30 protein-coding genes, 1 tRNA gene and 1 pseudogene (1 of these 32 cut by a window edge) are annotated in these 44,446 nt (G+C 52.0%); 8 read left to right on the top strand and 24 right to left on the bottom strand.

The genetic code is table 11. The features are described from left to right. On the top strand, positions 1–368 hold a 368-nt coding region (locus ACT3T7_RS08230), incomplete at its 5' end, for a DUF1330 domain-containing protein (protein ID WP_444630642.1). A 54-nt stretch (positions 369–422) separates the two neighbouring features. Here the strand turns inward: ACT3T7_RS08230 and ACT3T7_RS08225 are convergent. Beyond that, entirely contained in the window at positions 423–1,127 is a 705-nt protein-coding gene (locus tag ACT3T7_RS08225) for an FMN-dependent NADH-azoreductase (protein WP_444630641.1), read from the bottom strand. Between the two features lie 120 nt (positions 1,128–1,247). Between ACT3T7_RS08225 and ACT3T7_RS08220 the strand changes: the two genes are divergently transcribed. Further along, a complete protein-coding gene (locus ACT3T7_RS08220) occupies positions 1,248–2,153 on the top strand; it encodes a LysR substrate-binding domain-containing protein (protein ID WP_444630640.1) in 906 nt (301 codons plus the stop codon). A 115-nt stretch (positions 2,154–2,268) separates the two neighbouring features. Here ACT3T7_RS08220 and ACT3T7_RS08215 read toward each other — a convergent pair. The 17 genes and pseudogenes from ACT3T7_RS08215 to mads1 all read right to left on the bottom strand — a co-directional run bounded on the left by ACT3T7_RS08215 (position 2,269) and on the right by mads1 (position 27,702). Further along, a tRNA-Sec gene (locus tag ACT3T7_RS08215) sits at positions 2,269–2,364 on the bottom strand. A gap of 12 nt (positions 2,365–2,376) precedes the next feature. Beyond that, positions 2,377–4,305 (bottom strand): selenocysteine-specific translation elongation factor, encoded by a 1,929-nt coding sequence (gene selB, locus ACT3T7_RS08210; protein ID WP_444630639.1) that lies wholly within the window; start codon positions 4,303–4,305, stop codon positions 2,377–2,379. Then, the gene (gene selA / locus ACT3T7_RS08205) at positions 4,302–5,846 is read right to left on the bottom strand and encodes an L-seryl-tRNA(Sec) selenium transferase (protein WP_444630638.1); all 1,545 of its coding nucleotides are present in this window, start codon (positions 5,844–5,846) and stop codon (positions 4,302–4,304) included. Before selA ends, selB begins: the two co-directional genes overlap by 4 nt. A gap of 18 nt (positions 5,847–5,864) precedes the next feature. Beyond that, complete coding sequence (gene fdhE, locus ACT3T7_RS08200; RefSeq protein WP_444630637.1) at positions 5,865–6,791, bottom strand: formate dehydrogenase accessory protein FdhE; 927 nt, start codon at positions 6,789–6,791, stop codon at positions 5,865–5,867. After that, positions 6,788–7,495 carry a formate dehydrogenase subunit gamma gene (locus ACT3T7_RS08195; RefSeq protein ID WP_444630636.1) on the bottom strand — a complete coding sequence of 236 codons (708 nt, stop codon included), beginning with the start codon at positions 7,493–7,495 and terminating at the stop codon, positions 6,788–6,790. Before ACT3T7_RS08195 ends, fdhE begins: the two co-directional genes overlap by 4 nt. Next, positions 7,492–8,409, bottom strand: coding sequence for a formate dehydrogenase subunit beta (fdxH, locus tag ACT3T7_RS08190; protein ID WP_172116476.1), 918 nt, complete (start codon positions 8,407–8,409; stop codon positions 7,492–7,494). The genes ACT3T7_RS08195 and fdxH overlap by 4 nt, the downstream gene beginning before the upstream one ends. Positions 8,410–8,424: 15 nt before the next feature. Next, a complete protein-coding gene (gene fdnG, locus ACT3T7_RS08185) occupies positions 8,425–11,487 on the bottom strand; it encodes a formate dehydrogenase-N subunit alpha (protein ID WP_444630643.1) in 3,063 nt (1,020 codons plus the stop codon). A 153-nt stretch (positions 11,488–11,640) separates the two neighbouring features. Further along, the gene (locus ACT3T7_RS08180; RefSeq protein WP_172116477.1) at positions 11,641–12,039 is read right to left on the bottom strand and encodes a hypothetical protein; all 399 of its coding nucleotides are present in this window, start codon (positions 12,037–12,039) and stop codon (positions 11,641–11,643) included. Positions 12,040–12,217: 178 nt separating this feature from the next. After that, entirely contained in the window at positions 12,218–13,177 is a 960-nt protein-coding gene (locus ACT3T7_RS08175; protein ID WP_444630635.1) for a nucleotidyl transferase AbiEii/AbiGii toxin family protein, read from the bottom strand. 46 nt (positions 13,178–13,223) lie between these two features. Beyond that, complete coding sequence (locus ACT3T7_RS08170; protein ID WP_444630634.1) at positions 13,224–13,844, bottom strand: type IV toxin-antitoxin system AbiEi family antitoxin domain-containing protein; 621 nt, start codon at positions 13,842–13,844, stop codon at positions 13,224–13,226. Positions 13,845–14,125: 281 nt separating this feature from the next. Then, positions 14,126–15,733: pseudogene (locus ACT3T7_RS08165) on the bottom strand (DNA topoisomerase 3); the annotation flags it as partial. Positions 15,734–16,245: 512 nt separating this feature from the next. Next, positions 16,246–18,426: a hypothetical protein gene (locus ACT3T7_RS08160; RefSeq protein ID WP_444630633.1), complete on the bottom strand. Its 2,181-nt coding sequence runs from the start codon at positions 18,424–18,426 to the stop codon at positions 16,246–16,248. A gap of 52 nt (positions 18,427–18,478) precedes the next feature. After that, on the bottom strand, positions 18,479–21,517 hold the full coding sequence (locus tag ACT3T7_RS08155) for a type III restriction-modification system endonuclease (RefSeq protein ID WP_444630632.1): 3,039 nt from the start codon (positions 21,515–21,517) through the stop codon (positions 18,479–18,481). A 1-nt stretch (position 21,518) separates the two neighbouring features. Beyond that, positions 21,519–23,384 carry a site-specific DNA-methyltransferase gene (locus ACT3T7_RS08150; RefSeq protein ID WP_444630631.1) on the bottom strand — a complete coding sequence of 622 codons (1,866 nt, stop codon included), beginning with the start codon at positions 23,382–23,384 and terminating at the stop codon, positions 21,519–21,521. 49 nt (positions 23,385–23,433) lie between these two features. Further along, complete coding sequence (locus tag ACT3T7_RS08145; protein WP_444630630.1) at positions 23,434–24,264, bottom strand: DUF4391 domain-containing protein; 831 nt, start codon at positions 24,262–24,264, stop codon at positions 23,434–23,436. Further along, on the bottom strand, positions 24,257–27,508 hold the full coding sequence (locus ACT3T7_RS08140) for a helicase-related protein (RefSeq protein ID WP_444630629.1): 3,252 nt from the start codon (positions 27,506–27,508) through the stop codon (positions 24,257–24,259). Before ACT3T7_RS08140 ends, ACT3T7_RS08145 begins: the two co-directional genes overlap by 8 nt. A 14-nt stretch (positions 27,509–27,522) precedes the next feature. Then, positions 27,523–27,702 carry a methylation-associated defense system helix-turn-helix domain-containing protein MAD1 gene (gene mads1 / locus ACT3T7_RS08135; protein ID WP_444630628.1) on the bottom strand — a complete coding sequence of 60 codons (180 nt, stop codon included), beginning with the start codon at positions 27,700–27,702 and terminating at the stop codon, positions 27,523–27,525. 478 nt (positions 27,703–28,180) lie between these two features. Between mads1 and ACT3T7_RS08130 the strand changes: the two genes are divergently transcribed. Next, entirely contained in the window at positions 28,181–30,796 is a 2,616-nt protein-coding gene (locus ACT3T7_RS08130; protein WP_444630627.1) for an AAA family ATPase, read from the top strand. Positions 30,797–31,328: 532 nt separating this feature from the next. Here the strand turns inward: ACT3T7_RS08130 and ACT3T7_RS08125 are convergent. The 3 genes from ACT3T7_RS08125 to ACT3T7_RS08115 form a co-directional block, all read right to left on the bottom strand. Next, positions 31,329–32,711 carry a hypothetical protein gene (locus ACT3T7_RS08125; protein WP_444630626.1) on the bottom strand — a complete coding sequence of 461 codons (1,383 nt, stop codon included), beginning with the start codon at positions 32,709–32,711 and terminating at the stop codon, positions 31,329–31,331. After that, a complete protein-coding gene (locus tag ACT3T7_RS08120) occupies positions 32,708–34,423 on the bottom strand; it encodes a VPA1262 family N-terminal domain-containing protein (RefSeq protein ID WP_444630625.1) in 1,716 nt (571 codons plus the stop codon). The genes ACT3T7_RS08125 and ACT3T7_RS08120 overlap by 4 nt, the downstream gene beginning before the upstream one ends. A gap of 346 nt (positions 34,424–34,769) precedes the next feature. Then, positions 34,770–35,012: a helix-turn-helix domain-containing protein gene (locus tag ACT3T7_RS08115; RefSeq protein WP_444630624.1), complete on the bottom strand. Its 243-nt coding sequence runs from the start codon at positions 35,010–35,012 to the stop codon at positions 34,770–34,772. Between the two features lie 86 nt (positions 35,013–35,098). On the opposite strand from ACT3T7_RS08115, the gene ACT3T7_RS08110 reads away from it, so the two are divergent. Together ACT3T7_RS08110 and ACT3T7_RS08105 are read left to right on the top strand one after the other, a co-directional pair. Then, positions 35,099–35,860 (top strand): hypothetical protein, encoded by a 762-nt coding sequence (locus tag ACT3T7_RS08110; RefSeq protein WP_444630623.1) that lies wholly within the window; start codon positions 35,099–35,101, stop codon positions 35,858–35,860. Positions 35,861–36,066: 206 nt separating this feature from the next. Further along, positions 36,067–36,246, top strand: a complete 180-nt coding sequence (locus ACT3T7_RS08105; RefSeq protein WP_444630622.1) for a hypothetical protein — start codon at positions 36,067–36,069, stop codon at positions 36,244–36,246. A 95-nt stretch (positions 36,247–36,341) separates the two neighbouring features. Here the strand turns inward: ACT3T7_RS08105 and ACT3T7_RS08100 are convergent, their stop codons facing one another. Further along, positions 36,342–38,252 carry a DNA topoisomerase III gene (locus tag ACT3T7_RS08100; protein ID WP_444630621.1) on the bottom strand — a complete coding sequence of 637 codons (1,911 nt, stop codon included), beginning with the start codon at positions 38,250–38,252 and terminating at the stop codon, positions 36,342–36,344. 195 nt (positions 38,253–38,447) lie between these two features. Between ACT3T7_RS08100 and ACT3T7_RS08095 the strand changes: the two genes are divergently transcribed. After that, positions 38,448–39,695, top strand: coding sequence for an ABC1 kinase family protein (locus ACT3T7_RS08095; RefSeq protein ID WP_444630620.1), 1,248 nt, complete (start codon positions 38,448–38,450; stop codon positions 39,693–39,695). Positions 39,696–39,766: 71 nt separating this feature from the next. Continuing rightward, the gene (locus ACT3T7_RS08090; protein ID WP_444630619.1) at positions 39,767–41,587 is read left to right on the top strand and encodes an SEC-C metal-binding domain-containing protein; all 1,821 of its coding nucleotides are present in this window, start codon (positions 39,767–39,769) and stop codon (positions 41,585–41,587) included. A 41-nt stretch (positions 41,588–41,628) separates the two neighbouring features. Here the strand turns inward: ACT3T7_RS08090 and ACT3T7_RS08085 are convergent, their stop codons facing one another. Continuing rightward, entirely contained in the window at positions 41,629–42,990 is a 1,362-nt protein-coding gene (locus ACT3T7_RS08085) for an AmpG family muropeptide MFS transporter (RefSeq protein ID WP_444630618.1), read from the bottom strand. A 96-nt stretch (positions 42,991–43,086) separates the two neighbouring features. Between ACT3T7_RS08085 and ACT3T7_RS08080 the strand changes: the two genes are divergently transcribed. Further along, positions 43,087–43,605, top strand: a complete 519-nt coding sequence (locus ACT3T7_RS08080; RefSeq protein ID WP_444622145.1) for an FKBP-type peptidyl-prolyl cis-trans isomerase — start codon at positions 43,087–43,089, stop codon at positions 43,603–43,605. Positions 43,606–44,075: 470 nt separating this feature from the next. On the opposite strand, the gene ACT3T7_RS08075 is transcribed toward ACT3T7_RS08080, so the two are convergent. Next, positions 44,076–44,446, bottom strand: partial view of a proline--tRNA ligase gene (locus ACT3T7_RS08075; protein WP_172116484.1) — the final stretch only. 1,366 nt of this gene lie beyond the right edge of the window; only the last 371 of its 1,737 coding nucleotides appear in the window; the start codon falls outside the window, past its right edge; it ends in the stop codon at positions 44,076–44,078.

Raw genomic sequence — 44,446 nt, 5'->3', positions numbered from 1 at the left:
GGCTTTCGTTGTTCAGAAAATTATTTCGTCTAATCAAGGGGGGGATGATGCCTGCCTACGCTGTTGCTCTCATTCGAGAAACTCGATTCGATCCTGAGGTTAAACACTATTTAGAGCGTATCGATGCAACGCTCGCTCCTTTTTCAGGTGAATACCTCGTGCATGGGGGGCCGTACACGCCACTTGAGGGCGCGTGGGCTGGCGATATGGTCGTCATTGAGTTTCCTACTATGGAACAAGCTCAAGGGTGGTATGACTCCGATGCTTATAAGACGATTCGCCCATTTCGTACCCGGCATGCCGAGGGCGATGTGCTGTTGGTTCAGGGCGTGCCAGAGGGGCATAAAGGTGCGGATATCCTGGGTTAGCGATACCCGCACCTAACGCGCCGACCTTGATAGTAAGAATGCTGCTTCCTGCTTTTAAGCCGGTTCAGATATTTGTGTGTCTCGCCATGTCATCACCTGCAACTCATCAACGAGCCGTTCGACTTTCCTTCTTGCGTCAGCAACTGACTTCGCCAATACCTCCCCGCCTACTTCCTGCCCTTCAATGGCGATATAGTGAATTTGAGTGATGCCAATAAACGCCAGTGCAGTGGCTAAATTGGGCTCCAGGTGGTTGATGTGCGCCATCTTTCCACCGATATCAAAGCCTATCCCGCCTCTGGCAGTAAGAACAACCGCATGCCTTGGCCGGTCAGAAAGCTTTGGAACGTAAGGATCGGTCGGGTTACTCTCATCGATATCCACCGTTCGACCGGGGCGTACTACTTGGTCGATCCACGCTTTGAGGGCGGCAGGCATGCCGAAGTTGTAGAACGGCGTGCCGATCACTACGACATCCGCGGCGATTAATTCATCAACCAGCTGGTCGCTTTCTGCTAGTGCATCCTTCATCCAGGGTGCCCGCTGTTCTTCAGGCGTGAAAGCCGACGCAATCCAGTCGTGGTTGAGAAAGGATGGCGGGTGTTGGCCTATATCGCGATAGGTGATCATGTCTTGCGGGCGGCGTAATTGCCATTGTTTGGCAAACTGATCGGTAAGGTGACGGCTGTGAGAGCCATGATTGTCTGTTCCTGCAATCCCCGGGCGAGCGCTGGCGTCTATATGTAGGATATGCGGCATGGATAGTCTCCTGTTCTGAGCTGAGCTCATCTATGATTAACGACAGACGTAGCTTAGACTTGGATTATGAGCCGTAACAAACGACCTTTTCTTGCAGGTATAGGTGAGTAAAATTCATTCATGAATTCTCGACGATTACCCTCGCTTTCGGCACTTCGCGCTTTTGAAGCGGCTGCTCGCCATGAAAGTGCCAAACAGGCAGCGCAGGAGCTCTCGGTAACGGCCACGGCCATTAGTCACCAGATTCGTGGGCTTGAAGAGGCTCTGGGCATTGCGCTGTTTGTACGCAGGCCCAGGCAACTGGAATTGACGCCGCAAGGCCGCGAGCTGCAGCAGGTGCTGGAATCTGCATTCGACAATATCAGCAACACCATTGAGCGCCTGAGTACCATGCCCGAGCGCAGGGGCATTACGCTGACGACCACACCAGTGGTGGCAGTACGCTGGCTGCTGCCCTGGGTTTGCATACTGCGCGAATCTCACCCAGACATTGACCTGCGAATCCATGCGTCCCACGAGCCCGTTGCGTTAGATGGGGTAACCGCCGACCTTGCCATTCGGCATGGCGATGGACGCTGGCCAGGGTTAGTAGCCGAGAAGCTGTTTGATACCACGTTGATTCCGGCGTGCAGCCCACAGCTTGTTCAGCATGCAGGGGAGGATCTATCGAAGTATCCGCTGATTCACTTTCGACCTCAGGGCGTATTTATATCGCCCATGGATTGGCCGGGTTACCAGAAAACCGCCCAGATTCCAGGGTTGAATGTCGGTGCCGGGCTGGCTTTTTCTGACGAAAGCCACGCTATTTCAGCGGCTGTGGGAGGGCAGGGTGTCATGCTGATGAGCCGTCAACTGATTGAAGATGAGCTGGCCGACGGGCGCCTGGTACAACCTTTTGGCCCCGAGCTTGAAGATCGCGCCTTCTTTTTGGCCTACCCTGAAAGCCGCCGCAACGATCCAACGATGTTGGCGCTTCGTGAATGGGTGACGGCAGTGCCTGGTAGGCTATCAACGCCTTCGGCTTGATAGTATCATATTTTATACCGTTATCTTGCGTGACCTGATGCTTCGCCGTCTGTGAGTTTCATGGCGGAGTCTGATTTGGCGCAAATAGCGAGGCTGGGGGAAGAGTTAAAAAGAGTGGCGGAAGAGCGTGGGAGTCGAACCCACCAAAGACTGCTGGCAGCCCCTGCCAGATTTGAAGTCTGGCCGCCCCACCGGGGGTCGATCCTCTTCCTTGAGCGGTTGCCTAGTTCCACAGGGCAGTACGGCGAATGCAGCGTTCATCTTGCACCCGGCGTGTAAAACCTATCCTATCAAAGAATTCGAGAATATGAATGGCCAATTTGCGTCCGGTACCGATGCGGTTGCGAAATTCTGCGACGCGAATAGTGCCGTGCTCGTCCATCAGCTCACGCGCGATATTGGCCAGTTCATGTGTCGCTGAGGCGAGGTAGAAGTGGTCCTTGCGTACTTGGTAGAGCCTGCCGAGGCGAGCGCAGGCTGTTAGCACCCGGCGAACACACTGTTCATCAAGCCCACCGCTTGCTGCCAGGTCGCGAACCCGGGGTGGCTGGAAGGGGACTTCCGCGAGAAGAGGTTCGAGCCGTTGCCAGAGCGCCTCGTCGTGTTCATTAAGTGCTGCGCGATGGCCAGGCAGAGAAATGAAGGGCCCATTGCTATCAAGCTGGCCCGCCTCGATCAGTTGTTTCAGCAGGCCGCGGAAGAGGGGAGCCGGTAACCGAGGGGCGGCCTGGCGATTTAGTCGCTCGCGCTCGGTCCCCAGCATGGCGGGTTCGTTCTGGTGATTACTGGCGATTACTTGGATAATCCGCTCTCTAAGCGATTCGATGGCTTGCCTGGAGAAAGCGCTAACTTCGCCTTCGGCAGTGAGGACTTGACCTGCGGATGCCTCGACCAGCGGCGCTAGATCCTGAACGCTGATATTAAGATTACGCGCCATGCCAGTAAGATCCAGGCCTTCGGGATGGAGATCAAGCGCAGCACTCAGCGGTTCATGAAGATCGTAAGGTGGCTTGGTGTTTGCGCATTCCGCCAGTGCCGCCAACCAGGCTAGGCGAGCGGGAGCGCGCTGACCACGGCGGGGTGGTTCGCCGTCCAGTGCGATTCCGCCACCCAGGGTAATATGCCCGCCATGATCACGGATGACGAAACGATCCCCCAGGCAGGCATGTACCGGGCTATCACAGACCAGTTGCCCCAGCATGCTTTTGCCTGGTTCGAGTCGTTGCCCTTCGAGAAGCGAGACCCGCCCCATGAGATGGGCGGCCCCCAGGTGTATATGGACTGGCGTCCAGTGCTTGAGCGGTGGGGTAGAGTCGAGCAACCTTAGCTGGGCGTCGAGGCGTTTGATGGGCGGCGTTTCCAGTGCATCGGCGACCACCCAGTCGCCGCGACGGATGCGATCCCGTTCCACCCCAGTGCCTGAAAGGTTGAGCGCTACCCGGTCACCCTGGTGTGCCTGATCGCTCTCGCGGTGCTGGCGCCGCAGCTGGCGTACTCTGGCCTTATGGCCGTCGGGTACCAGGCGCACCATGTCACCCTTGGCAATGCAGCCACTGAGGGCGGTGCCGGTCACTACCAGACCGGCACCCGGCAGCGCAAAGACGCGGTCCACGCTAAGGCGGAAATGCCCATAAGCAGAGAGCGCATGCTGTTCGGCCGCCTGGGACCATAGTGTGTCACGCAGTGCCGCTACGCCTTCACCGCTATGGCTCGAGACGTCATACAGCGGCGCCTTGGCGAGCTGGGTCCCTGCCAGCAGTTGGGTGATCTCTTGTCTGACTTCCTGTCGCCGTAGTTCGTCGACTCGGTCGATCCTGGTCAGTGCCACCACGCCGTGGTCGACGCCGAGCAGGTCGAGAATTTGGACATGTTCGATTGTCTGGGGCATTACACCATCGTCGGCGGCCACCACCAGCAGGGCCGTGTCGATGCCAGCACTGCCCGCGAGCATGTTATGCAGGAACCGATGATGCCCGGGCACGTCGACAAAGCCGAGCTCGACGCCTGATGCGACTTCGGGATAAGCGAAACCAGCTTCGATGGTCAGCCCACGGGCTTTTTCCTCTTTGAGGCGGTCGGTATCGATACCGGTCAGCTGCTGGATCAGGGCGGTCTTGCCATGGTCGACATGGCCGGCCGTGCCGACAATCATGACGGGTCCTCTTTATTTTGCAGGTCCTGCTGCAGGGCATGGTGGTTCTCGTAGCGCTGCTTCAATATCGAGAGTTGTGACGCGAAGGCGTCGACGTCTTCAGGGCGGTATAGGCAGCGCAGATCGAGATAGAGGACGCCTTCGTTAAGGCGGCCGATGACCGGACGGGGCAGTTGTCGAAACGCTGTCTCGATGCGTTTGAGGCACCGTTCCCTGGCGCGGCGGTCACCGTTTAGTGGGCGCCAGACCAGCGCGTAGCTCGGCAGCCGGTCAACGGGTAGCGAGCCGCTGCCGAGCTGACTCACGCAGGGGGCCAGGGTAACATCGATGTCGTCGAGCAAAGCCTGGGCGGCGGAGAGTAAACGCTCGCCGGTCGCCGCAATCTCGACGTCAGTACGCGTCAACATTGCCAACGTGGGAATGTCTCGCTGGGGCGCGTCACTGTCACGATAAAGACGCAGGGTGGCTTCCAGGGCGGCCAGGGTCAGCTTGTCCAGGCGCAGGGCACGTTTTAATGGATGGCGCTTGATCGTATCGATAAGGTCACGGCGGCCAACAATGATGCCTGCCTGCGGGCCGCCCAGTAGCTTGTCGCCGCTGAAGGTGACAACATCGGCTCCGGCGGCGATTGCCTCGCGAGGTTGCTCTTCATGAGGTAGTCCAAGCGCGGAGAAGTCGGCTAGTGCGCCGCTGCCCAGGTCAACCATGAAGGGGACTCCCTGCGCGTGTGCAATATTCGCCAGTTCGCGCTCGGGCACGCTCTTGGTAAAACCGGTGATGGCGTAGTTGGAGGTGTGTGCCTTGACGATCAACCCGGTGCTCTCGCCCATGGCGGCCTGGAAATCCTTGGCATGGGTGCGGTTGGTAGCGCCTACCTCATGCAGCCGACAGCCTGCCGCGACCATGATGTCGGGCATGCGAAAGGCACCGCCTATCTCAATCAACTCGCCGCGTGAAATGACCGCCTCGCGACCACTGGCCAGAGCGCTCAGAGCCAGTAGTACTGCGCCTGCGTTATTGTTGACCACGGTGGCTGCTTCGGCGCCGGTCAGCTCGCAGAGCAGGGGTTCCACTAGGCGGTCGCGGTCGCCACGGTCGCCGCTCTCCAAGTCGTACTCAAGTGCCATGGGATGGCGGGCGGCTTCGGCCATGGCCTCAATGGCGGGTTCGGCAAGTGGCGAGCGGCCGAGGTTGGTATGAATCACCGTACCGGTCAAATTGAATACGCTGCGGCTGTTAGGCCGTACCAGCTGTTCCAGGCGCTCAAGTACTCGGGCAGTGAGTGTATCGATAGAGAGGGCGGTAAGTTGATGCTCGGCAGCCTCGGAACTACCCGCAAGGCGCGAGCGCTCGCTCTCAAGGGTCAGGCGAACGGCCTGCCTGACCAGGCGCCCACCATGGCGCTGCTGGGCTTGCTGCAGAGTGGGGTGGGTCAGCAGAGTGTCTACTGCGGGCAGGCTGCGTCGAACGTCCATTGTTGTTTTCAATCCATGCCGGGATTCAAATCCCAAGGTAAGCATGGCTGAGCGCGGGTCGTCCATGGTCGCTCGGGGATGCCCTTATTCGCCAACGATGAGCAGCGGGTTGAAGCCGCTACGAAAATACTGCTTTTCCTCAGCAAGCAGAAGATCCAGCGCCAGGCTCGCAAGGTCATCAGCGAGGGGTTCAGCATGTGCATCGAGCTCACGTGGCATGATTTTGAGATAGGAGTGACAGTCGCCACAGGTCTCGGCCTGAGTAGGAAGCAGGCGCTCGCCGCTCTCGTCCTCAAGGCTCAGGTAGTCAAGCTTGCCGCTCTGATCGCAGACACTGCACTTGGAGCGTTCCAGATACCACTGTGTCGCGCATAGCCCACACTGCAGGTAACGCACCCCGCTGCGTTTAGAATCGATCTGGATGATGCTTGCCACCGGCAGTGAGCCGCAACAGGGGCAGATCGAACGGGCCTCGGCGGAGGGGCGCTTTGGCGGTTGGGGCAGGGTGCGTGCCAAGCGCAGCCAGGCCACTTGCAACGCTGCCGCTACCAAGGGCATCAGCCCACGGCTTGCTTCGGGGCCGGGACGCGCTTCCAGCACTTCCTGGGCGAGGCGGTCGATTTCCTCCTTGGGCAGCTTACGCAGGGTGTCGAGCAACGGCCGCTGCGCCTCACCGACATGCAAATCCAGGCCATTGAGAAGTGCTGCGAGTTCACTATGAAAATCGATGTCGCGGCAAAGCGCTTGGGTACCCAGCGGCGGCATGCCGTGCTCCAAGGCCAGCGCAAAGGCGTCCGGCTCGGGCAGCCACGCTGGGGTATTGTGCTCAAGTGCCCGCTGCTGTGCTTGGGAGAGCTGTGCCATAAAGGCCAGGAAATCACGCAGCGGTTCGATACGCTCGGAGAGGTCATGCAGGCGCTGTGCGCGCTGGGCAAAGTGCTCCTGCTCGGGCAGCACCACGGAGGGGGGATCAATAACGCCCATCGGGGCATTGCCATATGCGTGATTCACTTGGGCTCCTCTCTTGTCATGGTCGTGTGCGGCTGCTTGGTCATCTCGCGCTCCTTGCGCTCTTTGTCCATTTCCTCCTCGTACCATAAATCATGATGATGTTTCGCCCAAGGCTTGCTGACCCGGCCACGAATCATGGCGGTGAACGACCCCTTCACCCAGATACCCGAGTAAATGTGGATGATCAAGGTAATGATCGCGAGGAAAGCCACATAAGCATGCCCAACGGCGGCCAACCGACGTAGTGTGATGGGGACGGCATCGGCAAAGTAGGGTTGCCAGATGAGTAGACCGGTTACCAGCAACAATGGCACGCAGAGCACCATGATCCAGTAAACGAGCTTCTGCCCGGCATTGTTCTTACCTACCGGCGGCAGACGCTCGTCATGATTACTCAGCACGTCCTTGATCTGCTTGAGCCACTGAATGTCATGGCGCTTGATCAGGCTCACCTTGAAGAAGCGGATTGCCATGATCACGAAAAATAGCGTCATACACAGCCCGATATACGGGTGCAGGATGCGCGTCATGGTTGGGCCACCGAACAGGCCGGTCAACGACCAAAAGAAGGGGTGAAAAAAGGGCAGCCCACTGAGCACCAGCATCACGAAGCTGATCGCGACGAGCCAGTGATTGATGCGTGAAAACGCATCATATCGCAGGATGCCTGGATCGGATTTGGCATGCGGTTTCGGCTCATTCATGGCTGTTTCTCCTCAGGCTCCTCGTCCTCCACTCCTTCTTCCACCTCTTCCGGTGTTTCCTTGGGGCCTGCGGTGAGGTAGTGGAAGAACCCGGCAAATGCGGCAAGCCCGATAGCCGCTGAGGCCAGCGGCTTGGGTATACCTTTCCAACCCTCGACCAGAGGACTGATGCGCGGGTCCTTGGGCAAGCCGCTGTAGATCTCCGGTTTGTCGGCATGCTGCAGCACGTAGATCACATGGGTGCCGCCCACTCCTTGAGGGTCATAGATACCGGCATTTTCAAAGCCACGCCCTTTGAGAAAATCGGTGCGCGTTTCAGCGAGATCGAGCATGTCCTCCTTGGTGCCGAACATGATCGAACCGGTAGGGCACGATTTTACACAGGCTGGTTCCAGACCATGAGAGACACGATCAGAACACAGAGTGCATTTATAGGCCTTGGAATCCTTTTTCGAAATCCGTGGAACATCAAAAGGGCATCCAGTGACACAGTAGCCGCAACCGATGCAGTGCTCGGAGTTGAAGTCAACGATGCCGTTGGCGTACTGGACGATAGCACCAGGTGCCGGGCACGCCTCAAGGCAGCCCGGTTCGGCGCAGTGCATGCAGTTGTCCTTTCGGATCAGCCACTCCAGGTTGCCTTGCTCGTTCTCGTGCTCGTTGAAACGCATTACCTGCCAGGAGTCGGGCGTAAGGTCAGTCGGGTTGTCGTATTCACCCACGCATTCACCCACCTCGTCACGCAAGTCGTTCCACTCAGAGCATGCCACCTGGCATGCCTTGCAACCGATGCAGCGGGATACATCAATCAGCTTGGTGACAGTTTCAACGCTGCCGCTTCGCCTTTGAGGCGAAGGTACTGAGGTCGCTGAGCGGGCGATGATATTCTGCGAGTTGATTTGTTCCCCACGCATGCTCTCCTCCTTGCGTTATAGCTTTTCGACCCGTACCAGGAACGACTTGAACTCCGGCGTCTGGGTATTGGCGTCACCTACAGAGGGCGTCAGCGTATTGGTCAGGTGAGCCTGCTTGGTTTCGCCCAGATAACCCCAGTGAATCGGGATGCCTATCTGGTGCACCGTATGTCCCGCTACCTGCAATGGACGAATGCGTTTGGTCACCACCGCCACCGCTTCGATATGGCCGCGCTTGGAGCTGACGCGGACTCGGTCACCTTTAACAATGCCCAGTTCGTTGGCCAGAGTTTCGCCAATCTCCACGAATTTTTCCGGCTGGGCGATGGCGTTCAAGCGGTTGTGCATCGTCCAGTAGTGGAAGTGTTCAGTGAGGCGATAGGTAGTCGCCGCATGCGGAAACTCCTCGAAGGTGCCGAAATTGGCTCGATCCTGCTCGAACACCCGCGCCCCTGGATTGTTCTTGGCCAGCGGATTGTTGGGGTGCATCGGATTATTGGCGATGGGTGTTTCAAACGGTTCGTAGTGTTCCGGGAAAGGCCCTTCGACCATACGGTCACGGGCAAAGAACTGCCCTCGCCCCGTCTGGTTCATGATGAAGGGGCCCTGAGCTTCTGTCGGTGCGGATTCCACCGGGAAGTCGGGAACGTCATTACCCACCCAGCGATTGCCGTTCCACCAGACAACCGCCTTGCGCTCAGCCCACGGCGCGCCGTCGGGACGTGCGCTTGCCCGGTTGTAGAGTATTCGCCGGTTGGCCGGCCACGACCAGGCCCAGCCCAGCGTCTGGCCGACGCCGTAGGGGTCGGAGTTGTCGCGGCGGGTCATTTGGTTACCTTCATCGGTCCAGCAGCCGGCAAATATCCAGCAACCGCTCGCCGTGCTGCCATCGGCACGCAGCATGCCGAAGTCCTCGATCTGCTCGCCCGCCCGGCAGACAATATTGCGCTGTTCATCAACCATGTCTTCGAGTGCCCAACCGTTGTACTCCCGGGCTATTTCGTTAGCGCTTGGTTCTGCCGGGTAGCGATAGGGCCAGCTTAGATTGAGCAGCGCATCTGAAAAGACGCCGCCTTCGTCACGATACATCTGCTGCATCCGCAAGAAGATGCCCGCCAGAATGGCGGTATCGGGAATCGCTTCGCCCGGGGGCGGTGCCGCTGCCCAGAACCATTGCAGCCAGCGTGAGCTGTTGACGATGGAACCGTCTTCCTCGGCAAATGCGGTGGTCGGCAAGCGGAACACTTCAGTATCGATCTCGGCGGTGTTCACGTCGTTGAATTCGCCATGGTTCTTCCAGAACTCGGCGGTTTCGGTTCTCAGCGGATCGATGACCACCAAGTACTTCAAGCGGGAAAGCGCCGCACTAGTCTTGGCTTTATGTGGAAAGGCGGCTAGCGGATTGAACCCTTGGCAAATATAGCCGTTGATTTCACCATGGCTCATTCGCTCGAAAGTATGCAGCACGTCATACAGGGTCTCGCTGAGCTTGGGCAGCCAGTCATAGCACCAGTTGTTTGTTTCGGTGGCCGCATCGCCGAACCAGGCCTTCATCAGGCTGACATGAAAACGCTCGTAATAGCGCCAGTAGGACACTTCACCAGGCAGGAGGTCCGGGCGGGAGCGATCAAGGATATAGGCGTCGTAATCCTGCTCGTCGGCCTCGGGCAGCGACATGTATCCAGGTAGTAAGTCCGAGAGCAGCCCGAGGTCGGTCAGCCCCTGGATGTTGGAGTGCCCACGCAGAGCGTTGACGCCACCCCCGCGCATGCCCATGTTGCCAAGCAACAACTGAAGCATCGCCGCAGTGCGAATGATCTGCGAACCGATCGAGTGCTGCGTCCACCCCAGTGCGTAGAGGATCGTCATGGTCTTGTCGTCCACGACGGTCGCGGCGACCATGTCCCAGACGTGCAGAAGCTTGTCACGAGGCGTACCGCACACTGAAGAGACCACATCAGGGGTATAGCGACTGAAATGCGCACGCATCAATTGGAATACGCAGCGGGGGTGTTGGAGCGTATCGTCACGCAGGGCATAGCCTTCGTCGTCGTACTCGTACCGCCAAGTCTCTTTGTCGTAGTCGCCATTCTCGGCGTCGTAGCCGGTGAACAGGCCATCCTCGAAGCCGAAATCCTCGCGCACGATGAGGCTCGCGTCGGTGTAGGCGCGCACATACTCATGATGGATCTGATCGGTTTCGATCAAGTAGCTGATCAGACCGCCCAGAAAAGCGATATCGGTGCCGGTACGAATTTCCGCGTAGTAGTCCGCCACCGCTGCCGTGCGGTTAAAGCGGGGATCGACCACCACTAAACGGGCATCGTTGTGCTCCTTGGCTTCCATCACCCAGCGAAAACCAACGGGGTGCGCCTCGGCGGCATTGCCACCCATGACGAGAATAAGATCAGCGTTGCGGATGTCGACCCAGTGGTTGGTCATGGCACCGCGACCGAATGTTGGGGCAAGACCTGCCACCGTCGGTCCGTGTCAGACGCGCGCCTGGTTGTCGAGTACCACCATGCCAAGGCTGCGGACTATCTTCTGTGTCAGGTACGCCGTCTCGTTGGTCGAGGCGGACGCCGCCAGCATCCCGGTCGTGGTCCAGTGGTTGACGGTATTGCCTGCATCGTCCTGGGTGACAAAGTTGGCGTCGCGATCATCCTTCATGTGCCGGGCGATACGTGTCAGCGCGTCGTCCCAACTGATGCGTTTCCACTCATCAGTGCCGGGTTCGCGTACCTGAGGATACTTGAGGCGCGATTCACTCTGGATGTAGTCGAGCAGCCCCGCACCCTTGGGACACAGCGAGCCGCGACTGACCGGATGATCCGGGTCGCCCTCGACATGGTAGATGCTATCAATGCTGTTGATCGCCCCATCGCCGCGGCTATAGAGCAGCACGCCGCAGCCCACCGAGCAGTAGGTGCAGTTGCTGCGGGTTATCTTGGCGCCGGTAAGCTTGAACTGGCGAACTGAGGCGAGCGCGGGCTCAGGTGCAAAGCCCATCATGGCCATACTGGAGGTGGCCATGCTGACTGCCCCGAGTTTAAAAAACTGTCTTCGCGTAACCTTCAGAGTCATCCCGGCCTCCTATCGATTTGTTCTGAATGTCGTCACTTCCTGAGATGGCATATCCGTTAAGCATAGTGCGTCTGTTCTTGTTTGTCGGTGCGTCGCGGTGTCGTTTGTCCAATGAGAAGGTTGCCACTAGGGCTTGCTATTAACGGCTTATTCGGGCGAATCGGACGTGCTGCCCTGAGATTCACCGTCTTCCCGGCGCCCACTGTCGTCGGCACCCAGCGGTTCATCCGGCAAAAGTGCTTCCTCGCGCTCAGGTGTCTCGGTTTCGTAGGTGGACCCAGCATCGGGCTGAGAGTCCGACGTCTGGAACATGGCATCGCCCCGGGATTGACCACCACCGGTGGTCTCATCCTCCTGATCCATATTCGCCCCGGTAATGCCGCTGGTGGTACCCGCCGTGCCGGTATCTATATTCGGCTTCTCGGGCATGGCGTTGGGAAGTACGCCGCTTTCATTCTGAGGCGCTGCTGGTTCGGAGGCCTGAAGCGTGATGGTGGCGCCAGTGCTTAGCAAGGCAACAAGGAGGGGGAGCGTGCGTCGTATCATGCTGGAACTCCTCGAATGAGCTAAGTCGAATGGGTCAAGGCCTCTGCCGCTGAGCGATCCACACTGGCTACTATTTAAGGGCAGCGATGCCGTATCTACCTTCTGTATAGACAGTCGCGCCGCTTGGCGCAAGAATATGGGTTAAGAGGTGTTCATCCCGTCATGGTTATTCTACTTCTTACTCCCAGTGGTACTTTTTCTCTTTGTATAGCTGTTTTTTGGCTTGCTCGTACGCTTGGCTGGGCTGCGGACTCCATGGACCGGGTGGGTGCCAGATTTTGTGCACGGGATTAGCGGGTGTTTTCTCTATGACGGGGCCAAGAAATTCCAACACCGCTACGACAACCTCCGAAAACGCCTCCGGCACATGGTCTTGGCCAAGGCGCTTATGGAACGCCTGCCATTGTGGCTGCTTGCTGTCCACGAAAGCGGTAGAAAAAGGGTTAGTTTCAGGGAGGGCCGTATGTCGGTTAGCAAAGGTTCTTGTTATAGCGCCATCCAGGTTCGAAAGCGTGAAAGAGTGCTGCCGCGAAAGTATCCAAATATCATAAAAGTCTTTCATGCGGCTGTTCAATTCACCCAGATGGACCATCGCCTGAAACTTCTCAGCAATGGATGATTCCGGTGTATAACAAAGAATTCTGTCGGTAGGGAAGCCTAGTAGGCCGGGAAATGTCTGCCAGGAAGGCAGCGGAAAAATAATGTCGCCAAAACCAATATCCAATTGCATGGGGATTTTGGCATTATCGAGAAATCCGGTAAACGTCACCCTAATCCCTTGATAGTCGGCGTCTTCGGTAATGGTTTCGGCTTTTAGCGTATTTAAGTCAAACGATAATCCATCATCCATTACGCCCGTAGCCAACACATCGCTCACTTGGGCCAGAATGGCATCTGGGCGATTGCTTGTTTGACCCAGCATATCGATATCACGCGTCGGCCGAATGTCCGGCCCCTGCATAACCCAAAGCAGTAGGGCACCCTTTAGCGTAAAACTGCGGTTATGAGTCGATTGGCTAAGCCGGTAAAGAAACCGCTCCATAGCGAAGTACTGCAGTAACTCTTGGAAGGGGCGTTTTTCTTCTCGGGATTTATTCAGCAACTTCTGGCGCACAGACGCGGCGATGTTTTTGGCCACCGTAGTCTCCTGTCATCTTGTTGGTTCGTTGACTGAGTGATTCCGCTCAAAGCTTGGCCTCTACATAGGGCGCCATCACCTTCGAAACGCGGCAGATGCTGGCGTATTCCATCAGTTTCCCAGGCCGGAATGTTTTACGGTTGCGGTAGAGCTCAAGCGCCTCCAGCACCACATCCATGCCGATACGGTTACGGAACTTAAAGCAGTCCGCCAGGGTTTTCTCCGGGTTGTAGACCTGTAGCGTGATGTCATCTACTTCTACCTGCTCGATGCCTGTGCTGAAGGCCTGCCCTGAGAACCGATAACCGGCCACCGGCGGATAATCCAGAACCGGCAGACGGGCATCCCGTTCCACCGCTAGATGCACTTGGTGAGGAATCTGGGTGGTAATGCCGTGCCAGTCTAGCGCCGAAATCAAGCAGAGCACGGCATGGGGAAAACGGGTGGCGGTGGCCACCAAATCTGGATTATCAATCGGGGGAAGGTCCGCCAGTCGATAGAGGCCACGGCTGACCGGCTCAATCAGCCCTTCATCACGAAGGCGATAGAACTGGTACCGGCTGATACCCAGTGTCAGGGCCTCACTCAGGCGAAGCTTACCGCCTTGCTGGCGGAACAGGGTTTGAAGTTGAGTCCGAAAAGATCGGGCGGAGCAGGATTCAGACAAAGTGTCACCACTTGTTTATATGTGGTGATACTTTGTCTGATCGCGCTTGAAGATTCAAGCGGCAGTTTCGTCGGGGGTGTTGGACTGGTCGAGCGCAAGCAGTTTCTTACAATGCGTAGCATCCATGGCGTACGTGAACTTTCTGTTCAGGCGATAATGAAATCGGGGCCTAGCTCTAATAAAAAAAAGGGCATGACAGGCTTTAGTGTAACAAGGTGTCTTATAGGTGTTGGGGGCCGTGCTTCATTAACTTGCTGGCGTCGCCAAAGTTGAAACCCCAGTCAGCGTTGCTTGGCAGGTTTGCGTTTCACATAGCTGGCGCGTTTGGTTTTAGTGCTTTTCCTTGGCTTTGCCGGGCTACCCGCTGCACCTTGGGCTGTTTGCAAACTCTGCCTGAGTTTGTTCGCGTCACTTTGTTCGAGCAAGGCGCGAAGGTCTTCCAGCAGGGCCTGCTGAAAAGCGCCCGCATCATCCTGTTGTTCGGAGATAGCCCGCAGGCGCTGTTCCCAAAGGGCGGTGCGTTCCGGCGTGCTGACGGCGCTGGGCAGAGCGGCGATTAACGCGCTCCCCAGCTTGGTGGCACGTAGGGCTTTTTGTTGGCGCACCAGGTAGCCGCGTTGCACCAGTGTTTCGATGATACCGGCGCGGGTGGCTTCGGTACCCAGGCCATCGGTGTCCCGTAAGGTCTTGCGAACGTTCGGGTCATCCACGTAGCGGCCGATGTTCATCATCGCCTTGATTAGGCTGGCATCGGTAAACGGCTCGGGTGGGCGGGTTTCTTTTTCCTCTACGCCTGCACCCAGCGCTTTGCAGTGTTCATTTTGGGTAAGCGGTGGCAGCGGCGGCGCTTCTTCTTTTGTAGTGAAAAGCGGTTTCCAGCCAGGGTCGAGAATGCTTTGGCCGCGGGCACGGAACGCCTCGTTTAACAGGGTGAACTCGGCTTTCACTTCAAAGGTGCGCAAAGGGCGATAGAACTGGGCCATGACGTTGCGCACCACCAACCGAAACACGTGGCCTTCGGTGGCCGAGAGCTGACTGGAATCAGCAGGCTTGCCGGTAGGCGCCAAGGCATGGTGGGCACCCACCTGCTTGTCGTTCCACGCCTTTGAGCGCAGCGAGAAATCGGCACCATTCAGCCACCGGCTGAGCGTGTCATCATTTTGGCAGGCGCCGGTTAAGCTGCGCTGGGCAAGGGCCAAGTGCTCTTCGGGAAGATAGCGACAGTCGGAACGCGGGTAGGTGATCAGCTTGTGCTGCTCGTAAAGGCGCTGGCAAATATCCAGCACCATTTGTGCGGAAAGCCCAAAGCGTCGGGCGGCATCTACCTGAAGTGCGGAAAGCGAGTAGGGCAGCGGCGGCGCCTGACGTTTTTCCTGCTGGTCGAGCTTGGTGAGCTGGCCGGTTGCACCCGGCAATTGGGCGGCCAGTGCATCAGCGGGTGTGCGATCAATCAAGCGGCCTTGATCATCCAGCGGCTGGTGTTCCTTGGGTGCCCACCAAGCGCGTAGTTGGCCTTTTTCAACCTGTAAGTCCACCCAGAGCGGGTAGAACGGATGCGGCCTGAAATCTCGAATGGCGTTATCGCGGCGCACAATCAGCCCGAGTACCGGTGTTTGCACACGGCCCACGGAAAGTACACCATCGTGGCCCGCCTGGCGGCCGGTGAGCGTCCAGGCACGGGTCAAGTTGATGCCATACAGCCAGTCAGCGCGTGAACGCGCTTGCGCTGCCTGAAAGAGCGGCTGGAACTCCTGATTGGAGCGCAGTTTGGCGAGGGCGCGACTGACCGCTGGGCGGTTCAAGTCGCTGATTAACAGGCGTTGGACCGGGCCACGGTACTTCAGGTGCTCGATCACTTCCTGCACCAGTAGCTGGCCTTCACGGTCACTATTACAAGTACTAATTTGTGAAAAGTGTAATTATTTGATTTTTTTAGTATTTTTACCATTTCATAATTCCCTAGCTTTTCACAAAAAATTCATTGCTCGGTACATGTGAAAATTCGACTCTCTGCTCAAAAAATGAAACATTATAACTTCAATTATTACTTAGTTTAGTATTTAGTCTCATTATAAATTAAACTTAAAATAGGCATAGGAAAGCTATGCAGTGCGTTTAATTTTTATGCTTTGTTATACGGTGAACATATATAGTTAATATTATGCTTGCGATAACGGGCAATGTCATTAAGAAGTATTGATACTGCATGTGCTTTCTCCCTTGTAAAGCAAAGCCGCATATGAGCTAATATTATAGTCATAATCAGAAAATATTGCCATACTTTGCCACCGTTGGGTTCAGGAATATTAAAGCATTTAAAAAGTCATCGGTAATAGTAAGTAATTAAAAATTTTAAAGCATCCTAATTGGCGCAACTATAAATAGTTTGTATATTTGTTTTCTATAGATTTTGAATGCTTATGTATAGATTGTATAACTGCAGTGCAGACATGTCTAATATGGGCTCGTACATGAATGAGTTCAGGTGTATGTTCTCTGGAGTCATCAGATTAACCTGGTCCAGTAAGCGTATTATATCGGTCTGGTCATGAAATATTTCAACATACTTATCAAACAGCGCTCTGGTTTGATTGGAGCCGATACCGTCCAAAAATGTTTGATCATTAATTTGTGCAATCATGAATTGCTCCGCTTTCAATCGGATAGCCATTGCAACAATAACTTTGGATTCAAGCTCTGGTGACTCGTGCGCAGCGTTTGATAATTCGTCTGCATTCTGAAATATCTTGTCAATCACACGTGATGCACCATCAGGCAGGATCAAGGCAGACTTATCTACAAGTACAGCGCGATATATATCTTGTAATTCCTGTACCGTGATGTTTTGACTATTTTCCTTTAGATGAAGCAATGATGTTAGTGTTAAGTAATGGGCGTCGTGCCCACAGTACTCAGTGAGATTTCTAACAAATGGAATACTGGCTAGCATGTAATGCTCATTTTGATGCATATCTCGCTTCCAAGCGACGAATACATCATTCTGGTACTTTTCAGGATTAAGCTTTATTTCCGTAGATGTCTTAGTCGCCAGCATTCGCCTCTGACGTGCAACGCGGTTTCTGCTTCCAATTATTCGTCCACCTACAATTCTATGGAAATCGAAGTTATGGGTAAGGATAAAAAGATAGAAGTGTGATACTTGCGCAATATCACGAAGATACTCAACGATTGCGTACTTGTTCTTATAGTCGAAGGAGTCGGCAATATCGTCTATCACAATCAATATCGGTGCGCCTGCATTCTTTTTGGCTTCAATTTCAAAAAGAACATTCAGTATGTAAAGCGCACGCTTCTCGCCTTGGCTTAGCGTTTCGAGCAAAGTTTCATGTTTAACCTTCTGCTGACCACCGCGTCCATCATCAAAGTCAAACTCGATATACGGGGCAGCATTATTAAGAATGACATCTTCCTGATTGTCTACCCTAAGCTTGAACGGAACAGAAAATCGCTTGTTGAATACATCGACCACGCCCTTCCAAATCGTTTCCTGCTGCTTTGCTTGATCAATGATGCATTTAACTTTTTGCTGATTCGATTTGTAGGTTGAAACAAGGTCATCCCAAGCTGATTGGTGTGATTGAAGATAGCCTGTAATCAGCTTTTTCTTGAAGCTCTTTACATCCTTATACTCTGGCAATAACTCTTGATGATCTGAAATAAAATCCCGAAAGGCCTGAGTCTCTTTTGTAGTTAGCTTTTTATCGACCTTGCTAAATTTTTCTTTCAGTTCTGGGTTCTTAAATACCTTATTCTGCTCTTCCTGTAAAATTTCATTCAAACGGTCTTTTGACGTTATTTCTTTCTTTTGGCCATTAATTGAAAGATTGACGCTGTGAGATGCATCAAAGAAGCCTGTATCGGAGAGGTTTTTTGAAACAGTCCCCGCTTTTTGGTGGTTGAAATTCCTCGACAGAATCGCTGATTCGCTAATGAGCTTTTCATAGGTTTCCACATAATCAGTCAGTTCCTGATCAAAGCTGTCTGTGGAGGCGAGATCCAGAACCTTTGGATTAAAAAGATCTCCATATTTAAAATCGGCAAGACTGGAATAATCATATGTACTCTGAAGCTTCAAGTCTGCCAATAAGTCAAGAAACTCTTTTTCTGGCCGATCAAATGCTTCACAGATCAGCTCCGGAATCGCTTTGTTCCGCTTTCCTGAGAAATTTGATAACTCCTTTATTAGCAGGGTTCTTTTATCATCTACTTCTTTTAAGGCTTCGTCATAGTCACGCTTTAGGGCCTCATTTACCAATAGCGTGGAAACCTGCTTGGAGCTATAACTTTCGTCGTATGAATTAATGACCATTAGATGGCCAGCATCAACAGGTTGGCCATCTAAAGTAACAAGACGTTTCGTTGCCCGCTCAGGAAAGATAATGTCCTTTGACTGCCTATCTTCTTCAATGTCCTTTAGTGCCTTGGCCAGGGAGGTTTTCAATGTTCCATTGGGCGCATACAAAGAGCACACGCCGTCAATGCCATCAATTCTGGCAAAGTCTAACTCCTCCACCAGTTTGTTGATGCCATAACAGTTCTCCAGATCCAGTCCAAGTTTCATTCTGACTTCCTTTTCAAATCGTTCATTTCAAAAAACTGTGAATTAACACTGCTTACGCATACCTGCTTGAAAACTCGTCCATCGAATTCGATACCGTAAACTTCACGTCATCCCCCAGTGCTTCGAAGTGTGCATAACCACATTTCATTTTGGCGTTTTCTTCCGGACGGCGCTCTAATGAAATGAGTGTGCTCTTGGTTTCGACAACAAAATAGAGTTTTTCCTTGCCATCCTGCTCAATCAGTACTGCCCAATCAGGGTTATAACCACCCAGCGGGGTGTCGATCTTGAACCAGCCAGGGAGTTTGACGTAGAGCTTAATATCGTCGTTTAGCTCAAAAGCTGAGGCAAATTCCAGCTCGATATCGGAGTCATAAACCACGTGGTCAAAGACTGATTTTTCAGCTTTAACCATGTTGTCTTTCAGGTAGCCGAACAACTCGTTCTGTTGGAATAACTCCTGAGCATAGAACTGATCGTCACCGATTTTGTGGTACTTGATACCATCGACGATAAACAGGCGCATCTGACTTTTGATGATGTTGGCAGCCTGCTCAATAAACTTCTGCGGATTGTTCTTGAAAGATTCCAGACGACCACTTTTGTTGATAATGGCAACGATGGTACGGCGTGTCAGATTGGTCTCGTTTTGTAAGTAAGTGATGAGATCGGGCAAATTAAATGCGCGGGATTCGTAAACACTGGTAGTCTCCTGAACTTGCTCAGTATGTACTCCACCTCGGTCGATCTCAGTCTTCGCCTTACGATAGGTGAAACGCGCTTTACCGACCTGCAGATTGATTTTGATCTCTTGGGCGCAGCTTTCGATTAGTGCATTGGTATCAAAGTCCACACGGAACGTGGTTTTGTATTTAATGCGATCCCACAGCGCCTGAAATTCGGGGCTCAGATACACCGCTTTGTTCAGGGAAACCTTGGCTTTATCGTCACGGTTCTTGATGTTCAGGTTACCGGATACTTTTTTCAGTACCGACACAATCTGTGCCGAATGGGGCTGGAATGCCTCAGGCAAGGACAGAGTACCGTTCTTTAATGACCCCTTGAGGCTATCTTGGACTTTACCTTTATTGTCTATGTGACCTTCACTCTGAAGGTGATCCCAAAGCTGTTTGGACGCCTCGGTGCCTAAATATTCGTGATTATGATCGTCAACTGGCACAACGATATTGGCGAACAGGTGCTTTTCGACCACGCCAAACTTGATGCCTTCTTCGTTTTCGATTTCTTTCTGCAACTGTTCTGCAAATTGCTCGTAGGATTCATTAGCCATCACGGTCAACGTGTTTACTGCAAAACCATGCACTCGTTCACCATCCTGATTCACACAGATGCGCAAGCCCCGGCCAATTTCCTGACGCTTTTTAATGACGGAGTTGGTTTCATTCAGGGTACATATCTGGAAGACATTAGGGTTGTCCCAGCCTTCCTTGAGAGCTGAATGGGAGAAAATGAACTTCAGTTTGCAGTCAAAACTTAACAACCATTCCTTGTCTTTCATAATGGTATTGTAAGCACTGCCATCAGATTCGCTGCTTGCCGCCTTGCCATCTTTTGCCATTTTGGATTCTTTAAGCATTTCCTTGCCTGACGAATCTTTTTTCTTATCGATAGCAAAATAGCCGTTATGCACGCCTTGCGCAGCCGTATCCAGATCGGCACCTTCAAATAGCTGGCTGTATTTGGGTTTGCGAATGGCGCGATCGTATTCTTCTTCAAACATCAGGGCGTACTTACCCTTTTGCGAGGTGCCATCTTCATCGTACCAGCGGTAGTTAGCGACCTTGTCTATAAAAAACAGGCTCAGTACCTTAATGCCCTGCGGGCGCAGGCGAATTTCTTTATCGAGATGCTCTTCAATGGTCTTACGGATCTGCAGGCGTTTAAATTCATTCGGGTCAACTTCGTCAAGTGCCTGGCCCAGTTTCAGAATATCGGGCTTACTGGTAAAGCTGATGTATTCATTGCCCTGTTCGCAGTAGATGTCTTCAATGATGTAGCCGTCGTAGATGTCGCGGCCACCGCTATACTTGGCATCCAGTAAATCCGCACCGCTGGTCACCGTGACTTGCTTGCGCTTAATGCTGCCATTCTTCAAGCGGGCATCGATTTCAATTTTGGCGCTGATTGGACTTTTCTTATTGTTCACACTGAGTAGCTTGATATAGGCCTTGTTGTGGCCGTCTTTGACATCAATGCCAGCCACTTCGATCTGTTTCACCAGCTTTTGCTCGTAGGCGTCGACAGAATCCAACTTGTAGAGCATGTGGTGATTTTCAACGTGCGTAGCCGAATAACGCAGTGTGCAGATAGGGTTAAGCGAGGTGATGGCCTCTTTACTTTTATCAGTGGTATCGACGCTCTGGGGTTCATCGACTATCACGATCGGGTGGGTTTGCTGGATAAATTCGATCGGCTTGGCACCTGTCATCCGGTCGTGGGCTCGGTGAATAATGTTGGCCTTATTTTCTTTTTCCGGATCGGTGAAGCTACGACGGAAGGCGTCGATATTGATCACCATAATCTGAATATCAGGACTGGTCGCAAAACTGCGCACATCCGATAGTTTGCTGGAGTCGTAGGTGAACGAATCGAAGGTGACGTTTTCATACAGCTCTTTAAAATGAGTAGCCGTCATCTCCAACGATTTCTGCACCCCTTCTTTAATCGCAATAGATGGCACCACCACAATAAACTTGGTAAACCCATAGAGCCGGTTCAGCTCGAACACAGTGCGCAGGTAAACGTAGGTTTTGCCCGTGCCAGTTTCCATTTCTACCGTCAGGTTGATACCGTCTTTGGAGTCAAAGTCTTCTGACGGTGCCAGGCCATTCTTGAGCTGTATTTTGCGGATATTGGCGTGGATGTCTTCATTCAGCAGGCGTAGGCGGTTACCAATACCCAGGATATCTTCCTGAGTACCGTGAAACAGTGATCCTTCCTCCCAGGATTGCAGGGGAGCCACAGTGAAGTTGGTTTGGCAGATTTCCTGGCCTGCGAATACGCCCGTTACCGAATCAATCGCATCACGCTGATAATCCAAATTGGCATCGAACTGAATCTTCATGCTCATGTTACAGGCTCCTTACGTCTTCGATTCCCGCCTGCTTGAGAATCTGTACCGCGTTGGTTTTTACCACGTCGTCGGCAAAACCGGCGTCTTTGAAGACCACACGCATGATTTCTGGCTGCAAATCATCTTTGAGCTTGGCAATGCCTTCCACCACGTCGAGGGCAATATTGTCCGACAGACAGATCATCAGTGCGCCCATACCGATATCAAACACTTTATGCCCAGCCACGCTATGCTCGGTAATCGGCAAGGTCAGATCCAGACCGTACTTCAATAGTACTTCGTAAAGCACATCTTCTTCTTTACGACCATGCTTGATATTTGAGATCTGATCTTCCAGATCCTGCTCGGTCAGATCAAAGTCCAGTTCCCAAGGCTTGATATTGGTGGAGTCGAGTTTGAATACCTTAAAACCAAGGTCGCCTTGGTAATCGGGCCTTTCTTCTTTGATTTTGGTCGCAGTTCTTCGGATGCGTTCTTTGCTGATATCAGTAATTCTGGAGTACCCTAGGCTCTTGGCGGGTGATCCATCGGGGCAAGATTCAGGAAGTTGAACTACGATGTATTTGCGATTTAAATAATCACTTAAATTAAGTTTGAGAACTGTGTGTGCAGTTGATGCTGAGCCAGCAAAAAAATCCAAAACCAAATCACCATCACCCAGAACTGGCTTCATCAAATAACTGATAAATTCTGTAGGCTTAGGGTTGTCAAAAGGTATTTCCCTGCCTTCTTGTATATCGAATAATGTCTTTATTTCAACTTTGCCATCAGCATTGCTAACTTCATCTATAAGGCTTGGTACTTTAACATTTCCGCCACCATCTTTTTCGTAATACTTCCTATGTACGTTATATTTCCCATCCCTCTTTTTAATAAATATTATCCGCCCGTCCGCAATCAGTTCACCAAAAGTCTGCTTTGAAACCATCCACTGAGTTTCAATAATTTCACCATCAGGCATCTCTATTGGATATATCAGAGTCTTTCTCAAACCAAGATTGGACTTGAGAGGCCGTGTATAGTACTTGCCTCTGTCATTAAAGAATTCATCCTCAAGCTTGAACTTACTTAACTCTGCCGCAGGCCTTTCCATCAATATTTCTGGCAAATCTAAAATATTTTTAGCATAAACAAGGACGTACTCATGTAGATCAACAAAATGTTTTGCATGTTTACCACCAATGTACTTTTTTTTCCAAACCATTTGCCCTACAAAATTTTCTTCTCCGTATACTTCATTTAACACAGCCTTTAGATTCTGTACCTCATTATCATCAATAGAAATGAAAATAACGCCATCATCACTTAACATACTCCTCGCAACTTTTAGCCGAGGATAAATCATATTGAGCCAATCGGTATGATAGCGACCACTAGTTTCAGGATTGCTTGAAAGACTACGACCATCAGCATCGATTTGACTGGTAACTTCTTTATAGTTTCTGATATTGTCCTTAAAATTATCCTTGTAAACAAAATCACTACCTGTGTTATACGGCGGATCAATATAGATCATCTTGACTTTTTTGTGATAGCTCTTTTGCAGCAGCTTGAGGACTTCGAGGTTGTCGCCTTCGATAAACAGGTTCTGGGTGTTATCCCAATCAACAGATTCTTCTTTGCAGGGACGCAGGGTGCCGGTACTTGGGGTTTGTGCAAGCATACGGGCTTTGCTTTTTCCATTCCAGGTGAAGCTGTAGCGCTCTTGGCGGCCTTCAATGTAATCACCCAGGACTTCTTTTAAGGCGTCAAAGTCAACTTTTCCTTCGGTAAAGGCTTCTGGAAACAGCTCTTTGAGTTTACTGATATTTTCAGACACTATGTCCATGCTCTGTGAGTCCATTTCGGGTATAACTTTGTTCACAGGGTTTCCTCTCAATTTTTTTGCTTCGGCTTCTGCTAATGCAATTCGATTACAGGGTTTCGGCGATCTGCTTAAGCCGCTGTTCCTGCTGTTTAATCTGAGTATTCAAAATAACCTGCTGGCTGAACTCACCCTGTTTGATCTGGGCGCGTAGCTTTTTAATGTTCTGCTCGATTTGGCGGTAATGCTGCAACTGTTGCCGTTGCTGTTCCGCCGCTTCACCATCCACTAAAAAAAAGCGCCCACTGACTTCAGCACACTGAAGCGCCTGCACCCGAGCCATCAAGGACTGATAGAAATGCCAGAAATTGCTGTACGGTAAGCCGGTAAAGTTCAGGCTGTTAAAAAATACTTTGGCGATTTCCGTTGTGTTGTCCAACGATAACCATGGCGATAGCTGAAAATCATCAATGACCCACTTTGTTTGATCCGCTTTGTTTATGCGTTTGTCAGCCAGACAGATAGCCAGTTGCTCATCGGCGTGTTCTTTGTCATCGTGTTCGCCATTTGCTTCTGTCCCTTTGTTTTCAGAGAACACGAAGAAAATGACTACAGGATAAGGTATCGCCCGGTTGATCAGTTGGCCGATACGTTCTGCGCTTTTGGCATTGCTTAATTCCACGTACAGAAAGGCGAACTCGCCATAGTCGCGCAGGTCGTCACTGAAGGGCGCGATATTAATGGTGCTGGGCTTTAAGGTGTAGAGCCAGCGGATTTTATCAACATCGTCTTTCAGTGCCTTTTTATCTTTGGCGTCCAGGTCGGCGTGTTCCTGAAACATCTTTTTGAACAGGGGTTTATTGAGCACGCAGCTATTGGGCACGCTCAAGCCTTCCAGGAATGCTTCGAATTGTGGCATGCCTAATCCCAGTTCAGGCATGACCGTCTCCTTGGGTACCGGCAGTCAAAATCAGGTATGACACCACCATAAAGTCTTCTATACCCTGACTGGAGGTGGCGGTAAGGACGGTACCACCTTTGCTAAACAGGCTTTCAATGCCTTTCTCTTCGCTTTTGCCCGCGATGCTGTCTACGGCAACGGCCAGTAGATGTTGAAAGTGGCTCATATCACGCCCGTGGCGTGTCATACGGTTAACTTCTGTGATCGCGGGTTGATCAGGCATTTTGTACTTAGATGCTTCACGTTTGAGCAGATCGAGTATCTTTTTACTTTGAGTAAAGTTCAATTCAACTGCCGTGCTGTTTTCTTCATCACCGGTCACGTAGACCAGGAAATAAGGAGCCAGAGGGTAGTTGTCGTCTACCTGAACCGCTTCTTTACCGTTGCGTATATTTTTCAGACAGAAGATCACCCCAGGCTTAATGCTATCCACGGCCAGATCTTCGTCAATACTGACGGCGGCATACAGCCCTAACGGGGCTTGCTCCAGCGTTGTCAGGGCAGTTTTGTCGTTCATATAGCCTGACAGATCCATACGAAAGTCATTGAGGGTGAGGTCGGTAATGGATACACCACCGCTCATGTCCTCCAAATCGACCACGGCATCTTTAAGCTGCTGAAGCTGCTTGCGCCGGTATTCCAGGTCGTTCATATCCTTGGCGCTTTCGTCGATGACATTTTCCTCGCCGGTCGCTGAGATATCCAACAACACCATACGCCCAGCTACGCGAGCCTCCAGGTTGATGTATTCATCCAGCTCCATATTCGGCCAGAAGTTGATTAACTGGATTTGCGTATTTTGACTGCCAAGACGATCGATACGACCGAAGCGTTGGATGATGCGTACTGGGTTCCAGTGAATGTCGTAGTTGATCAGGGTATCGCAGTCCTGCAGGTTCTGACCCTCACTGATGCAGTCGGTGGCTATCAGTAAGTCGAGTTCAGTCGTCGCCGTTGGATCGACTTTGCTGCGCTCTTTGGAAATAGGCGAGAACGCGGTAAGTATGTTGTTAAGGTCTGAACCCAACCCTGTCATGGTAGTTTTATTGGTGCCACCGCCCGTTACCAATGCACTACGAATACCTAGCTCAGATTGCGCCCATTGTGCCAAGTGGGCATACAGGTATTGGGCAGTATCGGCAAATGCCGTAAAGACGATAACCTTTTTGTTGCCTGAATTAAGCGGATTAGCCACTTTGCTTGCAATGGCCTGCTTCAATAGTTTTAGTTTTGCATCGCGGCCAGCGTCTACGCTTTGTGCTGTTTCGGCAATGTGGGTTAAGAATACGCGGTCGGCCTCCAGTTCCTGCCGGAAGCGGATCAGATCCATATCCTGCAACAATACTTTGGTTTTGTTGCCAACCATGTAGCTTTCGAGTTCGGTGGACTCCAGCTCAAAGTCGTGGATGTCTTCGATGTTCAGCTCGGTCAGCTCTTCTGATTCGTGGGCATCAATTTTGGCCAGCAGGCGATCAACCTGCTGTGCCAGCTTGGTGGCTGTCAAAGTGAATGAGTGAATCGAGCTTTCCATGCGCTTAAGCAGGTTCACGCGCATCAGGTGGATCAAGCTTTCTTCACGGTCTACCTGTTTGAATACCCCTTTACCACCGCCTACGGCTTTATCGTAACGTCGGGCGTATTCGGCTTTCTTGGCTTCGCGTACAAACTTGAGTGGGGAATAACCCGCTAATGAAAGACGGCGTATAGTTTTATTCACGTCTTTCAACGGAGGAAATTCGCCAGATGAATCAATATCGGCGTAGATATTTTTAGGCGGTAGCCTAGTCGGAAAGCGACCAATATCGGCAGTGCCGTAGTATTTTTCAATGTGCTTGCGCGAGCGGGCGATGGTTACGATATCCAGCAGCTTGAAATAATCGAAACTCATGGCGTCAAGCAGAGTTGTCGTAGTCCGTTTTTCTACGGGCTCGTTTGTCCACTGATTAAACTGTTTTTGTGCTAAGCGTAGTGTGGCTTCTATATTTTTGATTCCCACATCAACGAAAGCGTCGTCTCGACCTTCGGTGATAAAGGCGACCTGATTCTTTAGGTCGTTCATACGGTTATTAACTGGCGTTGCTGATAGCATCAATACCTTGGTTTTTACGCCTGAACGAATGATGCCGTTCATCAACTGTTCATAGCGGCTTTTACCTTCGGCTTTGCTCGGTGTGTTGCGAAAGTTGTGGGATTCGTCAATCACCACCAGGTCATAGTTGGCCCAATTTAGAGTCTCTAGGTTGATCTCACCCGAGTAGCCTTTTGGGCGGGTTAAATCTGTGTGGTTCAGGACGTCGTAGTTAAAACGATCTGCCGCAAGGAGGTTGCGCCTGTCGTTCACAGTGTACATCGTCCAGTTCTCACGAAGCTTTTTCGGGCACAACACGAGCACGCGGTCATTACGCAGTTCATAATATTTGATTACCGCCAGGGCTTCGAAGGTTTTACCCAAACCCACGCTATCAGCAATGATGCAGCCGTTGTGTTTTTCTAGCTTATCAATGGCACCGAGCACACCATCTTTCTGAAATTTGTATAATTTGTTCCACACCAGCGTGTCTTCAAAGCCAGTTTTGCTACGTATGATGTTGTCTTCATCTATGTCTCCAAGAAAATCTTTGAATAGATGAAACAGCGTTAGGAAATAAATAAAGCTGGCGGGCTGATCAGCGGCGATGGTGTCTAATCGGGTGATAAGGTATTGTTTAATATCACGAACATTGTGTGCATCCGCCCAAACGCTATCAAACCAAGCTAGTAGTTGTTGAGTGCTCTCAGAATCTGACAGCCCCATATTCATTTGAAGCGAGTCGGAGCGTACTTCACCCAGCCCTGTTGGTGTGAGGGTGGCGCTACCACTAACAGCAAAGCTGCGCTCTGGGCTGTTAAGGTGAATAATATTCTGGCCTGGCTGAGGTCGCACACTGGCTTTCACTTCGGCTTTGCTCTCCAGCCATTTTGAGAACTCACTGGCGATGCGCTTTTGTTGTAGCTGGTTTAGTAGGCGAACGTCAGACTCACAGCCGACAAGGTTTTGCAGGTTGAGCGAGTCCCATTCAGTGAAAATGGCCCTTGCTGACTCTAGCTGCTTCAGCTCGTGCTTCAGCGAGGCAAAACCGTATAGGGTAAACAGGCTCGACAGAACAGAAAGCCTGGAGCCAGAAAAGGTGTTTTTTTTCAGTTCGTTACCAACGTGGCCGCTGTTTTTGTTATCCAGTAACACCCTAGAACTCCCTGTTATTGTTTGTCATTTTTGTGTGCTTCTATCCATTTTTCGATGTCTGCACGTTTAAATCGCCATGATGTTCCTACTCTAAAAGCAGGTATTTTCGCTGACGTGGCCATACGGTAAACAGTTCGCTCGTTGAGCTTGAGGTAAGAAGCGACATCCTTGACGGTCATGATTTGATCAGCCATGTGATTGCCCAAGCCTTTGGATTGTCAAAATTGTACTAGAATGTCATATAAACGACCACTGGAGCAGCTGTCAATGTTTCAACAGTCGGCAGAATAGCGAAAGTAGGGGGCACCACTTCTTGATCAATTGCTACCCAGAAATTCTAATTTATTGCTAGGTTCTAAGCTGTTGATTTAATATAATTTTTACAGCTACTGTAATAAAACGGAGGCAGCGGCTTCAGTGCCATGAAGAGACCAGTGACCCAGGTGCTTAAAGCTAAAGGTTGGCTAGCCTATATTAGAAATGATCTATGGATTTCGCCTACGCTATAACGGTGGAGGGGGTTCTACTTTTGGAGCACTTCAAAAATGGGAGGATTACCGTATGCTCCTACGTAGAAACATGAATAGCTGAGATTTTAGTCACATGCATTAAATAAAAATCGTCAATGTGTGTCTTCTTAATTTCTTGAAAACTGCGACAAGGAGTAAGCATGTGACGATTATTCAAGAAATCCACGCTTGGTCCAAAGGGCTTCCTTCCTGGCAGCAGGATGCAATCGCTCGGCTTTACGAAGATCGTACGCTGAGTGCCGATGATCTTGAGGATCTCTATGCATTAGCCAAGACCGAGGTGGGGATACCAGATCCAAATAGCCGGATGCCTAAAATTCTTGAAGACGCACAGGTTGCTCCGCCTGCTGATCCAGCCCGGGTTGTTCAACTGGCTGGGATAAAAGATATTGCGAATGTCAATGCATTGGCAAACGGCGGAAACTTACCAATCGCCTTGGAAGGGCTGACAGTCATCTATGGTGAGAACGGTGCTGGAAAGTCAGGTTTTTCCAGGGTCTTTAAACATGCTTGCCGTGCGCGAGATAGGCGCGAACGCATCCTCCCCAATGCTCATTTAGATCCTAACGCGGTAGGCGTTGCCCAGGCAGTTTTTGAAGTTGTGATTAACGGAGCCGCTTCCGACTTCCCTTGGCAATACGGTATGGAGTCGCCTGAACCGCTTACAGATATATCTATATTCGATACCCATTGCGCCCGCGCTTACATCGATAACCATGGAGATTTTGCTTATTCCCCATATGGGCTAGATATTTTAGAGGGCTTGGTTGGCGCCTGTAACGCCCTTAAGGCGCGCGCCATGCAAGAGAAGACTACAAACGCTCCGAGCGATGCAGCGTATGCAGCGCTTATGAGGGAATCTACCGTGGTTGGCACTGCGCTAAGCGGCATTCCGACCCAAAAAACTAACCCTGAAGACATTGAGGCTTTGGCTACACTTAACAAAGTTGAGCAAGATCGACTTACTCTGCTGGCTAAAGCTCTAGCCGAAGCCGATCCCAAACAAAAAGCCCAAGCGACTCGCCAAAAAGCAACACGTCTTAAGGGTTTGATGGCTCGTCTTGCGACAGCCATATCGCTTATCGACGATGAAAAGGTCAAGCAGCTCAGAGAGCTTATTGATAGATCCAAAACGGCCAAAGCCGCAGCAGAACTCGCTGCCACTGAGTTCAAACAGACTCCGGGTCAACTTGTTGGAACCGGAGGGGATGAATGGAAAATGCTTTTTGAAGCAGCGCGTGTTTTTGCCAAGGTTAGCCACCCACAGGATGAGTTCCCTGCACTTCCTAACGACGCAGAGTGCCCGCTCTGCCAAAACATACTTGGGGCCGAAGGGGCTGCACGCCTGATTCAATTCGACAGCTTTATAAAACAAGCCGCCGAGCAAGCGCATAAGACAGCACGGGAAGCGGCAACTATCGCTTACAGAGCGATTCAAAAAGCCGTTCTGGATGTAATGTTCCGAGATGCCCTCGTTGAGGAATTGACAGAGCTTGATCAAGGACTCGCTTCAGAATGCTCTTCGATGCAAGAAAGTCTGTTCTCCCGTCAGAAACTGGTTTTACAGGCTTCTGCGGCAGAAATTCCGTGGGAAGAAGTTCCAGCGCTACCGGCTGATCCGAGGATGAGCTTAGCAAAGATCATTGATGGACTACTAGATCAGGCGGGAGCGTTAGAAGCGTCCATCGATGAAAAGGTTCGTTCTGAAATGGTGGCGGAGAAACTTGAGCTTGAAGCTCGTGTAAGTCTCGGGGCGGTCAAAACTGCTGTCTTGGAGTCAATAACAGCTCATGAGGTGTGTCGTAAGCTTCAAGCGTGCATTGATAGTTTGGACCCGCGGGCCATTTCCAGAAAATCAACCGAGCTATCTCGGACAACTGCCAGTCAAGAGCTAGCTGACACTCTGAACGAAGAGCTCAAACTACTTAAAGTGCACCAATTAAAGGTGGTCATGAAGCCAGAATCTCCCAGAGGCAAGACTCAGTTTAAGCTGGTCTTACAGCTGCCAGGTGGAGGAGCACCTGCAGCTATCCTCAGTGAAGGTGAGCAGCGAGCTATTGCGATCGCATCCTTTCTGGCGGAGATAAAACTAAGCAAGGGACGCGGCGGCATTGTATTAGATGACCCGGTCTCATCTTTGGATCATCGACGGCGGTGGGAAGTGGCCGAACGCTTAGCCGTGGAATCGCTTACTCGGCAAGTGATTTTATTTACTCACGACATCTACTTTCTTTGCATTTTAGAGCAGAAAACTGAGGAGCTGGGAGCAACGCTGAGCAAAAACTACATTCGTAGAACCGCTCAAGGGTATGGTGTGCACTCTCAAGACCTGCCTTTCGATGTCATGAGCACAAGGGATCGTCTGGCTAGGCTTCGGCAGGAACTGGTAGATATTCGAAGAGTACATAAAAGCGGTGATGACGATGAGCATCGCCGCCTGACCGCTATCTGTTATGGCCGCCTGCGTCTTGCGTGGGAGAGGTGCATAGAAGAGTTGCTGTTTAACGGAGCCATTCAGAGGTTTGGCGAAGGCGTGTCGACACAGCGCCTCAAGAGTGTGGTTGTAACAGACGACGATTACAGGGAAGTGGACGCTGGGATGTCCAAAAGTTCTAAGTTTGAGCATGACGCTGCTGCTACCGTTGGAAGACTCCCTACGCCAGAGCCAGACGAGTTGGAGCAGGACATCGAGAAGCTCTCAGTATGGCGGGGTGTATTGACCGGCCGGTTAAAAGGCATAGCCACTGCCAGAGGTTGACTAACAGTTGATTGAAAATAGTTATCGAATTCACGCATGGCGTAATGTTCTTGTTAGCTACTTTTTATAATAGGGACAACACCACTTTTGACCCAGTGGTAATGGGTAGTTCTAATTTGAGACTTGGCAGCCATTGGCCGGTTTTATTTGAATCGCTATAACTACTTTGCTGAAGGGCGGATAACGGCCTCTGTGAGAGGAAAGAGGTCGGCGACCTCTATGCCGAGCCGCGCCCGCCGTTAACCTAAATGGTCTGCCATACACTGGTCGCGACAGGGCCAAGCAAATTATTGGGTTGCTACCGTGGGATCGGATACAAGTGTCATCAAATATCAGGTGGCTAGGAGCAGCAAGTTTAGAGGCTATAAAGAAAAGTTTCCCCATAGCTCTAAAGTTACTGGGTAGATAAAAATTAGCTTGTAGCTTTGGAATGGCGATAATGAAATAGTGTTCTGGAGTTCTCAAACGCTATTCCAGCTATATTTAAAAGAGGCAAATGCTCTAACGGCGCATCGTCAACGTAAGTGCATCATTATATCTCGTGATAGCGGTAACGCACTTCAGAGTAATCGCTGTCTGGCTGTACTTGGGGCGGCAGAGCCTCAGTACCACCCGTTGCTAGGGCAATGCCATGGCGAACTAGGCGCAGCCTAGAAGAAAGGCGATTGCGCTCCGTACAAAGCTCGGAATCACTGGCAAACCATTGCTGCTCGACGTGGGCTATCGCGTGCTGAAGCTCTCTTTCTATTGCGTATCTGTCAGCTGCCTTCATATGGGAGTAGTACATAGCCACTGGAAAATCGAATGAGCAGACCTGGGGGGAGCTGAGAAAGAAGAACTTCTCATGCTTGCCATAATCCCATGCATCCCAGCGCTCAAATGCCATCAACCAAATAGGGTATGCTTTGATCGAATCAAACGTGCCTGTAGCTTGCACGAGAATCTCGGTAACAGCTTCAACTGAATGTTTTGATTTTGAAAGTTCAAGTGCGAAGATGAAATCTTTCCACTGCGGCTCTGAGAGTTGGGCCAGCACTTCGGCAAGGACTTGGGATTGTTCGGCCCCTGCCGCCGCAGGATGCTCATATTTCGCTTGCAACCAACCCTTCCAGTATGGTGTTTCGGCAACCTGCAGTAAAAGCTGCTTATGAATGCCAAAAGGGTCGGCTTCTGAAAGCCAGGATTGGCTGATGAACTTAAACGCAACTCTATCAACTTGTAAGGCAAATAGCGGGGCATCTTTATCCAACACCATACATGTTAACAAATCGAAAGGGATACTATCTTGCCTGTTAATAACGCCTGTAAGTTCATCAGGTTCGAGCTTCCATAGCATGAAAATAAACGTTGATATGTCCGAGCTGAGGTTGGGCTGAAGACTTCCCAGTGAGAGCTTTAGCATCTTGAAGTCGCCAGCTCTTACCCTATTTTTCAGAGTTTGCAAATAGTCTAGAGATTGAGCATCTATACCTTCTGGAACTAGTTGAACTCTCTGCAGAATTGCGACTAACTTAGCCGGAATTTGACTACCTACGAAATAATTGGATACAGCATTCATGCCCTCGTGGCCGACGTCTAGGACACCTAAAGCGGTGAAAAGCACTTGAACTCGCAGGGTGCCCTCCGTCGCGTTAGTACTCGACGCAATTAGCGATTGCATAAGCCAACGAACGACCTCTATCCAAACTTTAAGCTCAGCTGGATTTGGTTGACGCGACTGGAAGACGAGCTGGTTGCGCCAGGGGAATTCCTCGTCTAGCGCTTTAACAAACGCTTCCACATCGAGTGGGATGCCATTAGGGTGTGCCTCAGGCCTGAGGAGTACGGCTGCTACTGATATCGGCTCGCGCAGTGGCCCCGGCTTAGCCGCTTGTACAAACGTATATCGCGCTAATGCAGATGCATCAATATTCATTTGTTTGCCTTCCAGACTTGATATTGTTCTTGCCCAAGACGATCCCAGAGTTCCATAAATGCATTCTGCACCAACTCGCCGTTACTAACCTTCTGCAAGATGTGGTGACTGGTACCAAGGCTGTTCACCGATGTTCCAAGAGACCAAGCCAGTGCACGGCCATTCTCCTGAGGAAAGATAAGAAAGCGGTCATGAAACTTCCAGCCAGCACCTTTTCGTCGCAATCGAAAGTCGAGATTCAGCCCTATTTTGTTTCCACAATGAGTATTGAGCACTTGGCGTTGCTCTTTCATCCACGTAATGGAGCTGTCGCTATCGGGAACAATCTGCGGCTCCTGGGGGGGCTGCGTGACAGGAGAAATTGATTGCTTGCTACCGTCATACTGTTCGTCATCGTCCGGAGAATCGAAGGTCTTACCGTTTGAAAGCGCCCGGAGGTCTGTGTTTCTGTGAGGGCTAAAAAAGAGTGTTTGTAGTACGTCTTCGGCATTCAGAAATGGATCCCATAACCACGCTCCCAACGCGCCATGTTTCTCAAGCAGCCAGTGAATGTCGGAAAGGGCCTCGACGCGATCACGTCCAGTGAACTGCCCGTACTGTACAAATTCTTTGCGCTCCTGCAAATGACGAGAGGAAAGCTTGAAGATGCGCTCAGAGCACCAGGGCTCGCGAGGTCGCTCGGGCGGACTACCCACAAAGGTAGGCTTGTTTACGAGTTTGAGTTCAACCTCTTCTAGGCGCGGTGAGGTGCCTTTAAGAGGAATCGAAAACTTTCTTTTGGGCTTACTTGGGTCATCAATGCTTGTAGCGTGCATCGTAATCCCGGCCATAAGCATAAATGTCTGAACCGGGCTGACACTGAGTAGAACTTGGTTTTCGTCATCCCAAACATGGGTACGGGCACCGCCCCCAGGAGAATGCAGCTTGAAAGTAGAGGTTTCTTGCTGAACAGGAGTCATTCCGATAGTTTTAGAGTCGAAGGCATCCACTGTAGAGTCGCCATAGATCTCGCATGAGATGCGCAGTGGTCGCGGCGTAGCTTTCTCATGCCAAGCCACTCGGACATTCTGATCCCCAGAAGAAGAGCCGCGCGATCCTGTCGAGATGACTGTAACCGGCAACTGGATGACTATGTTTCCAAGTCGGTCAGACAGGCCGTCGATATCCATGAGCACGACAGAACGAACTTGCTGTGAGAGCTCCGTTAGCAGACGCGAATCCTGCAATAGGAACCGCGCTGCTTCTTTTGTGGTATCGAACAGCTCAAGGACGTGTGAGCCCTCATAAAAGTTGTTCTTCAATACCGAATTCCACGGATGTGGGTCGTTGAAGTCAGGGTGCACAAATTGCGGTACTACGGGCTCAAGTTTGCCGACCTTGAGGGGCTTTGGCCCGGTTTTCCACTCACCGGTCTCAATGAAGTGCTCTAGGACGTTTAAAAGAAACTGGATGGATACGCGAAGTCTGAAGACGCCGAACTTGTACTTACTACCCTTTAGCTCAATACGCTCCTGCGTCAAGCACTCGGGCTTTATAGAGCCTTGTGGTGGAAAACCTGGTTCGGCCACGATTAGGCTGAAGAAGTTGGTGACAGTACCATCTTTATGAAAACCGACAATCTCAGTAATCTCAAAGCTATTGAAAAAGCCAATTAAACCTTGCTCTAGCAGCCGTCTCTGCTCTTCGAGAAATTGTTCTATAGTCCATTTCATATTTCCCTCTCTTTCCAACTTAAAGCAGACGCGATACGAATGAGGGGCGCGTGCATGGTGAGAAATTTTTCTTAGGTAAAACCTAAAATCGCAAGCCAGAAAATGAATAAGGCTGTTTATTTGTATCAGCAGCAGAGCTCACCTCTAAATGAATCTCACTTTTTACGCACTGTTTCCAAAGAGTCAGCGGTGCTACTGTTAGTCGTTCGGAGCTTGAGTTAGATCTAATATATTTTTCTGAGAGCGTACCACTGCAGGCGACCAAGCGGCATTGAATGAGTAATGAGCCAATACATATTTGATCCACTTTTAAACAGTTATTGGCTGATTTTATTAAATCCTACAACTACTTCGATGAAGGGCTGATAGCATTTCCAGTGGGGGGGAAAAGGTCGGCGACCTCAATGCCGAGCGCCTCGCTGATCTGGTAGATTTTAGTCAGAGTAATGTTCTTTTCACCGCGTTCTATATGGCCCATGTAGCTGCGATCAACCCCGGCCAGGGCAGCCATGCCTTCCTGAGATAATCCTCTGCTTTTACGAATCTCTCTGACCCTCTGGCCGAACGCCAAAAGCTTTTCGTTCCGCATCTGTCCTGCTCCATCCAAAGGATGGAACTATCACGGGGCACTGGATACAATTCCACGGACTATGATTCCCATTTGGAGCGGCCTGTATGAAGTTGGAGATAATCACTGATGATGAGCAGGGCGCGCGTATCTGCGGGGAATACTGGAGGCAGTCTGAAGACGGCGAGTTTGTCTTCAAAATTAGCGAGATTGCGACCGCTTATTCAATGAAAACACACGAGGTCAGTAAGTTCGTCGAACAGCATGCTTTCGTATGGCTGGAAGATATCTGCTGTGGTCGTTGCAGACAGCCGTACCGCTTTGGTACTCGCAGCCAGTATCAAGACCGCCGATGGCTTCGGGAGCGGGTCTGTAGTGCATGCTTGGAAGCCGAACGACAAGTCATGGCTGACGAAAAGCAAAAGTTGCTTGTGAAAATGCGGCAGTCGGCGAAAAGCAACGTACCTGACCTAGTAACGATAGATCTAACGAGCAAGATCTATCTACTCGCAACGATTCAGGCGTTAGGCGATGAACAACTTGCTACTATAGAACCACTAAACGAATATCCCGCTTGTACGCTGTCGCCGAATCCTGCCTATGATCATAAGGTGCTTCAGCATTTGATTGATCATAACTTATTGTTGATTTCCCTAGATACACGTCTTGAGGTGATCGAGCTTCATGAAGATGATCAGTTGAGTATCGACCTTGGAGCATGCGCATTTAACCTTCCCTTTGATGCCGACCAAGTCACTGCACTAATCAATGAGTTTTTTGATGAGGAAATCGCACACAGCGTCAAGCAATCGCCGGATTTCAATGCGCTATGCAAGGAAGCCCAACTGAACGAGTGCATTGGTTTTTGAAGGTTATGCTTGAAGAGCATCAGCTGTACTTGTCGCCGGGGGAGAAAAGCCGCCAGATGCTCAGCAGGTGCCTAGAGCATTTTAGTGTAGCCCAGGTCTATAACTTCATTTGGCGGGCCGCCAAGGACGCCGCTGCCTATTATATGCGTAGCTCTATCAGCAAACGGCAGGCAGCTAACTCGGTTGTTGGGAACATTTCACGGAGTATGGAACGTGCCTTGGCCAATGAATGGGAAGTGAAGCCATTTGGTAGGAACTATAACCTTCCTCAGTCCTCACTGAGTCGTGTCATCTTCAATATGATTCTGGGCACTGACGACGGCGGATTTGATTACCGATTAGCCGACGTTTTTGAAAAGAGTGGCCTTTACGAACAGAGCGTTTGAGTAAGAATTAATATTGGTCCGGGCGTCCTTGTGTTGCACATGGGACGCCAACCAGAAAAGCATTGAATCAACCGCGGTATGCGGTCTGTGCTGAGCTATTTTTTTCTAGCTGTTTTTCTTTTTCGCATCGGCTTCTTGCCCATTCCACGTAGAGCCGAGAAATCACCGCTTTCTACTTCATCTATTAGCGCTTTCAGGCCATCAGTGAGGGGCTGCATAAACTGCCCGTATCGCATCCGCTTCTCGCTGATGGCTTCAAGCTGAGACTCCCAATGTGCGGTCATATCAGGAACAACCATCCGTTTAGGCAAACTGTTAACAAGGTGCCTTCCTGCTTCTGTCGAGTGGATTTCCTTACCTTTCTTAGCTAAAAACTGCCGTTTGAACAATAACTCGATGATACCTGCTCGGGTGGCTTCCGTACCTAGTCCATCTGTATCTCTAAGCACTTTTTTGATTTCAGGGTCTGATACGTATCTCGCTATTCCTGTCATAGCGGAGAGTAGAGTCGCGTCTGTGAAGCGTTTCGGGGGGCTGGTTTGTTTCTCGTCCATTTTGCCGTCGATGCAGGTAACAGGATCTCCAGACTTCACGTTGGGAAGAACCACTGACGAAAATTCAGTGTCTTGCTTTGGAGCCTTTTGAGGTGGTAGCAGTGCTTTCCAGCCGTTAGAAATAACTGACTTCTGCTTGGCAATGAACAACCCGCCTCCCACCTCGCTGTCAATTTGATGCTCTGCATACTCAAACGGTGGGTAAAACTGCATCAAGTACTGGCGGGCAACAAGCTCGTAGATATTCTTCTCGTCTTGAGACAGGCGATCAGTTGGGACTGCCCTGGATGTTGGTATAATTGCGTGGTGCGCGCCTACCTTGGCGTCGTTCCACGCCTTGCTCTTCAAGTCGAGGTCAGCCTTTTGAACGCTATCAGCAAGCGCCGCCGATGTTTTGGCAATCGACTGAGCCACTGTTTGGCGTTCAGCGTAATGGCCTTTGGGCAAATACCGACAGTCTGAACGTGGGTAGGTGATCAGTTTATGGCGTTCATATAACTGTTGGCATATGTCCAGCGTCTTCTGGGCGTTTAGATTGAAACGCTTTGATGCATCAATTTGCAGTGATGAAAGACTATAGGGTAGGGGAGCAGACTGTTTTTTCTTGTCGCGTTTAACTGCGATGACGTTGCCTGTATGCCCGACTACCTTTTGCAGAACGACTTCGGCAAGCTTTCGTGACAGCACACGGCCTTCCTCGTCCATGTAAGGCTCGCAAGCAGTACTAGGCTTCCATTTAGCTGTAAAAGACTCACCAGCTACTGTCTGAAGCGTAATAAAGACCTCATAAAATGGCTTCGTTATAAAGTTGTCGATGTCTTGGTCTCGGTGAACGACCAAACCCAATACAGGCGTCTGTACTCGGCCAATCGACAAAACGCCGTTATACCCCGCGCTTTGGCCCAGCAGGGTGCAAAGGCGAGTCATATTAATACCATAGAGCCAATCGGCCCTTGCCCTTGCCAAGGCTGATGTTGCTAACGGTATGAAGTCAGTATTCTTGCGAAGATCATTCAACGCCTTCTTGATAGCGGCAGGGTTCATATCGTTGACGAGACAGCGCAACGTGGCTTCGCGTTTTGCCTTATTTACACCTGAATAATTGATTACTTCGTCGACCAGGATCTGACCGACGCGATCAGGGTCACCCATATTGACCAATTGGTCAGCTTCTTTGATCAGTTTTTTGACAGCATTAAACTGTGAGCGGGTTTGGCTTTTGACTTGATGTTTCCACTCGACTGGGATAATTGGCAGGTGCTCTTTTTTCCACTTTTTGTACTCAGGGTTATAAGCATCTGGCTCAGCCTGCTCCAATAAGTGACCAATACACCAGGTTACAACATCACCATTAGCCACCCTGATAAACCCATCACCTTTCTGGTGGGGTTTGGGAAGCACATCTGCAACTGCGCGTCCGACACTCGGCTTTTCGGCAATGTATAGAATCAACTCTGTTTACCTCGCTCTAACCCTTTAACCTTCACTTTGTTTAGCGCTTCCCGGCAGCGCTTCAGCAATGGCCCGGGCAAGGCTGGGTTTTTCGGCAATAATCAAGCGCATGCGAAGCGTGGCCTTAACGTCTGTTCGAAATGCGCCTATGGTAACAGTAGCGGTGACTTATAGGGCAGGGCAGTGGGGATTGATATGCGAGAACGCGGTAGAACACGCAGGTTGATGGGCCTGGGTGCACGCACGGGCGGTGCGCTGCTTAAAACGCGCTTGGGCGGCCAGGCGGATTGGCGTGCGTTAGGTGAGGCGCTGTTTGAAGGGCTTTCCGAGCTTAAAGGCCCGGCAATGAAGCTTGCTCAAATGATGTCGCAGTGGGACGACCTGTTGCCGCCCGATTTAGCCGATGAGCTGGCACGCTTGCAGCGCCAGGCAGAGCCGATGCCTTGGTCGCGTATCCATGAAGCCTTGGTGCTTCAGTACGGCGATATCCATGAGTATTTTACCGAAATTGAAGAGCGGCCTTTTGCCAGCGCTTCCATGGGCCAGGTGCACAAGGCAGTCACCCTTGAGGGCAAAACGGTGGTGCTGAAAGTGCAGTACCCCGGTTTGGCGGATGTACTGGAAAGTGATTTAAAACAGGTGCGGCGCATTATCGGGCTGGGCCGTTGGTTCAAGGTGCCTCAGGCGCGCCTGGATGCGCTGTTTGAAGAGCTGGCGGCGGGGCTTCGCGACGAGCTGGATTATCAGGCGGAAGCAAATGCCCTGGCGCGGTACCGAGAGCGCTACCAGAGTGATTCTCGAATCATCATACCCAAGCCGCTGTTTGAGCTTTCGGGTCAGCATGTTCTGGCCATGTCTTACGTGCCCGGTACGCCGCTACGTGAACTGGAAGGCGCCGATGATACAGTGCGCCAGGGGGTGGCCACTACGCTTGCCGACTGGATTACCCAGGAGCTGTTCACCCACGGCGAGCTGCATGCTGACCCCCATGCAGGCAATTTCGCGGCAGATGAGCACGGTCGGCTGATTATTTACGATTTTGGTGCTGTGATTGCGGTGCCCGAAGCGCGAATTGAGGCGATGATGCAATTGCTCAGCGCCACGCTTGATCACGACCCCATGGCCATGGATGACGCACTCGTCAACTTGGGTGGCCGTCAAGGTCAAGGCGCACCGCTGGCGCTCTACCGCGAGGCTGCGGAAAGTATTTCTCCACTGTTTGAACCGGGGGAGCAGGATTTCAGCGATGTGCGCGTGCACCGCCGCCTGCGTGAGCTGTCGCCCAAAGTGTGGGCGGCGATGGACCGCTTGCAGCCTCCCGCGGATACGCTGCTTCTCTCGCGAGCATTGAATGGCCACTACTGGAATCTGGTGCGTTTAAAAGCGCGGCTGGATATGCACGCACGGACTGCGCCGCTGCTTGAGCGCCCAGGCCACCTATAAGCAGTTCACCGCTGCGGCCATGCCCACCTTCATGGTAAGCTATTGCGCTTTTAAACACAGTGGAGACGGCAATGCTAGCGGTATGGGTCGATCAGCTGCTGGGATTTGCCTCCGGGGCACTCTCGGCAATCAGGCAGCAAGAACACTATCCCGACTTTATGACCTGGGTGCGCGATGAAGGCGCCAAGTCATTTAACGGTGATGTCGCCACCGCCCAAGCGCTGGCCCCTATTTTATGGTCACAAACGCCGTTGGCCAGGCTGGATTTTGCCAGTGAGCCGCTGGCGACGCCAGGGCGTAACGAGGCTTGCTGGTGCGACTCTGGGCGCAAGTATAAGCAGTGCTGTTATCGCGTTGATTTCCCCACCGACATTCCAGAGCAGATGATGTGGATGTTGTCGCTGCGTGAATGGAAGGGCGCTACGCTGAAGTCTGCGTTGGAGAGCCGCCAAGCGCCGCCCCAAGCACTGCTGGAAGCGGGGCTTATTGCCGCCGAAAGCGGCCAAACGGGCCGGGCGATGCAGATTCTGGAGTCACTGTTTGATGGTAGTGACTGGTCGAGGCTGCCAGAGCAAGCCGAGCCCGCTTTTGAAATCCTGCTGGATATCTATCAGGAGCGTGGTTTTACCCGCAAACGGGCAGACCTTCTGGATGAAGTGATGGAGCGTGGGCCGCTGTTTTTACGCGGTGTTGCCCTTGAACGGCTCTGCTTAATGCATTTGGATAATGATGATTTGGACAGCGCCCGAGCAGCCTTTGTCAAAGCTCAGCAGGCCCTGCCTGATTCGCCCACGCTTGCTTATATTGAGGCGATGTTGCTGCTTCATGAAGGCCATGAAGAAGAAGCCAAAGCGCGGGCTAATTTCTGGTATCGGCGCCTGGTGCGCCAGGGGGATCTTGACGAAGAGCAGTTGGATTTTCTTGCGGCACTTGCTGATAACCCCGGGGCGACGCTTGCGGATCAGCTGTTAAGTGCGGAAGAGGATCTGGCCACGCCGCTGGTATCCCTGCAAACACTGCTTGCTGTCCTTCCTACAGCGCCCAAACTTGATATTAGCAGCGACCCGGAAAGCGGCCATTTGCAGTATGTGACCACTGCCCGTGAAGCGACCCTGTTCGCCGCTTGGCATGAGCAGTTCCAGGTAATGGTCGATGAAGAGGTGGCGCTGGGCTTTCGCGATGACCCGTGGGGCAATGCAGAGGAGTGGATGTCAGCACTCTGCGCGCACCCTGAGTGGCTGGATGCGCCTCAGGTCGTTCAGGATGTCACTCTCGCGCTTACCAGCCGTTTTGGAAGCCTTCCGTGGATGGCGCCAACCCTGCTGGAGCCACTGGCGGTGCGTCTTTCACGCTGGCTGGAACAAGCCCGAGCCGCAGGCAACGGCAGCCTGTGCTGGGATGATGCTGACAATGCCATGCTGCTGCGTACAGGGTTGGCGCTAGTGGTCGGCATGGAGCGCGGCGCACGCCAGCATTCACGGGAGCTAGCTGAAGAGTTGTTAGCCATCGACCAGGAAGATAGCCTGGGTCTTAAAGAGTTGGTGCTTGACCAGCTGCTGCGCGATGACCGCAACCAGGAAGCGCTGGCACTCACTGAGGAGTCGGAAGACGATGATGGCTCACTGGTGCTGGGGTTACTCATGGGGCGCACGTTGGCGCTTTATCGTTTAAACGAGCATGAGGCGGCCGAACGGGCGCTTGGCGACGTCACCGCGCATAATCGTCATGCGCTTGAGATGATCTGTGCGGAAAAACCGCGCCCAGCGACCCCCTATGCCGATGGCCAAGTGAAGCCAGGTTCACGTGCTGAGGCGTGGCAGTACCGTACGCTGATGCGTGATCAGTGGCGTACCACGCCAGGTGCACTTGAGTGGCTGGATAGCCACCGCTAACCCTCTTCTTATGTACGAAAGCGTGCTCTTCCCACAGCCGCTCAACGCGGCGGTGGGGTGGGCACCAGCTGCTTGTCGCGGCTAATCCAGATAGCCAGCAGAATGGCGGGTAACCCCAGCAACGTAGCAACGATAAAGAACGTGACATACCCTTGGGCGCTAACCACTAGCCCGCCAAAGCCGCTTAAAAATTTCCCCGGTAGCGTCATCAATGATGAAAACAACGCGTACTGTGTTGCCGTATATGCACGCGACGTGAGCGTGGAGAGAAACGCAATAAACACGGCGCTTGCCAATCCATTGGCCAGGTTATCGCCGATGATGGTGACCACCAGCATGGGTACCTGATTGCCGATCAATGCAAGTACCGAGAACAGCAAATTGGTGAAGGTGGCGGCAACGGCCCCCAGTATCAGCACCGGCCCAATACCGTAACGTGCGACCAGTAACCCGCCCAGAAGACCGCCGCCAATACTCATGGCAATACCGAAGATATTGGTCACATTGGCAATCGTTGCCAGTGAAAAGCCAAGATCAATGTAAAGCGGGTTAGCCATCGACGCCATGGCAAGATCGCTTATTCTAAACACTGCAATGAACACCAGAATGCCCAGCGCTTTTACCCCATAACGACGAAAGAAATCGGTAAAGGGGCATACGATGGCGCCGATAAACCAGGCGCCCATGCGGCGTAGCACTTTAGGTTGGCCACGGCTAGCGCGAATAAACGCACGTACTTTGGGTTCATGAATTAACTGCACCGAGAGCGACGCTCGCTTGGGCTCGGGGCGAATCAGCACGGTGAGTACACCCACGCCGACGAGCGCCGCCATGGTTAAATAGGCCACGTCCCAGGAAATGGCTGACGCTACATAGAGCGCCCCGGCGCCTGCGGCCAGCAGGCCACCCCGGTAGCCGATAATGTAGGTAGATGCCATGGCGGCCTGGACGTCGTCATCGGCGGACTCAATGCGGTAGGCATCAATCGCAATATCCTGGGTGGCTGAGCCAAACGCCACCAGCAGCGCAAACGCGGCTACCACGCCAAGATTACCTTGGGGATTAACGCCTGCAAGACCCACGAGCCCCGCTGCAATCATCGCTTGGGCCAGCAGCATCCAGCCTCGTCGCTGCCCGAACATGCGTGTGAGGACCGGCAGGGCGAGCCTGTCTACCACGGGCGCCCAGAAAAACTTGATCGAGTAGAGCATTCCTATCCACGCGAAAAAGCCGATGGCGGCGACGTCAATCCCGTCGCTACGTAGCCAGGCAGACAGCGTAGAAAAAACCAGTAAGAACGGTAAACCCGCGGAAAACCCCAGAAACAGCATGGTAATAACAGGTGCCCGAAAGTAAATCGCCAGCGCGGCTAGCCAGCTACGCCGGGGTAAAGGGGTGGGCATATCGTTCAACTCCAGAAAAGACGTTGGCCTGAGCCAAGTGATAAACTGCATCAATGTTTATGACAATGTTGATAGCTTACCGGAGAGGAGTTTTCCATGTCGATCACGGCACATCAGGTCGTTACGTTGCACTATGTGCTTAGCGATGTTTTAAGCGATAACAGTGAGCAGGTATTGGATGATTCACGCGCCCGCAATAAGCCCCTTGAGTATTTGCATGGTCACGACAATATCGTGCCTGGGCTTGAGCGCGCACTAGCTGGCCTAAAGGCCGGTGATGAAGTAACGGTGACGCTTTTACCTGAAGAGGCCTATGGCCTTCGCAATGAAGGCCTGGTACAAGAAGTCGGCCGTGGCTCGTTTGGTAACGCTGACTTAACGCCGGGCAGTCGCTTTCAAACCGAAGGTGAGGCCGGGCCGCAAATTGTAACGGTAGTGAGCGTGGCAGGAGACCGAGTTACCGTAGATACCAATCATCCGTTGGCAGGGCGTACGCTGAGCTACCAGGTAAACATTCTGGAGCAGCGTGAAGCAACGCGGGCGGAACTGGCAAAAGGGCATCCGCTTCCACCTGGAACCGAGCATGCCAAGGTAGAGGATCGTAAAGTGCTTTAAGTTGAGCTGCGTTAAGCGCGTCTCAGCGTGGGTGTTTAAAGGCTGTATTAAAATGACTTAAAAAGGTTCGTGGCACCTTCTTAAAATTTGACCCAAGTCAGAGACTGATAGACTGCGGCTCGATAAGATGATGACCAGTTAGCGCACAGAAGCCGCTTTAGGCTGGGGAGTCCCAAGCGGTGTGTCAGTGACCAAAATGCGAGTATTGTCACTCATTTTCTTGGTTAGTAGGCGCGTGGCGACGCCCGTTATTGATGCAGCATGCCACGCAAGCAAACGCCTGCTAAGCCTTGCGTCAGGGGAGGGGGTTTACTTTAAGAAGTAAGCTTCCTTTTTACCGGCCCACTGGGCCGGTTTTTTTTGTCTGCGATATAGCGATGAGTACGTACAAGCGTTGTTAAGCCTGTGCGCTTGTTAAGTCGCGAGGATCACCGCCGTGTTGAAACACGGCGGCGGGACGAGATGCTGCTTTACTGAGCCGTGGGGTGTGCGCTGGCTTTTTCGAGCAGGAAATCGACAATGTCATCTGCTGGAATCATGGTCGCTTCACTGTCACGGCGGCCCTTGTATTCAAGCTCGCCGTTATCCAGGCTACGGTCGCCAATTACCAAACGATGAGGAACGCCCATGAGTTCCAAATCAGCAAACTTAACGCCTGGGCGTGTATCGCGGTCATCAAGCAGTACATCCAGGCCTGCAGCTGTTAACGCTTGGTAAAGACGCTCTGATTCTTCGCGAACGCGCTGGGATTTATGCGCATTCATGGGCACCAGCGCGACCTGGAAAGGTGCAATCGCGTTAGGCCAAATAATACCGGACTCGTCGTGGTTTTGTTCAATCG

This window comes from Halomonas sp. 111, assembly GCF_052379685.1.
Lineage (GTDB): Bacteria > Pseudomonadota > Gammaproteobacteria > Pseudomonadales > Halomonadaceae > Vreelandella > Vreelandella citrativorans.
This window is presented reverse-complemented; position numbering and strand designations above follow the sequence as displayed.

Coding starts and splice junctions, on each gene's coding strand:
- ACT3T7_RS08115 (WP_444630624.1), bottom strand. CDS start 35,012: ATGCGGAACGAAAAGCTTTTGGCGTTCGGCCAGAGGGTCAGAGAGATT.
- ACT3T7_RS08105 (WP_444630622.1), top strand. CDS start 36,067: ATGGAACGTGCCTTGGCCAATGAATGGGAAGTGAAGCCATTTGGTAGG.
- ACT3T7_RS08195 (WP_444630636.1), bottom strand. CDS start 7,495: ATGAATGAGCCGAAACCGCATGCCAAATCCGATCCAGGCATCCTGCGA.
- ACT3T7_RS08145 (WP_444630630.1), bottom strand. CDS start 24,264: ATGCCTGAACTGGGATTAGGCATGCCACAATTCGAAGCATTCCTGGAA.
- selB (WP_444630639.1), bottom strand. CDS start 4,305: ATGATTGTCGGCACGGCCGGCCATGTCGACCATGGCAAGACCGCCCTG.
- ACT3T7_RS08220 (WP_444630640.1), top strand. CDS start 1,248: ATGAATTCTCGACGATTACCCTCGCTTTCGGCACTTCGCGCTTTTGAA.
- ACT3T7_RS08225 (WP_444630641.1), bottom strand. CDS start 1,127: ATGCCGCATATCCTACATATAGACGCCAGCGCTCGCCCGGGGATTGCA.
- ACT3T7_RS08090 (WP_444630619.1), top strand. CDS start 39,767: ATGCTAGCGGTATGGGTCGATCAGCTGCTGGGATTTGCCTCCGGGGCA.
- mads1 (WP_444630628.1), bottom strand. CDS start 27,702: ATGGCTGATCAAATCATGACCGTCAAGGATGTCGCTTCTTACCTCAAG.
- ACT3T7_RS08110 (WP_444630623.1), top strand. CDS start 35,099: ATGAAGTTGGAGATAATCACTGATGATGAGCAGGGCGCGCGTATCTGC.
- ACT3T7_RS08160 (WP_444630633.1), bottom strand. CDS start 18,426: ATGAAACTTGGACTGGATCTGGAGAACTGTTATGGCATCAACAAACTG.
- ACT3T7_RS08125 (WP_444630626.1), bottom strand. CDS start 32,711: ATGAATATTGATGCATCTGCATTAGCGCGATATACGTTTGTACAAGCG.
- selA (WP_444630638.1), bottom strand. CDS start 5,846: ATGGACGACCCGCGCTCAGCCATGCTTACCTTGGGATTTGAATCCCGG.
- ACT3T7_RS08095 (WP_444630620.1), top strand. CDS start 38,448: ATGCGAGAACGCGGTAGAACACGCAGGTTGATGGGCCTGGGTGCACGC.
- ACT3T7_RS08080 (WP_444622145.1), top strand. CDS start 43,087: ATGTCGATCACGGCACATCAGGTCGTTACGTTGCACTATGTGCTTAGC.
- ACT3T7_RS08155 (WP_444630632.1), bottom strand. CDS start 21,517: ATGAGCATGAAGATTCAGTTCGATGCCAATTTGGATTATCAGCGTGAT.
- ACT3T7_RS08085 (WP_444630618.1), bottom strand. CDS start 42,990: ATGCCCACCCCTTTACCCCGGCGTAGCTGGCTAGCCGCGCTGGCGATT.
- ACT3T7_RS08120 (WP_444630625.1), bottom strand. CDS start 34,423: ATGAAATGGACTATAGAACAATTTCTCGAAGAGCAGAGACGGCTGCTA.
- ACT3T7_RS08180 (WP_172116477.1), bottom strand. CDS start 12,039: ATGATACGACGCACGCTCCCCCTCCTTGTTGCCTTGCTAAGCACTGGC.
- fdxH (WP_172116476.1), bottom strand. CDS start 8,409: ATGCGTGGGGAACAAATCAACTCGCAGAATATCATCGCCCGCTCAGCG.